This window comes from Erwinia sp. 1181_3 (assembly GCF_052824965.1).
Window position 1 is genome coordinate 115,344 of the sequence record NZ_VTDE01000005.1, and the last position, 57,671, is coordinate 173,014.

Below are 57,671 nucleotides of genomic sequence, written 5' to 3' on the forward strand. Positions count from 1 at the left end.
GCACCACTCAACCGAAAGGCGCAGAAAAACTGAGCGGCCTGATGCAGATTAAAGTGTTTTTCTTCGGGGTATTTGAACTGCTGGCCTGGCAAAAGAAGAATTTTCCTAAGCAGTAACCCACCGCGTTCCCTCATCAAGTTCGGAGTCTGTGTGCCGGAAAGATAATTTTCCGGCATCGCATCAGGGTGCTGTCTCAGGCACAAAACTGATAAAGCGTGAACCTTTGACCTTCAGCTCACCTTTACTGCCCTTATCGATCTGATGATAGTCCCCGGCAGTTAACTCCAGCTTAAAATCACCTGCCCCGTTTAACGGGTGGAACCAGGCTTCATAACGCATATCCTCTACCGGAATATGTTCGCGCTGGCGTGAACGGCGGTTCGGTGCCGGGTATTCTCGCTTGGATTTCACTTCCACCACCAGAGACCGTACCGGCGAAGCATCATTAACCGCCACTTCACGCCGCTGCTTAATAAATTGACGGGTTGCTAAGATGGCGATCACGGCCAGTACGATAAAAAAGATCAGAGGGGGCTTCATGTTTTCTTCATCCTCCTGAAGGTAAAAAGGTGAGTATGTGCATCGCGTGCGCAACAGGATACAACCGGAGACCTCTCATTGTCACATCACCCCCCCTTCACCTAGACTGAGTGAAGTTGCATCACTTTCATCTATAACAACAGGGACAATTTATGATTTGGTCATTCCTTGCGGTTCTTTTTTCCGGCTGGCTGTATGTTGATGCCTCCTATCGTGGCCCACAGTGGCAACGCTGGGTATTTAAACCCGTCACCATGTTGCTGCTGCTGGCCTGGGCGTGGCAGGCTCCGGTGCTGGCAACCACTGATTACCTGATTCTGCTGGGCGTACTGGCAACACTGGTGGGTGATGCGCTCACGTTACTGCCCACCAAACGTATGCTGTATGCCATCGGTGCTTTCTTCCTGTCGCACCTGCTTTATACCCTCTACTTCGCCAGCCAGATGACGCTCAGTGTGTTCTGGCCCATCCCATTAGTGCTGTTGATCGTCGGTGGCGTGGTAATCGCCACGATCTGGAGCCGTCTGGAAGAACTGCGCTGGCCGATCTGCACCTTTTTCGGTATGGCACTGCTGATGGTCTGGCTGGCGACGGAACGTTATTTTGTTCTGCCGTCCGAAGATGCCTTTACCCTGATGGCCGGAGCAATATTGCTGCTGCTGGGTAACATCGTCTGGTTAGTCAGCCATTATCGCCGCCGCTTTAGCGCTGACAGTGCGATTATCGCCGCCTGCTATTTCGGCGGTCACTTTATGATTGTGCGCGCCCTGTGGCTGTAATTTGTACCATACCCTAAATAATTCGAGTTTCAGGACTAAAAGGCTTTAGCCTTTTTGAACCGCGCAACGCGCTGCCCTCCTGGGGCGAGGCCAGGCCGAGTAACGCGGCAAGCCCGCAGGGTGAGCCTCACGGATGAGGCTCATAGTCTCCAGCAGCATAGATAACTATGTGACTGGAGTGAGCGGGTGCAGCCAACGCACCTGAGGCTCGAAGTATGACGGGTATAGCGCTTGACTCTGGAGTCCACTCCAGAGTGTAAGATGGGTATCGACGGGCATTGGTGCCCGCCGATACCTGTCAGGAGGCGTTATGCACCAGCACTCTTCATGTGGTTGTGGTCACCACCACGCCAGTCAACAGCACGGATGCAGCACCCGCCCGCGCCCCGTTATTCAAAAAATCACCGCTGTCAGCGCAGCCAGCGTTGATGCCCCCTGTTGTGAAGATGCAGCCTGCAGTTCGGGGAACGACCCCGATGATGAGGGCGACAGGCCCACTGGCGCTTTAAGCTTTAGCTGGCTGGTGACAGGGATGGACTGCCCGGCCTGCGCACGCAAGGTAGAAACCGCAGTAAAACAACTTCCTCAGGTAGCCATGGCGCGCGTGGTATTTTCCAGCGAAAAACTGCGGGTCGATGCCAGCAGCGATATCCGTGATGACGTTGAACGGGCAGTGGCTCGCGCCGGTTTTCAATTACAGCGCAGCGATGCTCCCACCGCACCTAAAGTTGAACAGAGTTTCTGGCAGGAGAATGTGAACCTGATTCTGCTGGCTGTACTGATGGCGATAAGTGCACTGCTGAGTAGCCTGAATCATCCGGCAGGCACGCTGGCCTTTACCCTGACCACACTGGTTGGCGTCTGGCCGATTGGCCGCAGCGCCCTGCGTCTGATGCGCAGCGGGTCGCCATTCAGCATTGAAACCCTGATGACCGTTGCGGCTCTCGGCGCACTGTTTATCGGCGCTACCGCAGAAGCGGCGATGGTACTGCTGTTGTTTATGCTGGGAGAGCGGCTGGAGTCCTTTGCCGCCGGGCGTGCACGCAAAGGTGTGACTGCGCTGATGGCACTCAAGCCGGATACAGCGCTACGCCTGCGTTCAGGTCTGCGTGAAAACGTGGCGGTGAACGCGTTACGCCCCGGAGATGTCATTGAGGTGGCCGCCGGTGCGCGGCTGCCCACCGATGCGAAACTGCTCAGTGCTTTTGCCAGCTTTGATGAAAGTGCCCTCACCGGGGAGTCAGTGCCGGTTGAACGCCAGAAAAATGAAACCATCGCCGCTGGTTGCCTGAGCGTGGATCGACTGGTGCAGCTGGAAGTAGTGTCCGAACCCGGTAAAAGTGCCATTGACCGCATTCTGCATCTGATTGAAGAAGCCGAAGAGCGGCGCGCGCCTATTGAACGTTTCCTCGACCGCTTCAGCCGTATCTACACCCCGGCCATTATTGCACTGTCGCTGGCAGTAGTACTGGTACCGCCGCTGTTTATGGGGGCTGAATGGCAACCGTGGATCTATAAAGGATTAACACTGCTGCTGATCGGTTGCCCGTGCGCGCTGGTGATTTCCACCCCGGCGGCGATTACCTCCGGGCTGGCTGCTGCGGCACGCCGGGGGGCATTAATTAAAGGCGGTGCGGCGCTGGAAAACCTGGGCAGCGTACGTACCATCGCTTTTGACAAAACCGGCACCCTGACCGAAGGCAAACCGCAGGTCACCGCTATTCTGCCGCTGGCCGCACTGGATGAGGATCAGTTACTGGCAACGGCTGCCGCCATTGAACAGAGTTCCTCCCACCCGCTGGCGCTGGCGATTGTGGCGGCGGCAACAGACCGACAGCTGACCATCCCTGGAGCCGAATCACAACGCGCCCTGGCGGGCAGCGGCGTGGAAGCCGTTGTGAGTGATCGCTTACTTTCCATCTGCGCACCATCAAAACTGCCTGAAGCGTTGCTGGCACCGCAGCGTGAGAACGTGGAAACCCTGGAAAACGCGGGCAATACCGTGGTGCTGATGCATGATGGCCAGCAGCTGCTGGGAATCATCGCGCTGCGCGATACGCTGCGTGCCGATGCCAAAGCTGCACTGGACGAGCTGAAGTCATTGGGCATCCAGGCCGTGATGCTGACGGGCGATAATCCGCGCGCGGCGGCGGCCATCGCCGCTGAGCTGAATATTGACTACCGCGCAGGCCTGTTACCGGAAGATAAAGTCGCGGCGGTCAGCCAGCTTAATCAGCAGCAGCCGGTAGCAATGGTCGGTGACGGCATTAATGATGCTCCGGCGATGAAGGCCGCTACCATCGGTATTGCAATGGGCAGCGGCAGTGATGTCGCACTGGAAACCGCCGATGCCGCACTGACCCATAACCGGCTCAATGGCCTGGCCGCGATGATCCGCCTGTCGCGCGCAACCCATACCAATATCCGCCAGAATGTGGCGTTGGCGCTGGGGCTGAAAGGGCTGTTCCTGGTGACGACGTTACTGGGGATAACGGGACTGTGGCTCGCGGTATTGGCAGACTCGGGGGCGACAGCGTTAGTGACCGCTAACGCACTGCGGTTGTTACGAAAGAAATAGCGGGGTAAACGTTGGGCGAGGCATGCCTCGCCCCTACGGAGTAATGCAACGTTCCGGGGGTATACCAGAGGCCAGGCATCCATCGCCACGACAGGATAGCGCAACGTACCGGATTGTCCCGGGTGTCGGGCATGCATCGCCCACTGGGATAGTGCCGGGTTGTCCCAGGGGTCGGGCATGCCCGACCCGCACCTTACAATCCTTTCTTCAGCAAAAACTGATACGGCAGAACATCGGTGTTCTGAGCCACCAGCGTATGCTCCATAAAACGGCAGAAACCAGGGATATCGCGCGTGGTGGCCGGGTCATCAGCGATAATCAACAGGGTTTCACCGTCTTGCATATGGCGCACAGTCTTGCGCACCATCATCACCGGTTCCGGGCAGCGCAGGCCCAGCGCATCAAGGGTCTGGTCGGGGTTGGCGAAAAGGTCGCTCATGATATTCTCAGTTATTATGTAACGGACGGCGCCTATTTTAGCGCCAGTCGGTGCGTGTGCAAGGATTGCCTGCAACGATAACGTTTGCGTTAAAATTAACCATTGCATTAGCAGGTCAAAGCGGTAATATGCCGCGAATTCGCCTGAGCGAAACACAGACAAATTTTCATGGGTTCCCTCACCCCAATCTAAAAAGGCTGACAACAATGATCGCTTTTTCTACGCGCCAGCGCACCCACGCGCTGGTCTGGCTGTCCCTTTTCCATTTGCTGGTGATCACCTCCAGTAACTATCTGGTGCAGCTGCCGGTGGCAATTTTTGGTTTGCACACCACCTGGGGCGCGTTCAGCTTCCCATTTATCTTCCTGGCGACTGACCTGACGGTACGGATTTTCGGTGCCCCACTGGCACGACGCATTATCCTTGCCGTGATGATCCCGGCGCTGTTTATCTCCTACACCATCTCAGCACTGTTTTATCAGGGTGAATGGCAGGGCTTCGCAGCGCTGGAAGAGATGAATCTGTTTGTTGCCCGCATCGCCTGCGCCAGCTTTATGGCCTATGCGCTCGGCCAGATCCTCGATATCCACGTGTTCAATCGCCTGCGCCAGAAAGCCGCCTGGTGGATGGCACCGGCGGCGGCGATGTTCCTCGGCAATATCAGCGATACCCTCGCTTTCTTCTTTATTGCCTTCTATAAAAGTCCTGACCTGTTTATGGCCACCCACTGGGTGGAGATCGCCCTGGTGGATTACAGCTTCAAAGTGCTTATCTGTATGGTGTTCTTCCTGCCAGCTTACGGCGTGCTGCTGAATGCCGCGCTGAAACGATTAGCAGAGAAATCCAATAGCACCCGCGTCAACTTCGGTTAATCTGAGGTTTGAACTCAGGCCGTTATATACCCCAAGTCATTCGAGCCGCAGCCAACACCGCTGCAGCGTGAAGTACGACGGGTATAAGTTGCTTTTGAAGGCTGAATACGATTGTATAAGCACCTGATCTCTACGCGACCAATGTGAAAGGAACCCTGATGCGTAACTTACTGAAATATGCCGGAATCGCGCTGCTGGTAGCTGGACTGGCTGCCTGTGATGGCAAGAAAGATGAGAAAGCTGCCGCCGATGATAATGGCGTCAGCAGCAGTCAGTCCAATCAGAATGTCACTCTGATGGATGGCAAACTGAGCTTCACCCTGCCGGCAGGCATGTCTGACAAGAGCGGCAAGCTCGGCACTCAGGCGAACAATATGCACGTCTATGCGGATGAGTCAGGCCAGAAAGCGATCATCGTGATTGATGGTGAGAGCACGAACGAAGGTCTGGATGTGCTGGCAGGTCGTCTTGAAGCGCAGCAGCGTAATCGTGATGCACAGCTTCAGGTCGTGACCAACAAAGCCATTACCGTGAAAGGCCAGCCGTTACAGCAACTGGACACCGTGATCTCTGCCAATAACCAGTCTTCATGGTCTTCTGTGGTTCTGGGTAAAGTCGATGGCAAGCTGCTGACACTGCAGATCACGCTGCCTGCGGAAAACCAGCAGCAGGCACAAACCGAAGCGGAAAGCATTATCAGCACCATTCAGCTGAAATAATCTGATGGCATAAAAAAAGCCCCCCGCATCTCTGGTGCGGGGGGCTTTTTATTGGCCGTTACAGCCCGGCGTGTTCGCGAATATACTTACGCGCTTTAACTGCATACTCGAACGGATTAGCCAGCGCAGGGTCCTGCTCCGCTTCCACCACCATCCAGCCTTTGTAGCCGAAATCATCGAGAATTTTAAACACCGGATCGAAATCAATCACGCCATCACCCGGAACGGTGAAGGTGCCTTTCTTCACGCCATCAAGGAATGACAACTTCTGACTCTTCACCTGCGCCACAACCTCATCACGCACGTCTTTTAAGTGCACGTGATTAATGCGCGGCAGGTATTTCGTCAGGATGGCCAGCATGGCTTCCTGGGATCCTTCAGAGTAGTAAGCGTGGCCGGTATCGAACAGCAGATAAACATCATCGTTAGTCTCGGCCATAAAGCGATCCACCTCGGCAGTGGTCTGAATACCGGTGCCCATATGATGATGCAGACCCACGGTCATGCCCTTCTCAGCCGCCAGTTTCGCCAGCTCGTTATAGCCTTCCACCGTCAGACGCCACTGCTCATCGGTAAAGTGAGGTTTCTCTTCCAGCACGGCTTTAGTGGTGCCCTGGATGCTCAGGCTCTGCTCTGAACAGCCAATCACTTTTGCCCCCATCGCATGCAGGAAATCACGATGGTTGATGAATTCATCAATAGTTTTCGCTTTATCGCCGTTAGCAAAGAAGGTGCTGAACCAGGCATTGACGATCTCGATACCACGGATGTCCAGCATCGGCTTCAGCACGGCCGGATCGCGCGGGTACTTACTGCCCACTTCACTGCCGGTAAAACCTGCCAGCGCCATTTCACTGACGATCTGCTGGAAGGTATTCTCACTACCCAACTCAGGCATGTCATCGTTGGTCCAGCCGATCGGTGCAATAGCCAGTTTGACGTTATCTTTATTCATGGTGTTACCTCAAAGGTTCACCGGGCGGCCATTGCCGCCCCGCTTTATTTTCTCAGCAGCTCACGCTCGATCAGTTCGCGTGTTTCCACTGCCTGACGATTCATTTTTTCCGGGTAACCGAACAGTGAAGAGGCAATAATTGACTCACCACCGACTTTGAACGTGCGGTTAGCAAAGTCCATATCGCGCAGCGTCTGGAACAGCGTCTGGAAATCGACTTCCCCTTCGCCCACACCCACGTGCTGGTGAATCGTGGCATCAACGCCAGGCGGGTTCACAATATAGCGGCAGTGTTTGGTGTGATTCATGGTGTCCGCGATCAGCACGTGCGACAGGTCGACACCGGAATATTCCAGCATGCTTTTCACATCCCCTTTCCCTTTGTCGTAGAAGAAGGTGTGCGGCACGCTGTAGAGATATTTGACGTTCTCACTGCGGAACGATTTCACCATGTCAGCGGTTTCGTTGCTCTCTTCACAGAAATCCCATGGATGAGACTGGATTTCGATGCGGATGCCTTCACGTTCGACGATAGGCAGCAGCTCTTCCATTGAGCGATAGAACATCTCTTCACAGATTTCAGGTTCGTTCGGGTTACCAGAAAGTTCGGTATTAATCACCTGCACACCGGTTTCAACCGCGATCTCTATCATGCGTTTCCAGTTTCTGACGGCGGCCTGACGGCGCGCTTCGTCCGGACCGGACCAGCGGTACACAACGATATAAGAGGAGATTTCCAGCCCGGTCTCACGCAGCGCGTTTTTGTACTCGGTGATGATTTCGCGGCTGGCTTTTGGATGTTTGTAGAACGGGTTGATCTGCGGATGCGGGGACTGCTCAATATATTTGTAGCCCCAGTCAGCCACCTGGTGAACCATTTTTGTGATGCCCAAATCTCGAATGACATCTACATCAAAGGCAATTTTCATCAGACTCTCCGTGATAAATCAGTACGCTGTTTTACGGTGATCCCCCGTCATATCGACGGGGGTTAAGCGCGTCCGGCCTGTAACCTGACGATCAGTTATTGTAGAAAGCCGGGCGCTGCGGCAGTTCCACCGGCTCAATCGCACCGCTTTCCTGCGCTTTCAGGCAGGCATCGGCAGCGACAGAAGCAGCATAGCCGTCCCAGGCGGATGGCCCGGTCAGCTTGCCTGCGGTGGCGTCGTTAATAAATGCTTGTAATTCAACATCGTAGGCATCAATGAAACGGTCTTTCCAGTCGGTCAGGATAGACGTAGACAGTTTGGCGTCTTTACGCATTTGTACGGCGGACGGCTCTGGCAGTTTGGCGATACCTTCTTCACCCACCACTTCACACTGAATGTCATAACCGTAAGCACAGTTCACGAAGATCTCCACGTCGATGCGAATGCCCTTACGGGTTTCAAACAGCACCACCTGAGGATCACGCAGTTTAGCGTGGGTTTTCGACGTGGAACGTGGGAACACCACCTGTACCGATTTGTAATCATCTTCGGTCAGCCAGCGCAGCACATCCAGCTCGTGGATCAGCGTATTGGTGATCGCCATATCGGTGGTATAGCTTTCCGGCACGGTGGGGTTACGGTGCGCGCAGTGCAGCATCAGCGGCTCACCGATTTCGCCTTTGGTGATCACCTCTTTCAGCGCACGATAGCCGCTATCGTAGGGGCGCATAAAGCCAACCTGCACCAGACGTTTACCAAATTGGATTTCGGCATCAACGATGCGACGGCAACCTTCCGCGCTCATCGCCAGTGGCTTTTCACAGAATACCGGCTTACCGGCTTCAATCGCCGCCAGAGTGAACTCTTCGTGAGTCGGGTCCCAGGAGGTTACCAGCAGCGCATCAACGTTCGGTGATTTCACCACGTCATGGCCGTTGGCAAACACTTCCGCTTCAATACCAATGCGTGCCAGGGCCGCTTTGGCACCCTCGACGTTGATATCTGAAACCGCCACCACCTGCGCACCCTGCAGCACTTTACTGCAACGACGGATATGTTCCTGGCCGATAGCGCCCGTTCCGATAACACCTAATTTTAAAGTCATGACAGGTCCTTACATGTAGGGGGATAAGAGCGGGCGAAATAAAAATGCCCGTTAAATAAACAACAAATGTTTATACCCAAAATAATTCTCGCTGCAGGAAGGCGGCAAGCCTGCGAATCCCCAGGAGCATAGATAACTATGTGACTGGGGTGAACAGGCGCAGCCAACGCACCTGCAGCGTGAAGAATGAAGGGTATAATTAATATTCACGCGCCTGGTCGATATGTTCGTTCAGCATCTGGGCCACGGCGTCTACGCGCTCTGATGTGGACACCTGGGCACCGCCTACGCGCCACCAGCTGAAGTATTTGTGGATCATGGTTTTTGGCAGAACTTTAATATCAATCAGCGTTGATACCGTCTGTTTCTGCGCATCAATCAGCGCCGCCTGCAACTGCTCCAGGGTGGTGACGCGATAGGTTTTACAGCCGTAGCCACCGGCGATAGCGGCGAAGTCGACCGGCACAAAGCCGCCGTTCAGTTTGCCGCCGTCGGTATTACGGAAACGGAACTCGGTAGTGAAGCTATCCATACCGTGTTCCATCTGCAGGTTGTTAATACAACCGTTAGTCATGTTATCCAGCAGGATCACGTTGATCTTCGCGCCTTCCTGGATCGAGGTCACCAATTCGGAGTGCAGCATCATAAAGGAGCCATCACCGACCAGAGTGAAGACCTCACGATGCGGCTCGGCCAGCTTAACGCCCAGTGAAGCGCTGACCTCGTAGCCCATACAGGAATAGCCATACTCGACGTGATAGCTGTTGTAATCTTTGGTGCGCCACATACGTTGCAGGTCGCCCGGCAGACTGCCCGCTGCCGCGACAATCACTGAATCCTTTGGGAGGCGCTCATTGAGCGTACCCAGTACGCTGCTCTGCGTCAGGAAGGAGCCAGTCAGACGGTTAAACTCAGCCCATACCGCTTCGCGATCCATATGATCATCAATTTCCGGCACATAGTCGGTGCCGCTGTAGACGGAAGAATAAACACGCTGGGTTTCTTTCAGCAGTTTGCTCTGCGCCTGTGAGACTTTTTCGCCCCAGCCATTGCTGAAGCCGGTTGCCGCCAGACGGCTGTCGAGTGCGGTCAGGGCTTCCTGCGCATCAGCCACCACCTGAACAGCATCCAGCTTGTAGGCATCAAAGTTGCTGACGTTAATGTTGACGTAGCTGACGTCCGGATTCTGGAAAATCCATTTCGAGGCGGTAGTGAAATCGGTGTAACGTGTACCGATACCAATCACCAGGTCCGCTTCTTTTGCCAGCAGGTTCGCCGCCAGGCAGCCTGTTTCGCCCACACCGCCAACGTTCAGCGGATGGTCAGACACGATGGTGCCTTTGCCCGCCTGGGTTTCAGCGAAGGGAATGTTGTAGCGTTCAGCAAAGGCGCGCAGTGCATCACCCGCGCCGGAGTATTTCACCCCGCCGCCACAGATGATCATCGGTTTTTTCTTACCGGCAATCAGTGCGATTGCATCAGCCAGTTGGCCTTCGGTGGGCAGGCGACGCTCCAGACGGTGGACGCGTTTCTGGAAGAAGTAGTCAGGGAAGTCATAGGCTTCACCCTGCACATCCTGCGGCAGTGAAATCGTGACCGCACCCGTGTCGGCCGGATCGGTCAACACACGCATGGCATTAATACAGGCGGTCATCAGCTGCTCCGGACGGCTGACGCGGTCCCAGTATTTGCTGACGGCGCGGAAAGCATCATTGGTGCTGATGCTCAGATCGTGACTTTGCTCAATCTGTTGCAGAACCGGGTCCGGCTGGCGGGTGGCAAACACATCACCAGGCAGCAGCAGCAAAGGAATACGGTTGGCGGTCGCGGTCGCGGCGGCTGTCACCATGTTCGCGGCACCCGGACCGACGGATGAGGTACAGGCGATAATTTCGCGGCGCAGTTTCTGTTTGGCAAAACCGATAGCCGCATGCGCCATGCCCTGCTCATTACGACCCTGGTAGACCACCAGATCGCCGCTATCCTGTTCCAGCGCCTGGCCTAAGCCCAGTACGTTACCGTGGCCGAAGATAGCGAAAATACCTTTAACAAATTTGGTTTCAACGCCGTCTACCGACAGATACTGGTTGTCCAGGAATCTGACCAGAGCCTGTGCTGTGGTTAATCTGATCTTGCCCATTTGCTCTTCCTTTCAGTATCGGTGGCCACATCATAAGGTCCACCGAGGTTCGCATTTGTGGTCGCCTTGGGATCAAAACGGCGACAGCTATAAGTGAAACGTGAGCCGATTATAAACAAATATTTTTTTCACTAAACACAATTACAGAAGAAACATTTCATTTTGCGAGTGAGATCAAATTCTGCGGTGCAACGGGGGTAAATGGGGTGATTTACATCGGGTAAATGAAACGATAACAATACCTTTACTCCCAAAAGAGAAAAATCGTTTCACTTCAATATGTTCCCTGATGCGCGTTAAGAAAGTTGAGAGGCCGCTCACATCTCTGTAATGCCGTGAAGCGCCACTGCCCCATCGGGTAGCGAAATCCACGATGCAAGAGTTTTAACCACCTCACACTTTTGGGGCAATAATTTCATTTCATATTGAATTTGGAATTTTTATTCCTCATACTTCGCTACATGTTAGATCCGGATGTGATCGGGCTGATGGCTCCGATCTGCTGGAAACGCTCAACAGCATCGGCACTACCCACAATCATTGACGTGGCAGTTAAACGGCAAGGAGGCAGGGTAAAAAACAGAGGAAACAACAGGTATGAGTACACAACAGAAGCCGCTCGATGTGATTTGTATCGGGCGCATCGCTGTCGACCTTTATGGCCAGCAAATCGGTGCGCGCCTTGAAGATGAGACCTCCTTTGCAAAGTATCTTGGTGGCTCCTCTGGCAATGTTGCTTATGGCACAGCGATTCAGGGTCTGAAATCTGCCATGCTGGCACGTGTCGGTGATGAACACATGGGCCGCTTCCTGCGCGAAGAGTTACAACGCGTGGGCTGTGATACCCAGAGCCTGATTACGGATAAAACCCGTCTGACCGGACTGGTGATCCTCGGGATCAAAGATCAGGAAACCTTCCCGCTGGTGTTCTACCGCGATAACTGCGCCGATATGGGCCTGGTCCCGGATGATATCCAGGAAGATTACATCGCCTCCTCGCGTGCCGTTGCCGTCACCGGTACGCACCTGTCGCATCCTGATACCCGCGCCGCCGTGCTGAAAGCGCTGGATATTGCACGTCGTCATGGTCTGCGTACCGCACTGGACATCGACTACCGTCCGGTTTTGTGGGGCCTGACCTCACTGGGCGATGGCGAAACCCGCTTTGTGGAATCCGAGCGTGTCACGCAGCAATTGCAGGAAGTGCTGCACTATTTCGATCTGGTGGTGGGAACAGAAGAAGAGTTCCACATTGCGGGTGGCAGCACCGACAGCCTGACTGCGCTAAAAAATGTGCGTAAAGCAACAAAAGCCACGCTGGTGTGCAAACGTGGCCCGCTGGGTTGTGTGGTCTTTGAAGGCGAAATCCCGGACAGCTGGGAACAGACCAAACTGCAAACCGGCGTGCGCGTTGACGTGCTGAACGTACTCGGTGCAGGCGATGCCTTTATGTCTGGCCTGCTGCGCGGCTGGCTCAACGATGAAAGCTGGGAGCAGGCTTGCCGTTACGCGAATGCCTGCGGCGCGCTGGTTGTTTCCCGCCATGGCTGCGCCCCGGCCATGCCGACCAAAGAAGAGCTGGACGACTTCCTGAGCCGCGACAAAGACGTGAAACGTCCGGATCTCGACAGCCGCCTCAACCACCTGCACCGCGTGACGACCCGCAAGCAGCAGTGGAACGAACTGAACATTTTTGCCTTTGACCACCGTAAACAGCTGGCCGATATGGCAGCAGAAGCGGGCGTCAGTGATGCACGTATTCCCGACCTGAAACTGCTGCTGTTACAGGGCGCGCAGGCTGCGGCGAAAGAAGCCGGTCTGGACGATGGCCGCTGCGGTATCCTGGCAGACACCACTTATGGTCAGCCCGCGCTGAATGCCATCACCGGTAAAGGCTGGTGGATTGGTCGCCCTATCGAATTACCCAGCTCACGTCCGCTGCGTCTGGAACACGGCAACATCGGTTCCCAGCTGATCGACTGGCCGCAGGAGCACGTGGTCAAATGTCTGACCTTCTATCATCCGAAAGACAGCGCAGAGATGCGTCAGGAACAGGATGCGCTGATCCTCGATGTGTGGAACGGCTGTAACAAGTCTGGTCATGAGCTGCTGCTGGAAGTGATCCTGCCGGAGAGCAACCCGGATAAAGATGAGAAATATTATCTGGAGATCCTCACCCATTTCTACAGCCTGGGCATTCAGCCTGACTGGTGGAAGCTGCCTCCGCTGTCACACGCCAGCTGGGAAGCCATCAGCGCGCTGATTGAAAAGCACGATCCACACTGCCGTGGCATTCTGCTGCTGGGCCTGGATGCACCGGAAGCTGAACTGAAAGCAGGCTTTGCTGCCGCCGCGAAATCACCGTGGGTGAAAGGCTTTGCCGTGGGTCGCACCATCTTCGGCCAGCCATCACGTCAGTGGTTGCAGGGTGAGCTGGATGATGCCGCACTGATTGAGAAGGTAAAAAGTAACTACCTGACGCTGATCGGCTACTGGCGTGAGGCGCGTCCGGCGAAATAAAACGCCGTACAGCCGTCCGTATATGTACGGTACGGCCATAAGGGTGACCTGGTACAGGGTCACCCTTTTTTTTTGAAACGAATTTATTATTTTGCGCGGCGCACGCAGAAGGTTACGATTTTGTGAACTGATTCCCAACCCTGATGAAATAGAAGCCGCTGCTTTCGTCATCAAGTGAAATTTTTTGTTCATCTGGTAGAATAACGCACAGAAGAACACTATTTTACTTTTTGCGAGCCGTTAATGACTAATAATCCGACCCAACTTTCTCTGTTGCAGGACGATATCCGTCGCCGCTACGACACTCTCAGTAAACGCCTGAAGCAGGTGGCTCGCTATATTCTTGATAACAGCAACAGCATCGCCTTTGATACCGTTGCCTCTATCGCTCAGCAGGCTGATGTCCCACCCTCTACGCTTATCCGCTTCTCAAATGCCTTTGGGTTTAGTGGTTTCAATGAAATGAAGCAGGTGTTCCGCCAGCATCTGATGGAAGAGACGGTCAACTACACCGAACGCGCACGTTTGTTCCGCCAGACCGCCACCGATGAAACGGCCAGCGCCCCGGAAAGCCCGGCTGAAATCCTCAATGTGTTCACCATGGTCAACTCGCAGGCGCTGCAACAGTTGGCGATGCAGGTCAATCCTGAGCAGCTGGAAAAAGCGGTGAAGATGCTGGATGAGGCTGACAACATTTACGTTATCGGTTTACGCCGTTCATTCAGCGTGGCGTCGTATCTGACTTACGCTCTGCGTCATCTGGAGCGCCGTGCGTTTCTGATCGACGGCCTGGGCGGTATGTTTGCCGAGCAGCTGAGCATGGTGAACCCGAAAGACGTGGTGATTGCCATCAGTTACTCACCGTATGCACGCGAAGCCGTTGAGCTGGTGGAACTGGGCGCAAAACGTGGTGCACATCAGATCGCGATTACCGACAGCCAGGTCAGCCCACTCGCCGCCTTCAGTGATGTCTGTTTTGTGGTGCGTGAAGCGCAGGTGGATGGTTTCCGTTCCCAGGTCGCCTCGCTGTGCCTGGCCCAGACGCTGGCCGTGTCGCTGGCACTGACCAACGTCGACCCGAATAAACCCCGCCCATAAAAAAACGGGTAGCCTGTGAGGGCCACCCGTTTTATCGCTCGTTTTAACATCAACCTTTTCTTACGCCATCGGGCGAGGCATACCGCGCCCTACGTCAAGGGCGGTTTCGTAGGGGTCAGGCATGCCTGACCCGCAACGATCGGCCATGCGGGATTATCCTTTGCGGGGATACTCATCGCTGTTCACCCAGGCATGATCTTTCTCCCAGGTAAATTTCCACAGTCGCACCGGCCCGGCCATCACGTTCAGGTAATAGTTGTCATAACCTGCAACGGTCGACATCGGATGATAACCACGCGGAACGGTGACCACATCCTGGTTGTAAGGCGCCATACAGACATCCAGCGAACGGTCGTCGGTATAAACACGCTGCATCGCGAAACCGCGATCCGGGTTGAAACGATGGTAATACGTTTCTTCCAGGTAGGTTTCATCAGGTGAATCTTCCTGATCGTGTTTATGGCTTGGGTACGAACTGGTATTCCCTTCGTCGGTATACACTTCCACCACCAGCAAGCTGTCCGCTGGCTTATCGTCAGGCAGAATGTTGTGTACCAGGCGTTTGTTATTCCCTTTACCACGCTGCTCAACCCCCACATCTTCAGGCGCGATCAGACGTGCAGGCAATTTTCCTTCCGTCGCCGGTGCACTGCACACCGCCAGCTCAAGGTCAGACTCCGCGACCACGACAACCTGTTCATTGTGCGGAACATACACAGAGTAAGGGGGAGTGCGTTCAAACGGCGACATACGTTTGCCGATGTTCGGGAACTCAGCCTGACGCGTTTTCACGGAGGCAAGCCCTGCAACCAGCACCAGGCACAGCTCTTTGCTGCCGCTCTCAAGCGTCAGCGTCTGGCCCTTCTTCAACTGGTATGCATCAAAACCAACATAGCGCCAGCCAGCGCTTTCCGGGGTGACGTGCTGGATACGGCCCTGCGCATCCGGCTGTTTTACTTTGGATAGCAATGACATACAGCCTCTCTGTTCACAGGGGCGAGGCGCACCTCGCCCATATTCAATTATCCCAGCGTAGGCATGCTGAACTCAGATACGGTTTTCTGACCGCTCGGCCAGCGTACGGTGGCCGTTTTCATGCGGGTGTAGAAGCGCACACCGTCCGGCCCGTGCACATTCAGTGCCCCAAACACGGAGCGTTTCCAGCCGCCGAAGCTGTGGAAGGCCATGGGTACCGGAACCGGTACGTTAACGCCAACCATGCCCGCCTGCACTTCACGTACGAAGTCGCGACCGGTATGACCATTGCTGGTGAAGATGGCGCTGCCGTTACCGAATTCGTGGCTGTTCACCAGGTCCAGTGCCGTTTTGTAGTCAGGTGCACGAACGATGCTCAGTACGGGTCCGAAGATCTCTTCACGCCAGATCACCATATCCGTGGTGACGTTATCGAACAGCGTACCGCCAACGTAGTAGCCATCAGGATTGCCTTCAACCTGAATGCCACGACCATCAACCACCAGTTTCGCGCCTTCTGCTTCACCTTTGTCGATGTAGCCCAGCACTTTCTTCTGGTGCGCAGCAGAAACAACCGGCCCCATTTCGTTTTCGTCTTTGCCTTTGTGAATGCCAGGGCCAACACGCAGGGCTTTCACCAGCGGAGTCAGCGCAGCAATCAATTTGTCTGCGGTGTCGTCACCCACGGCAACCACAACCGGCAGTGCCATGCAGCGTTCACCGGCAGAGCCAAACGCACCGCCCATGATGGCATTCACCGTCGCATCCAGATCGGCATCCGGCATCACGATCGCATGATTTTTCGCGGCGCCGAAGGCCTGCACACGTTTACCGTGGGCGCTGGCGGTGGTGTAGATGTGCTCTGCCACGCCGGATGAACCGACGAAGCTCACCGCCTGAACGCGTGGATCTTTGTAGAGCTGTTCAGCATTTTCGTTCGAGCTGTGGATCACGTTGAACACACCATCCGGCAGGCCCGCTTCGGTCAGCAGTTCAGCCATACGTACGGACGCTGACGGGTCAAGTGCTGGTGGCTTCAGCACAAAGGTATTACCGCAGGCCAGCGCAATCGGGAACATCCACAGTGGCACCATCGCCGGGAAGTTGAACGGAGTGATCCCGGCCACAACGCCCAGTGGCTGCATCAGCGAGTAACTGTCAACGCCAGTACCGACATCAGCAGAGTTCTCACCTTTGATCAGGTGCGGAATACCGCAGGCAAATTCCACCACTTCCAGACCACGGGTCAGTTCACCCAGCGCATCTGACCAGACTTTACCGTGCTCACTGACGATCAACTCAGCCAGCTCATCACGATGCTCTTCCATCAGTGCTTTAAAGTTAAACAGAATACGGGCGCGGCGCAGTGGAGAAGTACGTGACCAGCTATCGAATGCTTCATGCGCAACGGCAATCGCATTGGCGACTTCATCACTGGTGCTCTGCGTCAGTTCGCGCACCGGCTTACCGGTTGCCGGATCGTAAATCGGAATGGTTTCGTTGCTGGCGCTGAAAGACGTTTTACCGCCAATAAAGTTTCCTACGATAGTCATGTGCTGGCCTCTTTGAAGTATGAGTTTCCCTCGCAGGCAGTCTGACGTCATACCGCTGCCTTGCCGGGCAAAACCTTGATTCGTGTTGAGACAGTATAATATTGAAATAAATTTTTCAAATATTTCACTTTAGAAAATTCGTTTTTAGCGGCCTGGATCGCATTTTTCAGGGGGAGAACCCCGGTCGCTTCACCTCAGGAACGAACCCGGGTAAAAAAAGCCCTCAGCTCAGGCGGTGCGCGGAGCAATCGTTTCAGGACCACGGTCACATAACGCCACGTTTGGCCCCACTAAAACGCCAGGATTACTCTGTATTTATGCTGGCTTCATCCGGTGTTGAGTGAAATTTTGCGAGACGGATCTAAAAATTTAAATTTCATTATTCACTATATATGAAATAAATGTTCTTTTATGAGCAGTGCAGCATCACCGACTGGCCTGGTCACTCAAAAAATGGCTGGCGGGATACCTTGAACGAACCTTTTACCTTCCTACCCTACTCAACAGGAGCCATCAGATGGCTATCGATCCAACCCGTTTTTGTATTAACCGTAAAATTGCACCAGCCCTCAGCATTGAGGCATTTTTCCAACTGGTGCAAAAGCTGGGTCTGCATAAAGTTGAACTGCGTAACGATATGAAAGGCGGCAGCGTCACCGATAATCTGAGCCACCAGCAGGTTCGCGATCTGGCAGAAAAGTATGGCCTGGAAATTGTCACCATCAACGCACTGTATCCGTTTAACCAGATCAGTGATGACCTGCTGGCCCGTGCCGAAAGTCTGCTGAAAGACGCACAGGGCATTGGGGCAAAAGCGTTGGTCATGTGCCCACTTAATGATGGCACAAAAATTTCAGCCGAAGATACGCAGAAGGCACTGAGCACGCTGGCCCCGTTATTTGCCCGCTACGGCGTGGAAGGCCTGGTTGAGCCACTGGGCTTCCCGGTGAGTTCACTGCGCTCCGCAGGTCAGGCGCAGCAGCTGATCCAACAGGCGGGGATGCCGTTCAAGATAGTGCTGGATACCTTCCACCACCATCTGTATGAAGGCGCTGAGCAGGACTTTGCCGACGGCATTGACGTGGACCAGATTGGTCTGGTGCATCTGTCAGGCGTTATTGATGGCCGTCCGGTGAACGAGCTGACTGATGAAGAGCGTCTGATGCTGAGTGGTGATGACCTGCTGAAAAGCGTCTGGCAGGTGCAGCGCCTTGAAGAACTGGGCTACAAAGGTGTTTACGCTTTTGAGCCATTTGCTTCAGTGATGGATAACTGGAGTGCGGCGGATATCGAACGTGAGATCCGCCAGAGCATTGCATTGTTGCAAGGGTGATCCAACAACGGGCGAGGCATGCCTCGCCCCTACGGGACCCCACGCTGTCGTAGGGGTCGGGCATGCCCGCCCCGACAGGCGGCAAATATCTTCATCTTATCTGTGTCATTTGACAACGACCCCTTCGGGGGTCGCTTTTTTCAGCCGCAACGTGGCCACCATCGCCAGACAAACCAGCAGCCCGCTCAGCAGATAGATAATCGGCACACCCGCGTAGGTCATCACCAGCCCTGCCAGCGGCCCGGTAATGCCCAGCGCCAGATCCATAAACGCCGTATAGGTTGCCAGCGCACTGCCCTGATTCTGCGGCGGCACCACTTTCACCGCCACCACGCCAATCGCCGGGAACACCAGCGAGAATCCGGCCCCGGTCAGCAGCGCACCGACACGAGCCAGCCACGGGTCCCACGCCCCCCAGACCATAAACAGGCCGATGGCTTCCACCGCAAAACAGACCAGCGCCACATTCAACCCGCCGTGGCGGGCAATGGCATTGGGAAACAGCAGTCGGGTACACACAAAGGCCACGCTGAACAGCGTCAGCGCAAAGGCCGCGCCATCCCAGCCTTTATCCTGATAAAACAGCGTAATAAAGGTCGCAATAACGCCAAAACCCACCGATCCCATTGCCAGCAGCAGGCCAAAACTCCAGATACGGCCGAGCACCGCGCGGAATGGCAGTGGCTTGCCTTTACTGCTTTTCACCGGGGCTCGTGGCAGCGCCAGAAGAATACCCACCAGTGCAATCGCCGTGATAATTTCCGCCAGCAGCATCAGGCCGCCCCAGTGATAAATGGCCACACCAAGCGGTGCGCCAATCGCCATCGCCCCGTAGGTGAAAATCCCGTTCCAGGAAATCACCCGGCCAATATGCAGCGAGCCTACGACCCCAACACCCCACAGGGTTGAACCGGTCCCGGCAAAGCTCTGCCCAACGCCAAGTATCAGCCTGCCAGCACACAGCAGCAGCAGGCTCAGCAACGGCAGCCCACTGCTCAACCCCGCCAGCAGGTAGCAAATCCCGCTGATAAAGCAGCCGCACAGGCCAACAATTACCACTTTTTTCGGGCCCCACAGGTCGGCATAGCGCCCGGCATGGGGACGACTTAACAGCGTGGTGAAGTATTGCAGGCTGATCACCAGTCCCGCCCAGAAGGCGCTATAGCCCATCACATCGTGGACATAGCCGGGCAGCACGGCCAGCGGTAAACCGATGGTCATATAGCTGGCAAAATTGAACATCACTACGGAGAAAATACGCAGATTTAAGCGAAAGCCACTTAGCGCCGTGGCCCCGGCGGGCTGCTCAGACATGAAAATCCTGCTCGCAGGGAAAAATGGATGAAATGCCACTATACCCTAAATAATTCGAATTTCTTCCGCCATAAATCCGTCATACAGCCTCCCTATACTTCCCCGCACAAAGTCCCAAAGAGGATAACAATCTGATGCATGTTCCAACCTCAGTCACACTCGAGGGCATCCACTATGCCTTCGGCACGCAGACGGTGCTCAACCATCTCGATCTTCATATCGAGCCGGGCAGCATTGTCGCTCTGCTTGGCCCCTCCGGCTGCGGCAAAAGTACCATCCTGAAACTGCTGGCTGGATTGCTGCAACCGCAGCAGGGCACGCTGCAATTTGGCGAACGCCTGATTGCCAGCCCGGGCCACTGCCTGCCCCCTGAACAACGCGACATCGGCATGGTCTTTCAGGATTACGCCCTGTGGCCGCATATGAGCGTGGCGCAGAACGTTGCCTTTCCCCTGCTGATGCGCCGGGTGGCTGCGCGCGAACGCGATGAGCGGGTGATGGCCGCCCTGCAACGCGTTGGGCTGGCGGATTTCGCCGGGCGTAAACCCGCCGATCTCTCCGGCGGTCAGCAGCAGCGCGTGGCGCTGGCACGGGCGATTATTGCGGAACCGAAGATTCTGCTGTTCGATGAACCGCTCTCCAATCTTGATCGCGATTTACGTGAATCTCTGTGTCGCGAGATGGCCAGTCTGTTGCGCCAGCTCGGAACGACTGCCGTGTATGTCACCCACGATCGCAGCGAAGCCGAAATGCTGGCTGACCGTATCGTCTGGCTGTCTGCCGGGTCCGTTTCTGCACTTCAAACCGTTACGTCACTCTCTGGGGAACTCGCATGACCTTGTTAAACTCGATGAAAAAAGGAGCACTTTTCGCGATGCTGTTATCTTCCGGCATGATAATGAATGACGCACAGGCGCTGACGGTTTACACCGCGGGGCCGGGATCGCTGGCGAAGAGCCTCGCGGCGGGCTTTGAGAAACAGAGCGGCGTGAAGGTCAATATTTTCCAGGCCACCACCGGCAAGGTGATGGCACGGCTGGAGGCCGAGCAGGCCAATCCGCAGGCCGACATCCTGATCTCCGCCTCCTGGGATACGGCCGAAGAGCTTGAGAAGCGTGAGTGGCTGCTGCCCTATCAAAGCCCGAATGCCGAAAAGGTGCCCGCCGCGTTCAAAACCGATACGTATGTGGCACAGGGCATTTCAGCGCTGGGGATTGTCTGGAATACCAAAAGCGGCACCCCGGAGCCGAAAGAGTGGAACGACCTGACCAGTGCAGCCTTTAAAGACCGCATAACCACCCCCGATCCCTCGCTCTCCGGTGCCTCGCTTGACCTGCTTATCGGCCTGCAAAACAGCATGGGCGACCGGGCCTGGCAGCTGTTCAGTCAGTTGAAGATGAACGGGATGGTGATTGCCGGGCCTAACGCTCAGGCGCTGACCCCGGTGTTACAGGGCGCAAAAGCCGCCGTCTTTGGCGCAGTGGATTACGTTTCCTATAACAGCATTCAGGAGGGTGAAGCGATCAAAGTGATCTTCCCAGCCAGCGGTACGGTGGTCGCACCACGTCCGATGATGATCCTGAAAAGTACGCAGCACGCGGCGGATGCCAAAGCCTTTATCGACTATGTGCTGTCGGAAGAGGGGCAACAGAAAGTGGCCGATGCCTGGTTAATGCCCGCGCGTTCTGACGTCGGCGCAAAACGCCCACTGCTCAGTGACCTGAACATTCTGCCAGCCCAGAGCGGCGGTAATGCCGACCGTGGCTCCGTCCTGCAACGCTTTGGCACGCTGTTCAGCCATCCTTAATTCTCCCCGGGCGGCGCCTCTGCGTCGCCTCGCAGGAACCCACGATGACCTCTCGTTTACTTCCGCTGCTGACCGTGGCGCTGCTGCTTATTCTGGTCGCTCTGCCGCTGTTGTTTATTCTGCTACAGGCGCTGTTTCCCGCGCTGGCACAGGGATCGCTGGCCGGTGCCTTTACCCCGATCCCGACGCTGCTGGCCGATCCGCAGTTGCCCGCGCTACTCAGCGGTACGCTGAAAACCGGCCTGAGCGTAGCGTTGCTCAGTGCGCTGGTCGGCATTCCTCTCGGCACGCTGCGCGGGCTGTTTCATTTGCCGCTGGCGCGTATCTGGGATCTGCTGCTGCTGATCCCGTTCCTGACTCCACCCTATATTTCTGCCCTCAGCTGGATGCTGGCGCTGCAACATAACGGCTATCTGTATCAGGCGATCGGTCTCGATCTCAACGATCTACTGTTCAGTCAGGGCGGCATTACGCTGGTGATGACGCTGAATATTTTCCCGGTGGTCTACTTTGCCGTATCGCGCAGTCTGCTGGCGAGCGGACAGCAGCTGGCCATCGTGGCACGGGTACATGGCGCCAGCGCATGGCGGGCTTTCTGGCACATTACCCTACCCATGCTGCTGCCTGCGCTGGCCGCCGGCATCCTGCTGGCCTTTACTATGGCGATTGAGGAGTATGGCGTTCCCGCCGCGCTCGGTTCACGTGCGGGGGTTGTGATGTTGACCGTTGGTATTGAGGAGCGCCTGGCAGACTGGCCGATCGACCTGCCGGGATCGTCGCTGCTCTCCATGCTGCTGGTGATGGTGGCGCTGGCGGCGTTCGCTTTGCAGAAGAAGCTGGTCGGCAACAAAGATGTCACCAGTATTAACGGCAAGCCCGCGCAGAACAGCGGCATTTCGCTCGGTGCCTGGCGCGCACCGGTGCTGCTGCTGTTTTGCCTGATGGCGTTACTGATGGTGGTGCTCCCGATGAGCTCCATGCTGCTGACGTCACTGCTTTCCACGCTATCCGGCGGGATGCATCTCAGCAATCTGACGCTACGCCATTTCGCGGCGCTGTTTGCGCTACAGGGTGATGCCCTGACGGCGCTCTCCACCAGCCTCGGCCTGGCGCTCGGCGCGGCAGTGATCACCGGGTTGTTAGGTTTTCTGGCGGCCTGGCTGGTGGTGGTACGGCGTATTCGCGGTGCTGCGCTGATCGATGCGTTGTCTCTGCTCCCGGCCGCGCTGCCGGGCGTGGTGGTCGGCGTTGGGCTGATCCTGCTATGGAATCAGCCGTTCTGGCCGCTGACACCCTATAACAGCTGGCCTATCCTGTTGCTCTCCTACTGTTGCCTGCTGCTGCCCTGGCCGGTGCGCTATGTCAGCAGCGCGCTCAAACAACTGGGCAGCAACCTGGAGCCGGCAGCGCGTGTGCACGGCGCCAGCGCCTGGGCAGCATTGCGCCATATCGTGCTGCCGCTGGTGTTCCCCAGCCTGCTGGCCGCAATGCTGATGGTGTTTGCCATCGCCTCGCGCGAGCTGGTGACGTCGCTGCTGCTGGCCCCGGCGGGCACCCAGACAGTATCGGTCTTTATCTGGCGTCAGTTCGAGCAGGGTTCCGTGGGTCAGGGAATGGCGATGGCCAGCATTGCGATGGGCACCGGGCTGGCGTTGATGCTCACTGCGTTGGCGATCCTGCAACGACGCGAGCGCGGATAAATCCGGGTCGGGCGTGCCCGACCCCTACGAAACACCCACGTGCCCGACCCCGACCCAACACCTGCATACCTTTCCATTGTCACCGGGTCGGGCGTGCCCGACCCCTACAAAACACCCGCGTGCCCGACCCCGACCCAACACCTGCATACCTTTCCATTGTCACCGGGTCGGGCGTGCCCGACCCCTACAAAACACCCGCGTGCCCGACCCCGACAAAACTTCATTGCCGTAGGGGCGAGGCATGCCTCGCCCGTTACCAACGGAAAAACACGACCATTCCTAAAGTGAATGGCTGTCGCGCCAGAGCCGCTACACTTGCTGCGCATATTGTCAAAACGGAGACGCAATGAAGTCATTGCCGCAGGAGAAGATCGGGCAAAATATTTTGCTAAAACTGGCTACGCTGGTGGTAATTCTGGGCGGCATCAAGCTGTCGGCAGAGATCGTGGTGCCGTTCCTGATGGCGCTGTTTTTCGCCATCGTGCTGAACCCGCTGGTGAGCTGGCTGATGCGGCGAAAAATGCGCCGTGGTGTTGCTATCAGCCTGGTCGTGGTGGTGGTGCTGATTGGGCTGGCGCTGCTGATCGCCATGATTGCCGGGTCATTGCAGGAGTTTGGCGAAGTCTACCCACAGCTTCAGGCGCAGGCGGAGCAAAAACTGGCCCTGGTGCAACACGTTGCCGCCCGTTTTCATATCATGATTTCCCCTGAGTCGCTGGCACAGCGGCTGGACCCGAATGCAGTGATGGATGTCGCCACCACCATGCTGGGGCAGTTTTCCGGGGCAATGGCGCAGATCGTTCTGGTGATGATGACGGTGATTTTTATGCTGTTTGAGGTTCATCATCTGCCGTACAAGCTACGTTACGCGCTGGTCAATCCGCAGATCCGTATTGCCGGCATGCATAAGGCGCTGAAGGGGGTCACCCACTATCTGGCACTGAAAACGCTGATCAGTCTGGCAACGGGTGTGCTGGTCTGGCTGGCGCTGCTGGCCCTGGGGGTGAAGTTCGCGCTGCTGTGGGGTGTGGTCGCTTTCGTGCTGAACTTTGTGCCGAATATCGGGCCCGTGATTGCCGGTATTCCCCCCGTGTTGCAGGCGCTGTTGCTGAACACGCCGCTGGAAGCCGGGCTGGTCGCGGCACTGTTTATCGCCATTCATATGCTGCTGGGCAATCTGCTGGAACCCAGAGTGATGGGACGCGGGCTGGGGCTGTCGAGTCTGGTGGTGTTCTTGTCGCTGATATTCTGGGGCTGGCTGCTCGGCCCGGTGGGAATGCTACTCTCTGTCCCACTGACCAGCGTCTGTAAAATTCTGATGGAAACCACCCCCGGCGGCGGCAAGCTGGCGATCCTGTTGGGGAATGGGCGCAAATCAATTTAATCCTCACGTGTCGGGCATGCCCGACCCCTACAAAAACCCTACTGGCCGATATGCCAATCCGTGTTATTCGATAAACAATCGGTCATACACATGCTGTAAATGGCGTTCCATGCAGGCCCGTGCCTGAACGGCATCCCGGGCGATGATGGCACGGGCAATGTCTTCATGATCCTGGTTCATCTCACGCGGGAAATCGCTCTCCGCGTAGTGGCTCTCCAGCCGCACAAAGCGCGAGCTTTTACGTTTATTCCACAGATATTCCATCATATCGCGCAGCACTTCATTCCCGGTCATCTCGGCGATCAGCAAATGGAAACGCTTATCTTCCCGCAGGAATTTCTCATCATTAACGTGTAACTGGATGAGGTCCTGGGTGATCTCCTGCAATTCGGCACGCTGATCGTCACTGCCGTTGCGCGCCGCCAGTTCAGCCGTCATCGCTTCATAGACTTGACGAGCCTGGATCAGCGCCTTCAGGCTGAACTCCTCTTCAACCGGTGTATCTTCGCTTTGCGGCAGCGGATTCATCACGTAAACGCCATTGCCGGTGCGAATTTCCACCCAGCCGGTAATCTCCAGAGCAATCAGAGCCTCACGAATCGACGAACGACTGACGCCCAGCTGCTTCGCTAACTCACGCTCCGGCGGCAAAATGGCACCGGCGGGAAACTGTCCCTTTTTAATGCAGCCAATCAGCAGGTTAGAAATCTGCCGGTAAAGGCGTTCGACTTTCAGTGTTGGTAATTCCATACCCGTTCCAGGCGGCAAAGATGATGGCAGAGCTTATCACAAGGCCCCACAGCCGGGCGAGGCATGCCTCGCCCCTACGGTGTATCCGGCATCACCACCTGATCCCGTATTGGGAAAGATGCTCATGCTGCGATCGCGATCACGGAACCCACAGGCCCTTCGCATTTATGCTCTGGTCCAGCGGCCTGACCACTGGGCCAGACAATGTAACCTGTGACTTTCTGATAAGAAAACGGCCGTTGAGCCGTACAAGGAACACCGATGACGGTTTCAGCCTTTGAATCACCCTTACAAAAATCCAGCCGCCTCAAACGGATACAGACCGTTTCGCTGACGCTGCTGTTCCTCGCCGGGATCATTAACTTCCTCGATCGCGGATCGTTATCGATCGCTAATGCCGCGATCCGCAACGATCTTGGCCTGTCGGCCACCGAGTTTGGCGTGCTGCTCTCGGCATTTTCTCTCTCTTACGGTATTTCCCAGTTGCCCAGCGGCCTGCTGCTGGACCGCTTCGGCCCGCGTATCGTGCTGGGCGGCGGCCTGCTGTTCTGGTCGGTGATGCAGGCGATGGCTGGCGCAGTCAACAGTTTCAGCCACTTCATTATGCTGCGTATTGGTCTGGGGATAGGCGAAGCGCCGTTTATGCCGAGCGGCGTTAAAGTCGTCAACGACTGGTTTAATGCTCGTGAACGTGGCCTGCCGATGGGGATCTTTAACTCCTCCACTACCTTTGGTCAGGCGTTCGCCCCGCCGATCCTCGTGGCGCTAATGCTGGCCTTCGGCTGGCGCATGATGTTTGTGATTATCGGTGTGGCCGGGGTAGCGATTGCTCTCTGCTGGTATGCCTGGTATCGCAACCGCGACCGTTTTGCCCTGACGCCGGAGGAGCAGCAGTACCTCGATCAAGGCTCCACGCCGTCACAGAAAACCCGCGTATCGCTGAAAGAGTGGGGCGCGTTGTTTAAGAAGCGCACCGTATGGGGAATGATCCTCGGCTTCAGCGGCGTGAATTACACCGGCTGGCTGTATCTCTCCTGGCTGCCAGGCTATTTACAGGCCGAGCGCGGTCTGAGCCTGACCAGCACTGGCTGGGTCGCCGCCATTCCCTTTCTGTTTGGTTCGATAGGGATGCTGGTGAATGGCACCGTTGCTGACCGTCTGGCACGCCGTGGCTATGCGCTGGCGAAAACCCGCAAGGCGCTCATCTGCCTGGGCCTGGTCTGTTCCGCCGCCTGTACCCTGTTAGTGGTGCAATCCACCTCAACCGCCATGGCCGTCGGTTTTATCAGTCTGGCGCTGTTCTTTGTGCACTTTGCCGGGACGTCCGCCTGGGGGCTGGTACAGGTCATGGCACCGTCACGCATGGTGGCCTCGGTCAGCAGTATTCAAAACTTCGGTAGCTTTATCTGTGCCTCATTCGCCCCGATTGTCACCGGCTGGGTAGTCGATACCACCGGTTCGTTCAATATGGCGCTGGTGATCTGCTCCTGCGTGACCTTCGCAGGCGCACTGGCTTATTTCTTTATCGTGAAAGATCCGATTGCGGATTAATTAGCTAAATCATTCAACATCAGGGGCGTTATCGCAGGCAGATAGCCCCGAAAGGAGAACGTATGGAACATACATGGCGCTGGTACGGCCCTAACGATCCGGTTTCGCTGGATGATGCTCGCCAGGCGGGTGCGACGGGCATCGTGACCGCTCTGCACCATATCGCTAACGGCGAGGTGTGGCCGGTGGAAGAGATCAAAGCTCGTCAGGCTCTGCTGGCAGAGAAAGGGTTAGTCTGGTCGGTGGTGGAAAGTGTGCCGATCCACGAGTCGATTAAAACCCAGCGCGGCGACTACAAAAAGTACATCGCCAACTATCAGCAATCACTGCGCAATCTCGGTGCCTGCGGCATCGACACCGTGTGCTACAACTTTATGCCGGTGCTGGACTGGACGCGTACCGATCTCGGCTGGACGTTACCGGACGGGGCAAAAGCGTTGCGCTTTGACCATATTGCCTTTGCCGCCTTTGAGCTGCATATCCTGCAACGCCCCGGTGCGCAGCAGGATTATGACGCGCAGGAACAGCGCGAAGCCGCCGCCTGTTTTGCCGCCATGAGCCAGGAAGCGATCGATACCCTGACGCGCAACATTATCGCCGGGCTGCCGGGCGCAGAAGAGGGTTACACGCTGGAACAGTTCCAGGCGCAGTTATCCCAATACGATGGCATCGACAAAGCGCAGTTGCGTGAACATATGGCCGAATTTTTGCGTGCCATCGTGCCGGTGGCGAAAGAAGCCGGAATTGTGCTGGCGGTACACCCGGACGATCCACCGCGTCCGATACTCGGCCTGCCGCGCATTGTGTCCACTATCGACGATATGCAGTGGCTGAAAGAGACCGTCGACAGCGTACATAACGGTTTCACCTTCTGTACCGGCTCTTACGGCGTACGCGCCGACAACGACCTGGTAAAAATGGCGGAAACCTTTGCCGACCGAATTCACTTTGCCCATCTGCGTTCTACGAAGCGCGAAGCGAACCCGAACAGCTTCCACGAAGCCGCCCACCTGGCGGGAGATGTTGATATGGTCGGCGTGATTAAGGTGATTCTGGCCGAGGAGCAGAAGCGCCGCCATGCGGGCAACCAGCGCGCCATTCCGCTGCGCCCGGACCACGGACACCAGATGCTGGATGATCTGCATAAAAAAACCAATCCGGGTTATTCCGCGATTGGTCGCCTGAAGGGGCTGGCGGAGATCCGCGGCGTAGAGTTAGCGTTAAAACAGATTTTCTTCAACGCGGAATAATATCGATCTCAGGCAGGTGCAAACAAGGCACCTGCCGTGTGAAGCAGACAAATCAGTCAACAATAAACAGCTGCGCACCGCTGTCGGTCCACGAACGGTGCGCTTCCGCGTTATCCGCCACCTGATAGCTCATCCCCGCCGTCAGGGTAAACACGCGGCCATCATCCAGCTCAGTGTGTAGCTCACCGGACAGACACAGCAGAATATGCCCCTTGCTGCACCAGTGATCCGCCAGATACCCGGCGGTATAATCCACCCTTCTCACCCGAACCTCACCAAACTGCTGAGTCCGCCACCAGGCCGTACCGGTTTCTCCCGGATGTTCCGTTGCTGTCAGCGTTGACCAGTCCGTGGTGCCAAAAGGGATATCGTTCATCTTCATTATCAGGCTTCCGTGAGTAGTGAAAAAAATAAACTACGTCAGAAGGATACGCGCCGCAAGCCCAGCCGTTCGGGTGGAAAAGAAAGAGGAGTGGTAAAGATTTCAGTATGAGTGATGGTGAATTCAACCGCTTTTTGCATAATAATAACGCTGATGCACAGTGTGCCTGTCACATCAGGCATAAGCGCAAGCAAAAAGGACTTATTTAGTGATTGCCCCGGTGCGCCGATAACCACCGGGTAGTAAAAGGCATTTTTCAATCATCTACCGCCGCTGCGATCCATTCAGGCAGCTAACAGGGGAACCGCTTGCAAGCTCTCGCAAAGCCGAAGAAGAAAAAGTATATCTGGCTGACTCTTACCGGGCTGTTGCCACTGGTACTCTGTCTTATTTTTGCCTTTATTGAAGCCCGTAAAACGGTGATCCACCAGCAAACGCTCACGGCCTCTATGCTACTTGCTCAGGCGGATAATGTCAGCGATCTTGCGTGGAAGATGACCGACCTCTTGCAGCAGTTCCGTCCCCGTGAGTGCTCGGATATTCGTCTGCAGCTCCAGCAGTTCGGCACGCTTTACCCTTACTTCCGTTCCGTAGGTCTGACCCGGGGTAACGAGATTTATTGCTCCTCCTCTTTTGGCACCACCCGGGGAACCCTGGAAACAATGGTCCGAGGCGCGCTCCCGGTCGGAGGCGCGCCGTCATGGTCATGGTCCGTTGCGGGAACCTTTGGTGTGAAAGATCGGCCTGCGGTGGTGTTTATACGTGAAACCGACCCCACCTTTGGCACCTATGCTGTCATTGATGGTCAGTACCTGATCGACTTTATGACTGCCGTCGGCCTTAAGCGTGGCTACCATATCACCATGCAGTTTGGCGGTGGCTACCGCATTTCCAGCGGTAAACCCTTGTATATCTATCAGGGTGTTCTGGGCACCAGTAGCTATACCAGCCAGTCCAGCCGTTACCCGATTACCATCAACATCACCGCCCCCCGTGCTGAAGCACTGCAAAGCTGGCGGCAGATAATGTTCACCTTCTTGCCGATGGCGATCATTCTTTCACTGCTGTTTGTCGTCATCACCAATAAATGGTTGAATCGTAAGGCTTCCTTCCGTGACGAAATCCACCGGGGCATTGTCCATGATGAGTTCACGGTGAATTACCAGCCAGTTTATAACCAGCTGACCGGGCAGTTATCCGGGGCTGAATCGCTGCTGCGCTGGCAGCGCCCCGACGGAAGCTGGGTGCGCCCGGATATCTTTATCGCGGCCGCGGAAGACGAAGGAATGATCATCCCGCTGACCCGCCATCTGCTGACGCTGGTAGCCAAAGACTGTGCCGACTGGCAGGTTCCACCCGGTTTTAATCTGGGCATCAACCTCGCTGCCGAACACCTGCAACACCCGGACTTTGTGAGCGATATGCGCCATTTCTCTCGCGAAATTGCCCATCTGAACGCCTGCATTACGCTGGAACTGACGGAACGCAGCCTGATCCGTGATGGTATTGAGGTCGGGAAAAAACTGTCGGAGCTGCGTCGTGAGGGGATGAAGGTGGCTATCGACGATTTCGGTACCGGGCACTGTTCACTGACCTATCTGCAAACGTTCCCGATCGACTATCTGAAAATCGATAAGGGGTTCGTCAACGCCATTGAATCGATTGAGGGCGAAACGCCGGTGCTGGATGCCATTATCCTGCTGGCGCAGAAGCTGGCGATGAAGGTGGTGGCAGAAGGTGTGGAAAGTAACATGCAGCTGGAATATCTGAAAAATCGCGGCGTTGAGTACATTCAGGGTTATTACTATGCCCGTCCGATGGGCAATGAGGAACTGATGCAGTGGATTGCGCAGCGCGATATCAATGGCAGCAAGCCCTGAGTCGATTAAATACGACGCTTTTGCGCCGCGCGCAGCGCGACGTCTATGGTATCGTCCGCCGGGCACGCCACGAATTGCCCCCCCTCGCCGCAGGCATCCAGCATCTGGCGGCGGGCAGCCACACGTTTATTAATGCGCGCCAGCGTTGGCATAATCTGGTCAGCCAGCTGGCGGTATTCCGCATGCCGTTCGCGGGCCTGCACCGAGGCCGTCCGTTCAGCCAGTAACGCGCTTAATGACTGGAAACGCAGGATCAGACGATACGCCCGGCCGGATACCAGCCCTTCTCCCCGCAGTGCCTTGACCTGTTCACCCAGATTTTCACTGTTCAGCGACAACGTTTGCAGCACATTTTCCACGCTTGAGGCGCAGTGAAGCCACTCATTAGTCTGCGCTGTTTTGCCACCGTTCACGTTGGCAACGCCATCGGATAAGACGTGAGTACGGCAATAATACTTTAGATTTTCTTCAACACTGTCCAACATAATCAGCCAGTGGTTTTGGAAATTATTGTTTTTGGTCTGACTCACATCGTCCCCCTAAAAGGCGGCGACGAGTATTACTGATAGATGACAGCCGATCAAGAGCAGAAAGAGGAATTTTTTAAGATTATTCCCACCAAGCCAATGATAAGCTTAACTTATTAATCTACAGATGACTGACACCTCACATTTAATTCTCCAGCACAGTGCTAATTCGCAGAATGAACCGCTGTGGAAACGCCGATTTTTGCCATCTCAGATAAGAGGTTTCTTACTGAAATTATGTCAGCTTGCGAAGAGCCTATATACTGTATAGCTGGCAGAGTGCGCTGCCGTACCGTATTGGCTCATACCAATGCCTGACGATGGCGCATTTTGCAGTTGGTTTTCTCCCGTGAGCGGTCAATCACACCACGGGTCTGACCACAGCGGCGAGATATTTATCCAGGAAAAACAGAAAATTACAGGGTGCTCTATATGAAGCTACGTAGGAAGCGTGTCAAGCCGATTGGGTTAAAAGACGTTACCATCATTGACGATACCAGATTACGCAAGGCGATCACCGCCGCCTCATTAGGCAATGCCATGGAGTGGTTCGATTTCGGTGTTTATGGCTTTGTTGCCTATGCACTGGGGCAAGTTTTCTTCCCAGGCGCCGATCCCGGCACACAAATGATTGCCGCTTTAGCAACCTTCTCCGTTCCTTTCTTAATCCGTCCATTAGGTGGCTTGTTCTTTGGCGCTCTGGGGGATAAGTACGGACGCCAGAAAATCCTGTCTATCACCATCATCATTATGTCGATCAGTACCTTCTGTATCGGCTTAATTCCCTCCTATGCCTCAATTGGTATCTGGGCGCCGATCCTGCTGCTGCTGTGTAAAATGGCACAGGGCTTCTCGGTCGGGGGTGAGTATACCGGCGCATCGATCTTCGTTGCTGAGTACTCTCCTGACCGTAAGCGCGGCTTTATGGGTAGCTGGCTGGACTTCGGTTCTATCGCCGGGTTCGTTCTGGGTGCGGGACTGGTGGTGCTGATTTCAGCCATTATCGGCGAAGCAAACTTCCTTGAGTGGGGCTGGCGTATTCCGTTCTTCGTTGCTCTGCCGTTAGGCATCATCGGGCTTTACCTGCGCCACGCGCTGGAAGAGACGCCAGCGTTCCAGCAGCACGTAGATAAGCTGGAACAGGGCGACCGTGAAGGCCTGGCCGATGGCCCGAAAGTCTCGTTCAAAGAGATCGCCACTAAGCACTGGAAAAGCCTGCTGGCCTGTATTGGCCTGGTGATTGCTACCAACGTCACGTACTACATGCTGCTGACTTACATGCCGAGCTACCTGTCGCATAACCTGCACTACTCGGAGGATCATGGCGTGATGATTATCATCGCCATTATGCTGGGTATGCTGTTTGTGCAGCCCGTTATGGGCCTGATGAGCGACAAGTTTGGCCGTCGTCCGTTTGTGATTATTGGTAGCATCGCGCTGCTGGTGATGGCGGTGCCGTGCTTTATGCTGATTAACAGCGGCGTGATGGGGCTGATTTTTGCCGGCCTGCTGATCCTCGCGGTGATCCTGAACAGCTTCACTGGCGTGATGGCCTCTTCCCTGCCGGCCATGTTCCCGACCCATATCCGTTACAGTGCGCTGGCCAGTGCCTTTAACATCTCCGTACTGGTAGCGGGTCTGACGCCAACCGCCGTGGCCTGGCTGGTAGAAACCACCAATAATCTTTACATGCCAGCTTACTACCTGATGGTCGTGGCAGTGATTGGCCTGGTGACCGGGATTATGATGAAGGAAACCGCCAATATGCCGCTGCGTGGCGCCACCCCTGCCGCTTCAGATATGGCTGAAGCGAAAGAGATCCTGCAGGAGCATCACGATAACATTGAGCAGAAAATCGAAGATATTAGTGAGCAGATTAGCGAGCTGGAAGCCAAACGCTCCCGCCTGATTGATCAGCATCCGCGTATTAACGAGTAGTTCTGATTCTGATGATGAGGGCTGACCGGCCTGTCCGGTCGGCCCTTTTTTATCGGGCAAGCCTGACGCACTCAGAACTGGTATTTCATCCCTATATTCCCGCCGTAGCCTTCCACACCCTGCCCATAGCTGTGCTGGTAGGTCACATCGGCGTACAGGCTGAGAGCCGGATTAACCTGACCGCGAATCCCCGTCCCCAGCTGCCACCAGCCGGAGTGAATATCCGGTGAGAGACTCTCCTGATTCATCGCGATACTGGGAATTTTCCCCATCCGCTGCACCGTATCAACCTGCACCCAGGGCTGGACATCCTGCGCATCATAAAACAGCCTCACCCCACCACGCGCCTGCCCCATGACGTCATGGCTGCGATCGACTTTGGCACCACCCGCACGGATTTCACCATTGTGCAGATACTGCCCCATCAGTTGCAGCTGAGGTTCCAGCTTAAACTCGCCGCTGACGGTAAAAGGAACGCCCGTTTCAGCCGACAGCAGAGTACTGTAGCTGCCTTGCCCGGTGTTGTTGATACTTTTGTAGTGGTTACGATACCAGGTGACCTGACCCACGGTATCCAGATACGCCCCCTCCTCATTATCAGCCGTGAAATACCCCCCAAGGCTGTATGCCGTGGTATTAATTTTACCGGTATTGACCGACAAGCCACTACGCTGGCTACGAGCATAGTCACGTGCACTGCTGTGGATATCACCGAGGGTCACCATCACGCCTGAACGCGCCTGAATGTCAGGCGTTACACTCCCCCGCCACAGATCCCCCCCCAGCTGCATAAAGGCGGTGGTGCTGTCATACCCAAACTGGCCTGCTCCGTAGATATCATGCCGCCCATAGATGCGGCCCCAGGCGGCCTCGCCCTCCTGACGGGCACCAAGACGCTGATGGTAGGTTCCGGCCGCCGTGTAAGCATAAGCCGCATTGAGATAAGGCCCAATCAGGTAACCACTGGTCTCTGGACGATAGGGTGCCTCGGGAGCGGGTGCATTGGGGTCGACCACGGGCTTATAGCTGGACTGTAAGTACCATTCATGGCTGTTGACCGGGTTGAGGAAGTACTCATAGTTCCCGGCCAGTAAGGGTTGTGATTGTGTAAAGGTGACATCTTTCGTTTCCCCCGCCACGTTAATGACCGGAATACCCATGTGTGTCTCAGCCCCTTTCCCCCCCTGATTGGTGATATCTACCGTAAAATGGCCTGTGGCATCGCCCTTCACATTCAATCGATCGCTCGGTGAATCGTCGCCATCCAGCCGGGTATGAATACCAATATAGCCGCTGCCGCTCAGGTTATTGTTCACGGTCAGCGTATGGAAATCCTGACCATCAAACAGAACCTTGCCATCCAGCTGGAGCGTATTCAGATCGGAATCCCCGGTCATATTCCAGGTGCTGGTCGAATCCAGTAGGGTACTGCTGACATTTTTCATCATGCCGGTCAGAGTCGAACCGTTTTGCAGATTGAGGTTGACCTGATTACGCACAGAATCTGATATCACGTTGCCATTCAGGGTGGCGTTATCTGCCATCAGATTCACCTGGCTGTTGCGGGCATCTGCACCCTGAGCGTCTTTCAGGGTCAGAGCCTCAAGCACATTGCCATTGCCTCCGGTGGCGACCGTCCCGTTGCTCAGATTCAGATTCAGCGCACTGCCCAGTATTTGAAACGCACTGAAGCCGCCACTCTCTAGCTGAGTATTGTCGAGGGCAGCCTCGCTGAGGGCGTTACCATCTGTATATAATCCGGGGCCATCCGCCGTGACGATAGTACTGTTCGCCACGTTGAGCGTTCCCTTTCTCAACCATAGCCCAATGTTCTTTTCGCCTTTCATGGTCATGTTGATACCGTCGGCGTTGATTTTCGCACCGAGCGCTGCGGCCATCCCCGCCCCCCCCGTTCCGGTGGCGGTAATCGATGAGTTGCTTATCGTCATATCACCTTTTGCGCCGCTGGACTGCACACCGGTACTGTTGTTCCCCGTTGTGAGCACATTGATATTTTTTGCATCCAACTGACTTTCCGTGACAATACCGCGACCTCTCTCACCGGTGATCGTGGCCTGAATATTGTCGAGTGATGCTTTACCGCCCTGTGCTGCCACCGCTATACCGTTCTCACCTGAAATGCTGAACACCGTATCCTTCACCTGCAGCAAGGAATCTTTGGTTGTTGTCCAGATGCCGTAAGCATCAGAACCCGATGTCTCGATATGACCTCCGTTAACCTGCGCCGAACCGGCATATTCCAGGCTCACACCATGGGCAAAATCACCGGTGGTGTTGATATTCACGTTATTGAGAACACTTTGTCCTAGCGTCGATATCGCGGTGGCCGTTCTCCCCGTCGTGCTGATACTGCTGTCATTCAGGGTCAATGCAGAACCGGCCTGGTTGCTCTTTTCTACCAGAATCCCCTGGCCCAGATTACTCGCATTAATAATCAGACCGGATGCATTCAGCGTTGCGTTATTAACATGAATACCAAAACTGGAGCTCAGGCCATTGAGAATAATTTGGGAATCTTTTAGCGTTGCCTGAGCCTGTTGAGAAATTTCTATCATATTCAACACGGTGGGGCTATTTGCCGTTAATATCAGGCCATTACCATTAAGCGTTCCGCCCGCAATATCGATGCCCTCATTCATTCTGTTCCCCAGTGTAATATGGGTATTACTGAGATTCAGCGTTGAATTTCCGGTGGCCGAAATACCATAAGCATTTATCCCGGTAACATGAATATTGGTTCCATCCATGTTGAGCGTACCCTGAACAACATTGGCACCGTTGCCATAGCTTCCCTGGGTAGATATGGAGGCTTTATTGATGTCAGCCTGCGCCCCCTGAACGACCCGTACACCGTAAGAGCCAGAGCCGGAAGTGATAAAGTTGAGGTTCGGGTCCGTCACCAGGTGGCTGTTTTCACCACTGGCAGATAGCGCAGGCTGATTATTGCCCGTGGTCATATTTCCCTGACTGACCTGAAGTTTCTGACCATCGTTAACTTCCCATGGTGATGTTGCCGCAGCACTCAGAGGAAACAATAGTAGCGTCACGATATTGCAGGTAAATCGCTTATTCATTTTTCGCATAAAATCCCTTTATTACTTAACTCATCAATAAATACAAAACAGTCCATTTAAACGTCACAACATCATATTCCCCATTGGGTTTAACTCATAAATTAACAATAGGAAAGTACTTTATTCTTCGAAATAAAAAATGAAAAAAAACGATTAAGCCTCACTAATAAAAATAAAAAACAATAAAATAAAAACAGGCTGTAGCCACTCAGATTATCTGAAAGATATTTTTTCAGAATTAGGATTTCTCTAAGGTAATAGTGAATTACAGTGAACCATGTAAGAGGGATATCGCACTTTTTGCGGCAAAACTGGCGTACACTTTTCACCCTTCAATCAGGAGGGAATGGCCAAATTATCCCCATTCATCGGCGCAGATGGGCAGTTTGTGCGGCAAAAATCCAACTTTCTGCCCTCATAGCGCTACACTTCGCCCTGACCGTAAACTGAATCTGAGGTATTAAGTGAAAATTAAAAGCTACGCAGCAATGAAAGCAGGACAGGCTCTGGAGCTGTATGAGTTCGACGCAGGCGCGCTGAGTGCAGAGGAAGTGGAAGTCGAGGTGGAATACTGTGGCGTCTGCCATTCCGATTTGTCGATGATCGATAACGAATGGGGCATCTCTCAGTACCCGACTATCGGCGGTCATGAAGTGATCGGACGTGTCTCCGCGCTCGGGGATGCGGCAAAAAACAAAGGACTGTCTGTGGGCCAGCGCGTGGGCATTGGCTGGACGGCGAAAAGCTGTCAGCACTGCGATGCCTGCATTAACGGTGAGCAGGTGAACTGCGAACAGGGAACCATCCCGACAATTCTGAATAACGGCGGTTTCGCCGAGAAGCTGCGTGCAGACTGGCAGTGGGTGATCCCATTACCAGAAAGCCTGGATGCGGCGACCGCAGGCCCACTGCTGTGTGGGGGGATCACCGTGTTTAAACCACTGCTGATGAGCAACATTACCGCCACCAGCCGCGTCGGCGTCATCGGCATTGGCGGTCTTGGCCATATCGCGATTAAGATTCTGCGGGCGATGGGCGCTGAAGTGGTCGCATTCAGCTCCACACCGGATAAAAAGCAGTCCATCCTGGATCTGGGTGCCGATGAAGTGATCAACAGCCGTGACCCGGAAGCGTTGAAGTCACAGGCGGGCCGTTTCGACCTGATCCTCAGCACCGTTGCCGTTGACCTTGACTGGAAACCGTACTTCGATGCCCTGGCACCGAAAGGCAAATTCCACACCGTGGGTGCCGTGATGAAGCCGTTCCAGGTGGGCGCATTTGATTTGATCATGGGCGACAAAGCAGTGACCGGTTCGTCTACCGGATCGCCGGGCCAGTTGCGTTCGCTGCTGAAGCTGGCGTCACGTCGCGATATCGCGCCGCACGTCGAGTATTTCCCGATGTCGAAAATTAACGATGCGCTGGACCATGTGCGCGCCGGAAAAGCCAATTTCCGCGTGGTATTGAAAGCGGATTTTTAAGCCGTTGATCGTAACGGGCGGGGCATGCCCCGCCCCTACGAGATCCCCGGCATCATCCATTCCAGGGGCCAGCATGCCCCTGCGAGATCCCCGGCATCATCCATTCCAGGGGCCAGCATGCCCCCTACGAGATCCCCGGCATCATCCATTCCAGGGGCCAGCATGCCCCTGCGAGATCCCCGGCATCATCCATTCCAGGGGTCAGCATGCCCCCTGCGAGGTCCCCGGCATCATCCATTGTAGGGGTCGGGCATGCCCGACCCGTTTCATCGGCAGACTCCTTGTTCCCGTTTTAGTTCACCCTTCATGCAATATTTATTTACATCCCATACTCAAATAATTATAGTTCTCATTTGCTTTACCATTACAGGCACTAATCTGCCTGATTGCCGTATCAGTGGACCTCGCCGCTACTTCATGGATAAGTCAGAGTACTCATACCGCCTAAGGATAACCGGTAGATATTTTCGTGCCCGGTGCAGGTATTGACTCAACATCAGCAACTTATTCCAGGAATGACCGTGCCAATGTCTCGCTCTGAATCCCGTAAGCAGCCTCACTCAGCGCCATTATCTGCATCTCGTATTTTCACCCCATCTGTTGCCGCACTGTTGGTAATGTCGGCATTGCAACCGGCCTTTGCCGCCGACAACGCCAAAACCGATACGCTGACCGTTGAAGCGAATGTTGATGCAACTGCACAGCAGGCCGTCACCGACTACAGCGTTCCGGTGACGTCTGCGGGCACTAAGATGCCGCTGACACTGCGTGATATCCCGCAGTCTGTTTCTATCGTCAGTAAGCAGCGTATGCAGGATCAGGGGTTACAAACCGTTGGCGAGGTACTGAACAATACCGTCGGCGTTTCCGCCTCCAATATTGACTCAGATCGTTCAAATTATTATTCACGCGGCTTCATGATTAATAACTACCTGACTGACGGCATCCCGACCGTTGTCGACAATCAATGGGACCTGGGTGATACCGCCGCTGATACCGCTATCTATGATCGCATCGAAGTCATTCGTGGTGCTAACAGCCTGAGCACTGGCTCCGGCAACCCGTCTGCTTCAGTGAATATGGTGCGCAAACACGCCGACAGTAACGTGCTGACCGGTAACTTCTCTGCAGAAACCGGCAGCTGGGACAAACAGCGCTATACCGGTGATATCAGCACGCCGCTGAATGAATCGGGCACCGTTCGTGGCCGCGCTATCGGCGGTTATCAGGATAACGACAAATGGATCGATCGCTATAACGCACGCAAAAAATTCCTCACCCTGGTGATGGATGCGGACCTGACCGATTCCACTACGCTCTCCTTCGGCTGGGATTATCAGCAGAGCCATACCAATGATCCAAGCTGGGGCGGTCTGCCAACCTTCAATAGTGATGGTAGCCGCACCGATTTTGATCGTAGCTTTAACACAGCATCCGACTGGACTTACAGCGATAAAGAGTCCAATAAAGTCTTCGCCACGCTGACGCAGAAATTTGATAACGGCTGGCAGGCGCAGGTGAATGGCTCGCATGCGAAAACCACCTTTGATACGCGACTGATGTATCCCTACGGCTACCCGGATAAAATTACGGGCCAGGGTGTGGCGGGCGTGAATGGCTGGAACAAAGGTTCACGTAAAGTTGATGGCGTTGACCTGTATGCCAATGGCCCGTTTGAATTACTGGGTCGTACCCACCAGCTGATGGTCGGCGGTAGCTATAGCAAACAGGAAAGCCTGTTCTTCAATACCTTCTCTGATATGTCGGCCATCAATTTCGGTAATTACAATAACTGGGACGGCAATGTTGACGAAGGTAACTGGGGGCCATGGACCGTAGAGAAAGACGACAGCATCCGCCAGAAATCGGCTTACACCGCAGCGCGCTTCTCGCTGACCGATCCGCTGTCATTATTGGTCGGTGCGCGTTATACCGAGTGGCGTGGCAATGGCACCAGCGGCAACAAAACCACCAGCAAGGTCGCGCCATATGCGGGTCTGACGTATGACATTAATGATACGTACTCGGCTTACGCCAGCTATACCTCCATCTTCCAGCCACAGACCTACCGCAACGCGGATGCGCAATACCTTGGCGCAGTGACCGGAAAAAGCTACGAAACCGGCCTGAAAGGCGACTGGAATAACAGCCGTCTGACCGCCACGCTGTCACTGTTCCGTACCGAGCAAAACAACCTGGGCATCAGTACTTATCTCCCTATCGGTACCTCAACGGAATATGCGTATGAATCCGTTGATGCCGTCAGCCGTGGCGTTGAGTTTGAAATAAACGGTGCGTTGACCGATAACTGGCAGATGACCTTCGGTGCATCGCGCTACATCGCAGAACAGCGTGACGGCACCGCCGTGATGCCGGAAGTGCCACGCACCACCGCCAAGCTGTTTACCCGCTATCGTCTGCCGATGTTGCAGGACCTCACCATCGGTGGTGGCGTGAACTGGCAGAATAAAACCTGGGCAAATGTTGCAGACGCCCCTGCGGATTATATCGACCAGTCACCGGTTACCCTCGTGAATCTGTTCAGCCGCTACCAGGTGACGAAGCAGGTTTCCGTGCAGGCAAATATTAACAACCTGTTCGATAAAGAGTATTACGATTATATGGGAACTTACGTGGTGTATGGCGCACCGCGTAACTTCACAGTATCGGCTAACTACTCGTTTTAATGAGATAAAATACCTTTCCCACAATGCCAGCCGCGACGGCTGGCTGGCATTGTTCTCCCGCTCTGATAAAAATACCAACGCGTGACTTTTTTTCCGATTACACTGCACCATCGATCGGCACAATGTCGCTTATTCATGCACTATTACTCTCCTGATGACAGACAATTAAAACAGCGCTCTGAGCGCTTTATTCGTCGCATGTTCGCCATGCGGCAATTGGGCACCTTTTTGTGTTTTTTCCCTATCCTGTCGGTGCTGTTGGAGCTGGGTCGGGGCATGTGGCTGACCATTTTGCTCAGTATTAACGCTTTTATCTGGCCGGTCATTGCATGGATACTGGCACACTCGTCCAGCGATCCGACCGCCACCGAACGGCGAAACCTCACCATTGATGCCGCCTTTGGGGGTGTCTGGGTAGCCCTGATGGGCATCAGCCCGCTGCCGTCACTGATTATCATGGCGGTGCTGGCGTCTGATCGCTATGCCGCCGGTGGCTGGGCGCAGTTAAGACCTGCGCTTGCCGCGTTTCTGCTGGCCTTTATTCCCACCTGGAGCGTGGCCGGTATGCCATTACAGCTGACCTTCAGCACCCGCACGGTGTGGCTGTCGCTGCCGCTGGCTACCTGCTATATGATGGTGTTGAGCGCCGTGTCCTATCAGTTAACCCTGAGCCTGCGCCGTAAAAACCGCGAGCTGGAACGCATTTCACTGATGGACCCCAGCCTGAAAATCCCTAACCGCCGCCTTTTTGACCGCCGCCTGGAAAGCGAATATCTGCGTACCCAGCGCGGTGACAGCCATGCCTGGCTTCTGTTGCTGGATGTGGATAATTTCAAACAGGTGAATGATCGTTTCGGCCATGAAGCCGGGGATTATCTGCTGGCAGAAATCTCCATGCTGCTGCGCACGGAAGTGGGCATCCGGGATATTCCCGCCCGTTTTGGGGGTGATGAACTGGGGGTGATTGTGCGCGATGCCGACAGTAACAGCATTGTGATACTGGCGGCGGCGCTGAAAGAGAAAATTGCTCAAATACAGCTACCGGCGTCACCGAACTTTCAGTGTTCGGTGAGCATCGGCATTGCCCCGGCGGCCAAAGCAGACTCCATTCATCAGTGGCTGCGGAATGCCGACCAGGCGCTGTACAACGTCAAACGCACGGGCCGCGATGGCATCCAGCTCTGGCAGCCGGAGCCTCAGAACCTCTCAAACCGATAAGGGCGCGGATCGATAATCGGCGCTGCAGCCGACACCAGATCGGCAGCCAACTGCCCCGCCGCCGGTGACGTCCCGAACCCATGCCCTGAAAATCCTGTTGCCAGCGTCAGACCCGGAATTTTCGCCACCCGACCAATCACCGGGTTCGAATCCGGGGTGACATCAATAGCTCCGGCCCAGGCATCCGCAATCACTGCCTTTTCAAACGCGGGCCAGGCGGCTCTCAGGTTGGTCATCGCTTCCTGATTCAGCACCGGGTTCACCTGCGGGTCCAGCGTGCGAACCTGTTCAAACGGCGAACGGCCATGGGCTTTCCAGCGACGCGGCAACGCCAGATCCCTGACAAAATTTTTCCCGACGGAGATACGCAGGAAGCTGCGCTGCGTGCGCAACTGTTGCAGGTAGCGCGAACCGATTAACAGATGGTCCAGCGTCAGCGAGGCATCCAGCGCACCGCGTTGAGTAATGATAAAGCCGCCGTCATGATGCTTACGAAACGAGAAATCCGGTGCACCCACGGCAATGTCTGTCGGCCCTTCCATCGGCGTGGTGCGCAATACTGAGCAGATCAGCGGCAGCGTTGGCAGCGAAACACCGAGGTTACCGAGAAAACGTCGTGACCACAGCCCGCCCGCCAGCAGCACCTGCTCGCAGCGGATCTCACCCTTTTCCGTCACCACGCCACTGACGTTACCCCCCGCCAGCGACAGGGTACGTACCGCGCAGTTCTCAACGATCGTCACCCCTTTGGCAATGGCCGCGCGAGCGATGGCGCTGGAAGCCAGCGTCGGTTCGGCCCGGCCATCGGATGGGGTATAAATCCCTCCCGCCCAGTTGCCCCGGCCGCCCGGCACCCGCGCCGCAATCTGCTGCGCCGTCAGTAACTGTGAGTCCAGGCCAAGATGTTCAACCGATTTCAGCCAGCCCTCATGCATCGCCATCTGCACATCAGTTCGGCCGACAAACATAATGCCCGCCTGGCGATAACCTACATCCTGCCCGGTGCGCTCCGGCATTGCGGCCCACAGGCGGTCGGAAGCCAGTGCCAGGGGAATATCATCGGCCATGCGGCTGGTTTTACGCACCCAGCCGAGGTTACGTGAAGATTGCTCCCCCGCCAGGCGGCCTTTTTCCAACAGTACAACGGGAATATTACGTTCTGCCAGCGCCAGCGCGGCGGTTAACCCGACGATACCGCCGCCAATCACCACGACGGTGGTGGCAAGGGGCAATGTCGTGGCGGTCTGAACCGGGGTGATCACAGGGGCCATACATACCTTCTTAGCGGGCGTTACAGCGCCACGGTGAGTTCGACAACATTTGCCGCAGAGGCACCACGATACGCGGTCACTTCCAGCTCCACTTTATACACGGTGGAGCCAAGCGGCGGGCAGGTGACCGTCGAAGCCGGGTTTATCCCGCGAAACTTGTCGCCAATAATCGCCATCACCGTCGGCACGTCCTGCGGGTCCTGAATAAAGACGCGCGACATCACCACATCGGCCAGCGAGGCATCTACGGCTGCCAGTGCCTGTTCGATATTGGCGAACACCTGATGCGTCTGTTCGCTGATATCCTCAGGAATTTCTTTGCTTTGCGGGTTACGTCCGGCGGTGTTCGACACGAAAATCCAGTTATCCACTGCCACAATGCGCGAGTAGCTGGCCTTCTCTTCAAAAATCGATCCGGTTTTTACTTTGGTTATCTGAGTCATTTTTCTTCCTTTTGATATATGCAGACCATCCTCTAAATCATTGGCGTTGCGACAAGGCGGCAAGGACATGAATCCCCGGGAGCTTACTCAGGTAAGTGACCGGGGTGAATGTGCGCAGCCAACGCCGTTGCAGCGTCAAGGATGACGAGGATTAATGTAATTCTGGGGTTTCCCACAGATTCAGCTTCACGCCAATACCTTTCTCCAGCGCATTGCGGTAAACCACCGTGCCCCACGCCACGTCCTCTACCGGCATCCCGCCCACCGACATAATGATGATCTCGTCGTCGTTCTGACGGCCGGGTGCATCTCCGGCGACAATCTTGCCGATGTCTTCTAACTGCGCGTGGGTCAGCTTGCCTTCCGCCATCATGTCCATAAAGCGCACGCCAATCACCGGGATGGTGTGATGCGCGGGTTTGGGCACTTCTTCATACCAGGCGTGATAGAGCCCCGTGTTATCCAGCACTTTGCGGACATCGGCCTGTTCCATGCCTTCATCGATATTGCACAACGCAGGCATCGCCAGAAATGCACCGGGTTTTACCCATTCACGTTTCACCAGCGGGTAGGTAGACGGGTCGCCCACTTCGCCAGAGCTGCAATAGGTGACGATATCCGACCCGCGCACCACCGCTTCCAGGCTGTCGACCACCTCAATGGTGGTGATCTGCGGGAACGTCACGGTGATCCAGGAGATAAAGGTGTCCAGACTGTTCTGCCCGCGTCCTTTGATTTTAATGGTGTCGATCAGCGGGCAGACGGCGATAAACGCCGCGACGGCGGTTTTGCCCATCACGCCAGGCCCCAGCAGACCAATCACTTTTGCATCTTTGCGCGCTAAATGGCGGGCGCCCACGCCAGGGACAGCGCCTGTACGGTAGGCCGAAAGCAGGTTGGCGGACATATGCGCCAGCGGGGCGCCTGTATCGGCATCGTTCAGCGTGAACATCAGGATGGAACGCGGCAGCCCTTTCTGGCGGTTGGCAATATTCGAGCCGTACCATTTGACGCCAGCGGTACAAAAACTGCCGCCCAGGTAGGCAGGCATCGCCATTAAACGGCGATCGGCGGTGGGTTTCGGCATGGTCGGGAACGGTGAGTCCTCCGGGAAGGTGACCATCGCACCGTGCGAGTCGTTGTTCGATCCTGCCATGCGATAGTCGCCCTGATACAGCAGGCCAAACATCTCTTCCATCGTATCCACGCAGGCGGGCATATCGGTGACTCCGGCGCGGATCATGTCCGGTTCTGAAAGGTAGATGAAATCGATTTTAGTTGAGTCAGACATGCCGGTTACCCCGTTAAATGAGTGAATGACGTTGCGCGGTCGACGTTGCGCTACACCATGAAAATAACGAGGGATCTTCCGGCCTGTATTGAACTTTTGCGACATGAGGGCGAATCGACAAACGGAAAGTGGCACCCGAATTGCAGTGAGGGTTTGTCATCCCTGTTGCAGGACTCGTCTTATGTCAAACACTCTGGCTTCACATTCGGCGGCCGATATTCAACCGCAGCAACCCTGGTTTGTCCTCAGTGCTGCCAGACACTACTCTCTGATGGTCAGCCGCCACCCGGCGATTTCCCATTTCTATAGCTTTGAAGTCGCCGAGTCGGCCAGCCTGACGCTGGCAGTGCCGGATGGCTGCGTGGATATCGTGTTTGACTGTGATGCTACGCATCCTGTGGCGAGAGTGTGCGGTACTACGCTTGCGGCACGCAGTGCTGCGCTGAACCGCAACCACCGCTATTTTGGCGTGCGCTTTGCGCCGGGAGTGACCCCGGATTTTCTCGATGTGATGGCAGAGGAGCTGACAGATCGTGAGTTTAACTTCTTCGATGTGGTGCCGGATGCACGCCAGGCCTGCGAACAAATCCTGCGTACCCCACTGTTTTTACAGCAGATCGCCCTGTTTAACACCCATTTCACTCCGCGCCTGGTACGCAAAACGTCATTGGTCACCGCAACGATCATTCATACCATCCTGCAACAGAAAGGCAATATCCGCGTGGAGCATCTGGAGGCGTTAACCGGCTATACCTGCCGCACCATTCAGCGCCAGTTTCGTCAGGATACTGGCATGTCACCCAAGGCGTTTGGCCGCATTATGCGCTGCCAGGCGGCACTGCATTCCCTGCACCAGCAAGGGCCGGTGTCGTTTTCTGACCTGGCGCTCGACCTCGGTTTCAGCGACCAGTCGCACTTCCTGCGCGAGTTTAAAAAGCTGATCAGTACCACACCACTCGACTATCAGCGTCAGACCCTGCTCGGTGCGTGGGGCGAGCGTATTCGTTATCACTAAGGGCGAAAAGTTAGCGCCAGGTTAGCGTGAAGTAGCACTAAAACAGTGCGACTGTTGCACCCTGGTGCTGTCCGATTTTTTCTATCCGCACCCGCCGTCACTGATAAATGATGCCAGCAGTACCTGGCCTCGGAAGAACACTTCCTGAGTACGATTTCACTGTCATCTAAGGCGCTGGCGATGAGCAACTCTACCGGTTTAAGAAAAAATACCCTGGGCTTATTTTCCCTGGTCTTCTTTGTTGTGGCGGCAGCCTCTCCCCTGACCGGCGTGGTCGGCGGACTTCCGGTGGCTATGTTCACCGGGAACGGCGGCGGTATTCCTGTGATCTATATTATGGCCTGCGCCATTTTGATGATCTTCTCGGTCGGCTATATCGCCATGAGCCGCCATGTCAGCGACGCGGGCGCGTTCTATACCTATATTTCGAAAGGGCTGGGGGAAAACTGGGGGGCGTCGGCCTCAGTGCTGGCACTGATCGCCTACTTCTCGGTGCAAACGGCCGTGGTGGCGATGCTCGGCTTCTTTAGCCAGCTGTTTGTTGAGCAGCATCTGGGCGTGCATATTCCCTGGTGGGCGCTGAGTATGCTGTTTGTGGTGATTGCCTGGGTGCTGGGCATTAAGCGCGTGGAGGTGGGCGGTAAGCTGCTGGGCGTGCTGATGGTGGCAGAAGTGGCTATCGTCCTGCTGACCGATGTGATGCTACTGATCAAAAAATCCGGCGATCTCAATATCAGCTCGTTTGAACCTTCCGTGTTTATGCAGGGTAACCTCGGCATTGCCTTTATGTTCTCGATTGCCTCGTTTATCGGCTTCGAATCCACTGCCATCTATGCCGAAGAGTGCCGCGATCCGCATAAAACCGTACCGCGTGCCACGATCTGTGCTTTGCTGCTGATCACCGTCTTTTTCTGCTTTACCAGTTGGGCGCTGGTGCAGGCGTATGACATCGATCAGCTGGTGGAGATTGCGCGTAAAGACCCCGGCAACTTCGTCTTTGATATTACCCGTCAGTATGTCGGCCAGTGGGCGGTGGAGACCATGTCGGTGCTGCTGATCACCAGCCTGTTCGCGGCAGCGATGGCATTTCATAATAATATTTCACGCTACATTTTCAGTATCAGCCGTGATGGCCTGATCTGGAAAGAGCTGTGCGAGACACATCCGACCAACGGCACACCGCACAAAGCCAGCCACGTGCACAGCGTGATCCTACTGATGATGCTGGTGGGCATGGGCAGCATCGACCTTGACCCAATGGCACAGATTTTTGCCTTTGGATCGGCGATCGCCACGCTGTCGATTCTGGTATTGCAGGTGGGTGTATCGGCGGCGGTGATCCTGTTCTTCCGCCGTTTAGAGCACCACAATAATAGCGCCTGGCAGGTCTTCTGGGCACCACTGCTGGCCATGACGGCGATGTCAGTCACTATTATTCTGGTGATCAACAATTTGCAAATTCTGAGCGGCAGCGACTCGAAGCTGGTGCAGCTCATCCCGTGGTTTATCGCGGTTTGTTCAGCGGCAGGCTATGCGATGTCAGTGAAGCGCAAAGGACGTACACTCCCTGCCTGAGAGGCCGGACTCGCGGAATGCAATACGAATGGCGGCGACGGTGTTTTATTGCCGCCCCGGACAGCAGAACGCTCCCGCCTTTACAGGTCGGAAGCGTTCTGTGAACACGTTACTTTGAATACGCTTATTTAATCCCGAACACGCCGTACAGGTGCACCATTAGCCACATAGTACGGAACGTCACTACGGGCCAGTGGCGGACGCCCACGGATCATATCGGCTATTTTTTCAGCGATCATGATCGTTGGCGCGTTAAGGTTTCCGGTGGTGATGCGCGGCATAATGGAGGCATCCACGATGCGCAGGTTCTCCATGCCATGCACTTTGCCATCATGTCCAACCACGGCCATTTCATGATAACCCATCGCATTCGAACAGGAGGGGTGATAGGCCGTTTCAGCATGCTCGCGGACAAAACGGTCCAGGTCGGCATCACTTTGACAGCTCGCACCCGGCGAAATTTCCTTGCCACGATAAGGATCCAGCGCACGCTGCTGGATGATTTCACGCGTAAGGCGAATAGCCGCACGGAATTCACGCCAGTCCTGATCCTGGGACATATAGTTAAACAGGATACTCGGATGGTCATGCGGGTTCTTCGAGGTGACCTGCACACGGCCACGACTCATTGAACGCATCGAACCTACGTGTGCCTGGAAGCTATGGACTTTAATCGGATTCGAGCCGTTATAGTTAATCGCGATCGGCAGGAAATGATATTGAATATTTGGCCATTCAAACTCTTCGTGGCTGCGAATAAATCCGCCCGCTTCAAAATGGTTACTGGCACCAATACCCCTCCCCATAAACATCCACTCCGCACCAATCAACGGCTTATTATGCAGCTTCAGCGCAGGAACCAGCGAAACGGGCTGCATGCACTCATACTGCAAATACATTTCCAGATGATCCTGCAAGTTTGCGCCAACACCGGGCAGATCGTGAACAACTGGAATATCCAGGCTTTTTAACAGCTCACCCGGGCCAACGCCTGAGCGTTGCAGGATTTGCGGAGAAGCAATCGCCCCCGCACAAAGCAACACTTCACGTCGCGCACGTGCCGAGTGCGGGATCTCTTTTTGTAGCCAGGCCACTCCGGTCGCCCGTTTGTTCTCAAACAAAATACGATCGGTCACGGCATGGATTTCAATCGTCAGGTTTGGACGTTGACGCGCCATGTCCAGATAGCCCCGTGCGGTACTCGCACGACGCCCATGTGGCGTTACGGTGCGATCCATCGGGCCAAAACCTTCCTGCTGGTAACCATTTAAATCGTCAGTACGCGGATAACCTGCCTGCACACCCGCTTCAACCATTGCGTGGTAAAGCACGTTGTTATCGTGTTTTGGCGTAGTCACGCTGACCGGACCACAGTCACCATGATAATCATTGCCGCCAATATCGCGGCGTTCCGCTATTTTGAAGTACGGCAGGCAGTCAAGATAACTCCAGTTTTCCAGACCTTTCTGTTTCGCCCAGCCGTCATAATCCATGGCATTACCACGGATGTAACACATCCCATTGATCAGCGACGATCCGCCCAGCCCTTTACCACGACCGCACTCCATGCGTCGGTTGTCCATAAAGGGTTCTGGATCGGTCAGATAGGCCCAGTTATAGCGCCGTCCCTGTAACGGATAAGCCAGTGCCGCAGGCATCTGCGTACGGAAGTCCTGACGGTAGTCCGGGCCTCCGGCTTCCAGTAACAGCACGCTGACATCAGCGTCTTCTGTCAGGCGCGTCGCCAGTACGTTACCCGCTGAACCCGCACCAATAATGATGTAGTCATATTCCCTGATAGTCGTCATAAAAACCTCAATGTCCTTATTTAAAAAACAGATTGATAGCGTTCCAACTCAACCTGGATTGACTTGATACGCGTGTAATGGGCGAGCGTGCTTATCCCATTTTCACGTCCAACACCGGATTGTTTGTAGCCGCCTACCGGCATTTGCGCAGGCGATTCTCCCCAACTGTTGATCCAGCAGATACCGGCTTCTAACTGATGAATGGTGCGGTGAGCTTTTGCCAGATCGCGTGTGATGACACCTGCCGCCAGGCCAAAGTGGGTATTGTTCGCACGGTCAATGGCTTCCTGCTCATCGTCCCAGGTCAGAATGCTCATGACCGGCCCAAAAATCTCTTCTTTGACGATGGTGTGATGATCTTCGCAGTCGGTGAAAATCGTCGGCTGAACGTAAGCACCTTGTGCAAAAATGCCTGATGTTTCGCGCGCACCACCGCACAATAAACGTGCCCCTTCCGCTTTGCCGCTGTCGATATAGCGCAGGACATTTTCCATATGGGAAAAACTGGTCAGCGGACCGAAATTGGTGCGGGGATCCATTGGTTCCCCCATGCGAATACGCTTAACGCGAATTTCCAGCGCCTTTTCCAGTGCGGCTTTCTGTGAACGATGCACAAACACGCGTGTCCCGTTGGTACACACCTGCCCGGAGCTGTAGAAATTCGCCATCATTGCGATGTCTGCGGCCAGTTCGATATCAGCATCGGCCAGAATCAGCAGCGGTGACTTGCCACCCAACTCCATCGTGACGTCTTTAAGCGATGAAGCCGCCGCGCTGGCCATGACTTTCTTACCGGTTTCAATACCGCCAGTGAAGGAAATTTTTTCAATACGTGGGTGCTGTGTTAACCATTCACCGACTAAACGCCCTGCCCCCTGAACCACGTTAAATACACCATCTGGCAGACCCGCCTGCGTGTAGATCTCAGCCAGTTTAAGTGCGGTCAGCGGAGTCACTTCGCTAGGTTTGAAAATCATCGCGTTACCTGCGGCAAGCGCGGGGGCCGATTTCCACAACGCAATCTGGATCGGATAGTTCCAGGCACCGATCCCGGCCGTCACGCCCAGCGGTTCACGCCGCGTATAGAAGAAGCTGCTATCGCGTAGCGGATACTGCTCACCTTCAATGGATGTTGCCAGGCCAGCGTAATACTCCAGCACATCCGCGCCCGTGACGATATCGACAACCGAAGTTTCAGAGAAAGGCTTGCCGGTATCCAGCGTCTCCAGGTGGGCCAGCTCATCATTGCGTTCACGCAGGATGTCTACGGCACGTAACAAAATACGTGAACGCTCCGTTCCGGTCATTGAGGCCCAGATTTTTTGGCCACGTTCTGCACTCGTGACCGCTCGTTCAACATCGTCCTCGGTTGCGCGCTGCACCTCAGCCAGCACCTCACCGTTTGCCGGGTTGATCGTTTCAAACGTCTCTGGGCCACTGGCGTCAGTCAAACGACCATCAATATAAAGTTGTTGCAGGGGGAGTTTCGCCATCAGTACGGTTCCTTTTGTCAGTTGGCTTGGGGATTCAGATTCTGTTACTTAGCTTATTTTCAACATAGTCGAAGGCAATTTCGCATGCCTTCCGTGCATTAAAATCGATGCCAGCCAGGCTACCGCGTAGCCATAATCCGTCAATCATTGCCGCCAGGCCTCGGGCAGCTCTGCGTGCTTCGTCCTGCGGTAAACAGCGGCGAAACTGGCAGCAAATGTTGGAATACAGTCGGTGATCGTTGACCCGCTGCAAACGACGTAACGCGGGCTGATGCAGACTTGCTGCCCAGAAATCAAGCCAGGCACGCATTGATGTTCCGCTGGTCTGGCTGCGGTGAAAGTTGCCTTCGATAATGGCGAACAGTTGCGCTTCAGGGGTGTCCTGCGCGCTACTCCGGCAGGTAGCCACTGCATCGTGCAGGTCGCACAGGATGCGGCGCATCGTGGCGTTTAACAAACCGTCTTTGTCGCCAAAGTAGTGGCTGACAATACCCGTAGACATCCCTGCCTGGCTGGCGACCTGAGATAACGTCACACCCGCTAAACCGACGTCACCTATGGTTTCGAAGGCCGCAGTGATCAACTGCTCTTTGCGTTGTTCAGGTATGGCTTTACGGGACATTTCAACTCCAGGTGGCAGCGACCACACATTTAAAATTCACTGATTGAACGTTCAATCAATCTACATTATGCTACGAAAATGTCAAAGGCGTGGTTATTAAATGTTAATGACCATGTCTTTATAAGATGGATTTTACGCTTTACACCATGGAACTGTTCATATGACTGAGATCGCGCCAAAACCGATCGGCCATGCACCGATCAGACTGAATGCTCCCGTTTTTTTTAGCTCTGCTGTCGTTATCCTGCTGTTAGGACTGCTGGTGGTGATGTTTCCTACCGGAAGCCATCAATGGCTTAACAGCGCCCAAATCTGGATGGCGGATGTGTTTGGCTGGTACTACATGCTGCTGATGATCGCGTGCATGATTTTTGTATTCTGGCTTGCCCTTTCCCGCTTCGGGCACATCAGACTGGGCGAGGAGGGGGAAGCACCGCAGTTTAGTTACCCTTCATGGATTGCCATGCTTTTCTCAGCGGGTATTGGAATCGCACTGGTGTATTACGGTGCCTATGAGCCACTGGACCACTTTCTGCAACCGCCAGAAGGCCAGGGGGGAACGCCTGAGGCCGCCCGTCAGGCAATGGCGATTACATTCCTGCACTGGGGCCTTCACGGCTGGGCGCTGTATGCGCTCATCGCCACAGCACTGGCCTATTTTGCTTACTGCCGCGGATTGCCTCTGGCGCTGCGTTCGGCCCTTTACCCTATTTTTGGCGAGAGGGTTCACGGCTGGGCCGGGCATTTAGTCGACAGCTTTGGCATTCTGGTCACTGTGATTTCGATGGTCACTAACCTCGGTATCGGGGCATTGCTGGTGAACTCCGGCCTGCACTATCTGTTTGATATCCCACAAACGCCACATGTGCTGTTGATACTGATTGTTGTGATGATGATTGTGGCAACGCTAGCCGCCGTCACCGGCGTCGAGAAAGGCATCGCGATGCTCTCTAACATCAACGTTGGCTTCCTGTGCTTACTGTTGCTGTTCGTCTTCGTCACCGGCCCAACGCTCAATCTGATCAACGGGATGCTTCAGAATACGGGCGATTACCTGACATCGATTGTCGGGAAGAGTTTTGATGTGTATCTCTATGGCAAAGCGCGTCGCTGGCAGGGTGCATGGACGCTTTTCTACTGGGCGTGGTGGGTTGCCTGGGCACCGTTTGTCGGCTTGTTTATTGCCCGTATCTCAAAGGGACGTACCATCCGTGAGCTTATCCTGGGTGTCATGCTGATCCCGTTAGGCTTCACCCTCGCCTGGCTGTCTATTTTCGGCAATACCGCGATCAGTCTTGTGCTGGAGCATTCAGATAAAATTCTGGGTCAGGTTGCGTTGAAAGATCCCCCTATGGCGGTTTTCAAACTTTTCGAATACCTCCCCTTCACTAAAATCACTGCGGGTTTCACTATTGTCATCAGTTTTGTGCTGTTCCTGACACCTGTCGATTCAGGCACGCTGATGATTGCTAATCTATCCAGCAAGGGGGGAACCAATGACGATGATGCACCTGCCTGGCTACGCATTTTCTGGGCTTCTGTCACCACGTTAGTCTGTGCAGGCCTGTTGTATGCTGGCAGCTTCAGCGCCATGCAAACCGCTGTCGTGATTTGTGGCTTACCCTTCTCTGTGGTGATCGTGCTGTATATGGCAAGCCTGTACCGCGATTTGCAGAAATTTGGTGATAAGACGATGATGCAGGCAGACCGCCAGGGCTAGTCTGGCGATACTGCACAATATCGTTGAAACCATCAATGCCCCTGACTATCAACGTCAGGGGTTATTGAAGGGAGATTCGTGTCAGTACCACCTGCCGGGCAGACTCAATATGCCTGATGGTTTCCTCGCGTGCCTGCTGCGCATCCCCGCGCGCATACGCATCAAGAATGGCGGCATGTTCATGCTGGAACGCGGGAGTATCCGCCAGCAGTCGGCGTTGCAGATATTCGTAGCGCTCAATCTGCGCGCATAACTCTGCGATCATTTTCAACAGCCTGCCGTTATGACAGCCGCGATAAAGAAGGGTGTGAAACTCGCGGTTCAGCTCTCCCTGCTTTTGCACGCTCACCGTACTCTCCAGTAATTGATGAACCAGTCTGACACGCGCCAGCGTCTCTTCGTCGCGGTGGATCACGCTGTGATAAATCGCCTCCCCCTCCAGCAGCGCACGCAGCGTGTAGATCTCATTCACATCATCGACGGTTAGGGCTCTGACAGCAGCACCTCGGTTACGCTGCGTTTCAACAATTCCTTCGCGTTCAAGCTGCTGGATGGCCTCACGCAGCGGGATGCGGCTGACGGCAAACTGACTGGCCAGTTCACGTTCGATCAAGCGTGCGCCATCAGGCAGTTCGCCCTGATTGATCATGTCGCGCAGGGAGGCTGCAATAACATCTGCCGTGGAGCCTGGTTTAGTCAGCATCAGTGTATTCTCAACAAAACAGTTGGAATAATGGTATACCATCTGCTTTACTTGCACAATCAACGTGAGCGGTTATCCGCATTTCCCTCAGGAGCAAGCAACATGGCACAACGTGAACATCACTATCAGGTTTCGGTTGAATGGACAGGGAATAAAGGACAGGGCACCGCATCCTACAAGGCATACGACCGCGACTACCAGATGAGTGCGGGCGAGAAAGCACCGATTGCAGGCTCATCCGATCCGGCATTTCTGGGCGATGCCACACGATGGAACCCTGAGGATCTGCTGGTTGCTTCGGCTTCGGCCTGCCATAAATTATGGTATCTGCACCTGTGCGCTGAAGCCGGAATTATTGTCCAGGCTTACCGGGATGACGCGGAGGGAACAATGGTGGAAGGCAAGACAGGCTGCTTTACCCACATTGTGCTAAAACCGCAGGTGAGCATTTCCTCAGGCGACCCGGAGCTGGCGCGCATGCTGCATCACCGGGCCCATTCGCTTTGCTATATTGCCAACTCGCTGAACTTCCCGGTGCAGTGCGAACCAACGATTGTGCAGCAGTAAATGTCACGGGGTGCTCTGATAGCCTGTCGATAAAAGGGGCTTCCGCCCCTTTCTGTTAGTACACGGCGGCAAATATACGCGCCGGGAAACTAGCCATAGGCGCCCTGGGCGGAACAGCGGTCAGATACGCGCCCTTGCCCACCACCGCATTGATATTGGTCATATCCTCGGCAATAACAATCCCATGCTTTAGCAGCAAATCATGCACCGGGATACTGTCATTTTTGTTGTAGTTATCGACCAATAGCGCGTCAATACCCACCAGCGCAGCCTGATGTTCGATAAGCCACTGTGCCGCCCGGGTGGTCAGATAGGGCGGATTCTGTGCATATTCTGGCTGGCCGAAATAGTGACTTTTGCCGCTATTCAGCAGTACCGCCTTCCCTTTCACCTCCTTACCGTAAAAATCGGCCAAGTCAAAAAAACCACTATCTTTACCAAGATTAATCACTATCACTGGCAAATTCACCAGCTTTTCCAGTGGGTAATCCGATATTTTCATCCCGCTCTCGTCGGCATGATAAGGGGCATCAATATAGGTCGCAGAAATACCCAAAAATTGAATCCTGTCGATCAGCGCACCATTTTTATAACGCGGAGCCGTTTGAGTTATTTCCACTTCGCTTAATCCGGGATAAGTTTGCATTCCCGATTCAAGAGGATGATTTAAATCAACATATGCAATGGGCTTAGGGAGATTAACGGCCATCGCCGACTGGCACAACAGCAATCCGAATGCCATGGCAAGAAGCGATTTATTCAGTCGCATTTTCATTGTATTCCTTTCACAGTTCGCTGGTTAATTTGACATTTTTTCTTTTTTTGAAAAAAACGTTGAAATTCACTTCAGATAAAAAAACCGACAAAATAATAACGCACGTAGCTATCAGGTCTCGGTTCTTAATGCTGTCACCAAAGACAATCACCGAGCATAACATCGATGCCACTGGGATAAGGGCAACGCACATACCTGCAGAAGCAGCAGAAATTTTATTAACCCCCTTGAAGAATAATATGTACGGCAGGGCCCAGACAAACACACCGTAATAAAAAAGAGTAATTCCCTGATCGTGAGTAATACTGGATAGTTGATAACGCTGAAGTTCATGCAACGCGAGAGGTAAACTAAATATCATTCCTGTCAGACACACTCCCGCCGCCATGGTCAGCGGCTTAAGGGTGGATTGAATTTTGTTGGCAATAATAATGTTGAGCGCATTCGCCAGCGTCGATAACGAGAGGAATAACAGCCCAATAAAGGTGTTACGCCCGGCATCGGCACTGCCTGGCAGGGTCATTATCACCACACTTATCACCGCCAGCAGTACCGAAATTGCGGCATTAACCCTTATTTTTTCCTTAAAGAACAATATTGTAATCAACAAGACAACAGCAGGTGCCGTACTGGTGATCACTGATGCCGTTAATGCGGTAGTGGAAGGTAGACCATAGAGCAGGAATACCGTATACAGTACCGCCCCGAGTAAGGATAAGACACTGACAATCAGCCAGTCTTGCACGCCAATTCGCAACCAGTTGGTTTTGTCTTTCACCAGTGTTAATGGCAGAAGGAATAAAAAACCTATTGCAAAAGTAATACAGGTAAAGATCCAGGTGGGAATAGAGTCCATTGCCTCTTTGGCTACAGGATAGCTGGAACCAACAAAAATAAAACACAGTGCCACGGACATCAGTCCTGATATTTTTCTGAACATAATATTGCCTCTAAATACAGGATACAGCCACAGAAAGAGGCATGAAATTGCCTTTTCACTGCGGGGTGGGAAAAATAATTCGCCAACCATACTTTGCAAAGAGCATGCCAATATTCTATTCACTGTTATTCATTGATGTTCAGTAATTTATTACCACCGCGCGCACCAAATTAATGCATTAAAATAATAAAAATGGTGCATCTGATTTAAAATGGATCTTAATGTATTTAATAAAAAATATATCACACACTGATTTTTAAATACAAAAAGGCACACCATTTGTGGTGTGCCTTTTTTAAAATTAAAATTAGTCGTTCAGCAATGGCAGGCTGGCCAGCATATTCCTCATGTTGATTGCATCCCAGGGCAAATGTTCCGCAATACCCAGCCCAACAATGGTGGTAAAATCATTCATCTGCTGAATAATATTCATCACTTCCTCTATTTCAAGCATTCCTTTTCCCACGCCATCATAAGTCTGTTCATCGATATCAGGATTCGCGAAAAGTACCGATCTGAATTTTTTAAAATTCAGCACATCCAGATCAAAATGAATCGCGAGGTGAGTAATGTTTTCTTTTTCAATCCACTCAACAATCTTACGACTGCCCGCTTTCATCTCTTGTGGTGAACAGGTGTTGATACCGTGCTGTTGGATGAAATCGACTTCATAGTCGCTGGGGTCATTCAGACCGGCAATCAACACCTGTCGGGCGGCAACCGGGCGGGTAACGGCAGCCGTCAGCTCCGCATCGCCATGCCCCATCAGCGCCCCCAGAACATGAGCATGTGAATGGCTGAACTGCGCCGGTGTCATCACATCCGGATGGGCGTCAATCCACAGAATGCCCAGGCCATCCTGGTATTTTTCTGCCAGCCAGGCGAAGGGGGCCAGATCCACCAGGCAGTCACCGCCCAGTACCACGATTTTATCGGGCGCGTGTTCCGCGATAACCTGTTGTGCAAGCTTGAGCTGGGCGACCACCTGTTGACGTCCAACAATGCCGCCTTCATTGGTTAGGGGATTACTTTCTGGTGGGCTCACCGGGATGTGGATGACGGGACAGCGGCCTGCTGGGGCAAGCCACGCAAGCAGTTCAGCACCAAAGTGATAGGCCGGGTTATTGCCGCCCTGCCACTGTGGTATCACCAGCCGGATTGTTTTCATCTTACTCATCGGTGCCCTTCTTCTGTCAGCATGAAATCGCCTCAACCACAAAATGAATGAACGTTCATTCATAAACTATCCTGGTTTTTTCCCGCTGTCTATATCCCAACGTGATGAAGAGAGAGGAGGGCGTTCGCCGTCCCGATATCTGTACATCATCAGGGCCTTAGGCTACCGTAGTGAATGAACGTTCAGACGACGAGAGTGAAATGAGCCGCGAGAAAAGCAGCACCTACCATCGATTAATTACCGCCGCAGCCACCTGCTTCTCTGAGAGAGGCTTTAATGCCTCCAGCATCAGTGACATTGCCCGGCAGGCAAAGGTTAGCCAGGGCGCGATGTACACCTATTTCAAAGGCAAGTCAGCGCTGATTTCTGCCATTGTCGAAGAAGAGAAAAACACCGCACTGGTGAACTACAGCCAGGCCTATCACTGTTCCCCCTTTGAGCGCATTTCTCAACTGGTCAAATCCTGTATTAATGAAGTCGGCTATCCGGCCGATCACCGGTTATGGGTTGAGATTATTGCTGAGGCGGCGCGCAATGATGAAGTCAAAGCCACCTTTGTCGCGACCGACCTGATTATGCGCGAGGGCATTAAAACCATCATCCTCGACGGGATGGCCAAAGGCGACTTTGCCCCTCAACTGGATGCGGAGATGGCGACCATTGCGATTTATGCCCTGATTGACGGGCTGATTTCGCGCAAGGCGATTAATCCCGACTTTGATCTGGAGAAGAACCTGTCAACGCTGGATGGGATCCTAACGTTTATTTTGCA

The 57,671-nt window shown here is 54.6% G+C and carries 48 protein-coding genes (2 of these 48 cut by a window edge); 24 read left to right on the forward strand and 24 right to left on the reverse strand.

The window, feature by feature from the left end:
* Nucleotides 1-116, forward strand: partial view of a DUF1145 family protein gene (locus FY046_RS15025; protein ID WP_133844253.1) — the final stretch only. 154 nt of this gene lie to the left of the window's left edge; only the last 116 of its 270 coding nucleotides appear in the window; its start codon lies off the left edge, out of view; the stop codon is at nt 114-116.
* A gap of 64 nt (nt 117-180) precedes the next feature.
* Here the strand turns inward: FY046_RS15025 and FY046_RS15030 are convergent, their stop codons facing one another.
* Entirely contained in the window at nt 181-540 is a 360-nt protein-coding gene (locus FY046_RS15030) for a DUF2500 domain-containing protein (RefSeq protein ID WP_133844255.1), read from the reverse strand.
* Between the two features lie 152 nt (nt 541-692).
* Between FY046_RS15030 and FY046_RS15035 the strand changes: the two genes are divergently transcribed.
* Entirely contained in the window at nt 693-1,319 is a 627-nt protein-coding gene (locus FY046_RS15035) for a lysoplasmalogenase (RefSeq protein WP_133844257.1), read from the forward strand.
* Nucleotides 1,320-1,629: 310 nt separating this feature from the next.
* Nucleotides 1,630-3,897, forward strand: coding sequence for a zinc/cadmium/mercury/lead-transporting ATPase (locus FY046_RS15040; protein WP_446186224.1), 2,268 nt, complete (start codon nt 1,630-1,632; stop codon nt 3,895-3,897).
* Nucleotides 3,898-4,090: 193 nt separating this feature from the next.
* Here the strand turns inward: FY046_RS15040 and tusA are convergent, their stop codons facing one another.
* Nucleotides 4,091-4,336 (reverse strand): sulfurtransferase TusA, encoded by a 246-nt coding sequence (tusA, locus tag FY046_RS15045; RefSeq protein WP_133844261.1) that lies wholly within the window; start codon nt 4,334-4,336, stop codon nt 4,091-4,093.
* Between the two features lie 206 nt (nt 4,337-4,542).
* On the opposite strand from tusA, the gene FY046_RS15050 reads away from it, so the two are divergent.
* Both FY046_RS15050 and FY046_RS15055 read left to right on the forward strand, forming a co-directional pair.
* Complete coding sequence (locus FY046_RS15050; protein ID WP_133844263.1) at nt 4,543-5,208, forward strand: 7-cyano-7-deazaguanine/7-aminomethyl-7-deazaguanine transporter; 666 nt, start codon at nt 4,543-4,545, stop codon at nt 5,206-5,208.
* A gap of 158 nt (nt 5,209-5,366) precedes the next feature.
* The gene (locus FY046_RS15055) at nt 5,367-5,927 is read left to right on the forward strand and encodes a DcrB family lipoprotein (protein WP_133844265.1); all 561 of its coding nucleotides are present in this window, start codon (nt 5,367-5,369) and stop codon (nt 5,925-5,927) included.
* Nucleotides 5,928-5,985: 58 nt separating this feature from the next.
* Here FY046_RS15055 and iolE read toward each other — a convergent pair whose 3' ends face one another.
* From iolE to iolD, 4 genes are all read right to left on the reverse strand, one after another.
* Nucleotides 5,986-6,882 carry a myo-inosose-2 dehydratase gene (gene iolE / locus FY046_RS15060; protein ID WP_200642603.1) on the reverse strand — a complete coding sequence of 299 codons (897 nt, stop codon included), beginning with the start codon at nt 6,880-6,882 and terminating at the stop codon, nt 5,986-5,988.
* 44 nt (nt 6,883-6,926) lie between these two features.
* Nucleotides 6,927-7,811, reverse strand: coding sequence for a sugar phosphate isomerase/epimerase family protein (locus FY046_RS15065; RefSeq protein ID WP_133844269.1), 885 nt, complete (start codon nt 7,809-7,811; stop codon nt 6,927-6,929).
* 91 nt (nt 7,812-7,902) lie between these two features.
* Nucleotides 7,903-8,916, reverse strand: coding sequence for a Gfo/Idh/MocA family protein (locus FY046_RS15070; protein ID WP_446186225.1), 1,014 nt, complete (start codon nt 8,914-8,916; stop codon nt 7,903-7,905).
* Between the two features lie 199 nt (nt 8,917-9,115).
* Nucleotides 9,116-11,056: a 3D-(3,5/4)-trihydroxycyclohexane-1,2-dione acylhydrolase (decyclizing) gene (gene iolD, locus FY046_RS15075; RefSeq protein WP_446186226.1), complete on the reverse strand. Its 1,941-nt coding sequence runs from the start codon at nt 11,054-11,056 to the stop codon at nt 9,116-9,118.
* A 597-nt stretch (nt 11,057-11,653) separates the two neighbouring features.
* On the opposite strand from iolD, the gene FY046_RS15080 reads away from it, so the two are divergent.
* Both FY046_RS15080 and FY046_RS15085 read left to right on the forward strand, forming a co-directional pair.
* Nucleotides 11,654-13,576, forward strand: coding sequence for a bifunctional 5-dehydro-2-deoxygluconokinase/5-dehydro-2-deoxyphosphogluconate aldolase (locus FY046_RS15080; RefSeq protein ID WP_167864246.1), 1,923 nt, complete (start codon nt 11,654-11,656; stop codon nt 13,574-13,576).
* Between the two features lie 243 nt (nt 13,577-13,819).
* Complete coding sequence (locus FY046_RS15085) at nt 13,820-14,674, forward strand: MurR/RpiR family transcriptional regulator (RefSeq protein ID WP_159337799.1); 855 nt, start codon at nt 13,820-13,822, stop codon at nt 14,672-14,674.
* Between the two features lie 153 nt (nt 14,675-14,827).
* On the opposite strand, the gene iolB is transcribed toward FY046_RS15085, so the two are convergent.
* Nucleotides 14,828-15,649, reverse strand: a complete 822-nt coding sequence (gene iolB, locus FY046_RS15090) for a 5-deoxy-glucuronate isomerase (RefSeq protein ID WP_133844279.1) — start codon at nt 15,647-15,649, stop codon at nt 14,828-14,830.
* Nucleotides 15,650-15,696: 47 nt separating this feature from the next.
* Complete coding sequence (locus FY046_RS15095; protein WP_133844282.1) at nt 15,697-17,202, reverse strand: CoA-acylating methylmalonate-semialdehyde dehydrogenase; 1,506 nt, start codon at nt 17,200-17,202, stop codon at nt 15,697-15,699.
* 517 nt (nt 17,203-17,719) lie between these two features.
* Here FY046_RS15095 and FY046_RS15100 point away from each other — a divergent pair.
* Nucleotides 17,720-18,535, forward strand: coding sequence for a TIM barrel protein (locus FY046_RS15100; RefSeq protein ID WP_446186227.1), 816 nt, complete (start codon nt 17,720-17,722; stop codon nt 18,533-18,535).
* A gap of 105 nt (nt 18,536-18,640) precedes the next feature.
* Here FY046_RS15100 and FY046_RS15105 read toward each other — a convergent pair whose 3' ends face one another.
* A complete protein-coding gene (locus FY046_RS15105; RefSeq protein ID WP_200642599.1) occupies nt 18,641-19,849 on the reverse strand; it encodes an MFS transporter in 1,209 nt (402 codons plus the stop codon).
* A 134-nt stretch (nt 19,850-19,983) separates the two neighbouring features.
* Here FY046_RS15105 and FY046_RS15110 point away from each other — a divergent pair, with 134 nt between their 5' ends.
* The 4 genes from FY046_RS15110 to FY046_RS15125 all read left to right on the forward strand — a co-directional run bounded on the left by FY046_RS15110 (nt 19,984) and on the right by FY046_RS15125 (nt 24,740).
* Nucleotides 19,984-20,685, forward strand: coding sequence for an ABC transporter ATP-binding protein (locus FY046_RS15110; RefSeq protein WP_200642598.1), 702 nt, complete (start codon nt 19,984-19,986; stop codon nt 20,683-20,685).
* Nucleotides 20,682-21,656 (forward strand): ABC transporter substrate-binding protein, encoded by a 975-nt coding sequence (locus FY046_RS15115; RefSeq protein WP_446186228.1) that lies wholly within the window; start codon nt 20,682-20,684, stop codon nt 21,654-21,656. Before FY046_RS15110 ends, FY046_RS15115 begins: the two co-directional genes overlap by 4 nt.
* A gap of 44 nt (nt 21,657-21,700) precedes the next feature.
* On the forward strand, nt 21,701-23,356 hold the full coding sequence (locus tag FY046_RS15120) for an ABC transporter permease (RefSeq protein WP_446186229.1): 1,656 nt from the start codon (nt 21,701-21,703) through the stop codon (nt 23,354-23,356).
* Nucleotides 23,357-23,702: 346 nt separating this feature from the next.
* Entirely contained in the window at nt 23,703-24,740 is a 1,038-nt protein-coding gene (locus tag FY046_RS15125; RefSeq protein ID WP_133844297.1) for an AI-2E family transporter, read from the forward strand.
* Between the two features lie 63 nt (nt 24,741-24,803).
* Here FY046_RS15125 and FY046_RS15130 read toward each other — a convergent pair whose 3' ends face one another.
* On the reverse strand, nt 24,804-25,490 hold the full coding sequence (locus FY046_RS15130; protein WP_133844299.1) for a FadR/GntR family transcriptional regulator: 687 nt from the start codon (nt 25,488-25,490) through the stop codon (nt 24,804-24,806).
* 261 nt (nt 25,491-25,751) lie between these two features.
* Here FY046_RS15130 and FY046_RS15135 point away from each other — a divergent pair, with 261 nt between their 5' ends.
* Nucleotides 25,752-27,041, forward strand: a complete 1,290-nt coding sequence (locus tag FY046_RS15135) for an MFS transporter (RefSeq protein WP_167864243.1) — start codon at nt 25,752-25,754, stop codon at nt 27,039-27,041.
* A gap of 62 nt (nt 27,042-27,103) precedes the next feature.
* The gene (gene uxuA / locus FY046_RS15140) at nt 27,104-28,291 is read left to right on the forward strand and encodes a mannonate dehydratase (protein ID WP_133844304.1); all 1,188 of its coding nucleotides are present in this window, start codon (nt 27,104-27,106) and stop codon (nt 28,289-28,291) included.
* A gap of 52 nt (nt 28,292-28,343) precedes the next feature.
* On the opposite strand, the gene FY046_RS15145 is transcribed toward uxuA, so the two are convergent.
* Together FY046_RS15145 and FY046_RS15150 are read right to left on the reverse strand one after the other, a co-directional pair.
* Entirely contained in the window at nt 28,344-28,673 is a 330-nt protein-coding gene (locus FY046_RS15145; protein WP_133844306.1) for a DHCW motif cupin fold protein, read from the reverse strand.
* Nucleotides 28,674-28,711: 38 nt separating this feature from the next.
* Nucleotides 28,712-28,933 (reverse strand): hypothetical protein, encoded by a 222-nt coding sequence (locus FY046_RS15150; RefSeq protein ID WP_133844308.1) that lies wholly within the window; start codon nt 28,931-28,933, stop codon nt 28,712-28,714.
* Between the two features lie 48 nt (nt 28,934-28,981).
* Between FY046_RS15150 and FY046_RS15155 the strand changes: the two genes are divergently transcribed.
* Nucleotides 28,982-30,553: an EAL domain-containing protein gene (locus FY046_RS15155; RefSeq protein ID WP_446186230.1), complete on the forward strand. Its 1,572-nt coding sequence runs from the start codon at nt 28,982-28,984 to the stop codon at nt 30,551-30,553.
* A gap of 5 nt (nt 30,554-30,558) precedes the next feature.
* On the opposite strand, the gene FY046_RS15160 is transcribed toward FY046_RS15155, so the two are convergent.
* Nucleotides 30,559-31,083, reverse strand: a complete 525-nt coding sequence (locus FY046_RS15160) for a hypothetical protein (protein WP_171149494.1) — start codon at nt 31,081-31,083, stop codon at nt 30,559-30,561.
* 429 nt (nt 31,084-31,512) lie between these two features.
* On the opposite strand from FY046_RS15160, the gene proP reads away from it, so the two are divergent.
* A complete protein-coding gene (gene proP / locus FY046_RS15165) occupies nt 31,513-33,018 on the forward strand; it encodes a glycine betaine/L-proline transporter ProP (protein WP_159337789.1) in 1,506 nt (501 codons plus the stop codon).
* Between the two features lie 71 nt (nt 33,019-33,089).
* On the opposite strand, the gene FY046_RS15170 is transcribed toward proP, so the two are convergent.
* Nucleotides 33,090-36,113, reverse strand: a complete 3,024-nt coding sequence (locus FY046_RS15170; RefSeq protein WP_446186231.1) for an autotransporter family protein — start codon at nt 36,111-36,113, stop codon at nt 33,090-33,092.
* Nucleotides 36,114-36,577: 464 nt separating this feature from the next.
* On the opposite strand from FY046_RS15170, the gene ahr reads away from it, so the two are divergent.
* The 3 genes from ahr to FY046_RS15185 all read left to right on the forward strand — a co-directional run bounded on the left by ahr (nt 36,578) and on the right by FY046_RS15185 (nt 41,499).
* A complete protein-coding gene (gene ahr, locus FY046_RS15175; RefSeq protein WP_133844318.1) occupies nt 36,578-37,594 on the forward strand; it encodes an NADPH-dependent aldehyde reductase Ahr in 1,017 nt (338 codons plus the stop codon).
* 527 nt (nt 37,595-38,121) lie between these two features.
* Nucleotides 38,122-40,281, forward strand: a complete 2,160-nt coding sequence (gene fhuE, locus FY046_RS15180; RefSeq protein ID WP_242462154.1) for a ferric-rhodotorulic acid/ferric-coprogen receptor FhuE — start codon at nt 38,122-38,124, stop codon at nt 40,279-40,281.
* 135 nt (nt 40,282-40,416) lie between these two features.
* A complete protein-coding gene (locus tag FY046_RS15185; protein WP_133844320.1) occupies nt 40,417-41,499 on the forward strand; it encodes a diguanylate cyclase in 1,083 nt (360 codons plus the stop codon).
* On the opposite strand, the gene FY046_RS15190 is transcribed toward FY046_RS15185, so the two are convergent.
* The 3 genes from FY046_RS15190 to FY046_RS15200 form a co-directional block, all read right to left on the reverse strand.
* Entirely contained in the window at nt 41,478-42,770 is a 1,293-nt protein-coding gene (locus FY046_RS15190; protein ID WP_339504327.1) for an NAD(P)/FAD-dependent oxidoreductase, read from the reverse strand. The two genes, FY046_RS15185 and FY046_RS15190, sit on opposite strands and share 22 nt — an antisense overlap.
* Before the next feature lie 20 nt (nt 42,771-42,790).
* On the reverse strand, nt 42,791-43,213 hold the full coding sequence (locus tag FY046_RS15195; protein ID WP_133844326.1) for a RidA family protein: 423 nt from the start codon (nt 43,211-43,213) through the stop codon (nt 42,791-42,793).
* 151 nt (nt 43,214-43,364) lie between these two features.
* Entirely contained in the window at nt 43,365-44,504 is a 1,140-nt protein-coding gene (locus FY046_RS15200; protein ID WP_446186232.1) for a tyramine oxidase subunit B, read from the reverse strand.
* A gap of 181 nt (nt 44,505-44,685) precedes the next feature.
* Between FY046_RS15200 and FY046_RS15205 the strand changes: the two genes are divergently transcribed.
* Both FY046_RS15205 and FY046_RS15210 read left to right on the forward strand, forming a co-directional pair.
* The gene (locus FY046_RS15205; protein WP_446186233.1) at nt 44,686-45,519 is read left to right on the forward strand and encodes a helix-turn-helix domain-containing protein; all 834 of its coding nucleotides are present in this window, start codon (nt 44,686-44,688) and stop codon (nt 45,517-45,519) included.
* Between the two features lie 180 nt (nt 45,520-45,699).
* Entirely contained in the window at nt 45,700-47,094 is a 1,395-nt protein-coding gene (locus FY046_RS15210) for an APC family permease (protein WP_133844332.1), read from the forward strand.
* Nucleotides 47,095-47,222: 128 nt separating this feature from the next.
* On the opposite strand, the gene betA is transcribed toward FY046_RS15210, so the two are convergent.
* From betA to betI, 3 genes are read right to left on the reverse strand one after another with little or no spacing between them, the layout of a single operon-like run.
* The gene (gene betA, locus FY046_RS15215; protein WP_133844334.1) at nt 47,223-48,902 is read right to left on the reverse strand and encodes a choline dehydrogenase; all 1,680 of its coding nucleotides are present in this window, start codon (nt 48,900-48,902) and stop codon (nt 47,223-47,225) included.
* A gap of 20 nt (nt 48,903-48,922) precedes the next feature.
* Nucleotides 48,923-50,395 (reverse strand): betaine-aldehyde dehydrogenase, encoded by a 1,473-nt coding sequence (gene betB, locus FY046_RS15220; protein ID WP_133844336.1) that lies wholly within the window; start codon nt 50,393-50,395, stop codon nt 48,923-48,925.
* 34 nt (nt 50,396-50,429) lie between these two features.
* Nucleotides 50,430-51,017 carry a transcriptional regulator BetI gene (gene betI / locus FY046_RS15225; RefSeq protein WP_133844338.1) on the reverse strand — a complete coding sequence of 196 codons (588 nt, stop codon included), beginning with the start codon at nt 51,015-51,017 and terminating at the stop codon, nt 50,430-50,432.
* Between the two features lie 160 nt (nt 51,018-51,177).
* Between betI and FY046_RS15230 the strand changes: the two genes are divergently transcribed.
* Complete coding sequence (locus FY046_RS15230; protein WP_133844340.1) at nt 51,178-52,737, forward strand: BCCT family transporter; 1,560 nt, start codon at nt 51,178-51,180, stop codon at nt 52,735-52,737.
* Nucleotides 52,738-52,798: 61 nt separating this feature from the next.
* On the opposite strand, the gene FY046_RS15235 is transcribed toward FY046_RS15230, so the two are convergent.
* Entirely contained in the window at nt 52,799-53,440 is a 642-nt protein-coding gene (locus FY046_RS15235; RefSeq protein ID WP_159337786.1) for a GntR family transcriptional regulator, read from the reverse strand.
* Nucleotides 53,441-53,542: 102 nt separating this feature from the next.
* Here FY046_RS15235 and FY046_RS15240 point away from each other — a divergent pair, with 102 nt between their 5' ends.
* Nucleotides 53,543-54,007 (forward strand): OsmC family protein, encoded by a 465-nt coding sequence (locus FY046_RS15240; RefSeq protein WP_446186234.1) that lies wholly within the window; start codon nt 53,543-53,545, stop codon nt 54,005-54,007.
* Nucleotides 54,008-54,062: 55 nt separating this feature from the next.
* Here FY046_RS15240 and FY046_RS15245 read toward each other — a convergent pair whose 3' ends face one another.
* From FY046_RS15245 to FY046_RS15255, 3 genes are all read right to left on the reverse strand, one after another.
* Nucleotides 54,063-54,782 carry a cyclase family protein gene (locus FY046_RS15245; RefSeq protein ID WP_446186235.1) on the reverse strand — a complete coding sequence of 240 codons (720 nt, stop codon included), beginning with the start codon at nt 54,780-54,782 and terminating at the stop codon, nt 54,063-54,065.
* A gap of 10 nt (nt 54,783-54,792) precedes the next feature.
* On the reverse strand, nt 54,793-55,845 hold the full coding sequence (locus FY046_RS15250) for a DMT family transporter (protein WP_339504341.1): 1,053 nt from the start codon (nt 55,843-55,845) through the stop codon (nt 54,793-54,795).
* Between the two features lie 184 nt (nt 55,846-56,029).
* On the reverse strand, nt 56,030-56,899 hold the full coding sequence (locus FY046_RS15255) for an arginase family protein (protein ID WP_339504343.1): 870 nt from the start codon (nt 56,897-56,899) through the stop codon (nt 56,030-56,032).
* 170 nt (nt 56,900-57,069) lie between these two features.
* Between FY046_RS15255 and FY046_RS15260 the strand changes: the two genes are divergently transcribed.
* A protein-coding gene (locus tag FY046_RS15260; RefSeq protein ID WP_339504345.1) for a TetR/AcrR family transcriptional regulator crosses the window boundary here: on the forward strand, nt 57,070-57,671 show its 5' portion. 13 nt of this gene lie beyond the right edge of the window; only the first 602 of its 615 coding nucleotides appear in the window; its start codon is at nt 57,070-57,072; its stop codon lies beyond the right edge, outside the window.

What these genes read in the sequence shown, in the direction of transcription:
- FY046_RS15030 (WP_133844255.1), bottom strand. Translation starts at nt 540, where the DNA reads ATGAAGCCCCCTCTGATCTTTTTTATCGTACTGGCCGTGATCGCCATC.
- FY046_RS15035 (WP_133844257.1), top strand. Translation starts at nt 693, where the DNA reads ATGATTTGGTCATTCCTTGCGGTTCTTTTTTCCGGCTGGCTGTATGTT.
- FY046_RS15040 (WP_446186224.1), top strand. Translation starts at nt 1,630, where the DNA reads ATGCACCAGCACTCTTCATGTGGTTGTGGTCACCACCACGCCAGTCAA.
- tusA (WP_133844261.1), bottom strand. Translation starts at nt 4,336, where the DNA reads ATGAGCGACCTTTTCGCCAACCCCGACCAGACCCTTGATGCGCTGGGC.
- FY046_RS15050 (WP_133844263.1), top strand. Translation starts at nt 4,543, where the DNA reads ATGATCGCTTTTTCTACGCGCCAGCGCACCCACGCGCTGGTCTGGCTG.
- FY046_RS15055 (WP_133844265.1), top strand. Translation starts at nt 5,367, where the DNA reads ATGCGTAACTTACTGAAATATGCCGGAATCGCGCTGCTGGTAGCTGGA.
- iolE (WP_200642603.1), bottom strand. Translation starts at nt 6,882, where the DNA reads ATGAATAAAGATAACGTCAAACTGGCTATTGCACCGATCGGCTGGACC.
- FY046_RS15065 (WP_133844269.1), bottom strand. Translation starts at nt 7,811, where the DNA reads ATGAAAATTGCCTTTGATGTAGATGTCATTCGAGATTTGGGCATCACA.
- FY046_RS15070 (WP_446186225.1), bottom strand. Translation starts at nt 8,916, where the DNA reads ATGACTTTAAAATTAGGTGTTATCGGAACGGGCGCTATCGGCCAGGAA.
- iolD (WP_446186226.1), bottom strand. Translation starts at nt 11,056, where the DNA reads ATGGGCAAGATCAGATTAACCACAGCACAGGCTCTGGTCAGATTCCTG.
- FY046_RS15080 (WP_167864246.1), top strand. Translation starts at nt 11,654, where the DNA reads ATGAGTACACAACAGAAGCCGCTCGATGTGATTTGTATCGGGCGCATC.
- FY046_RS15085 (WP_159337799.1), top strand. Translation starts at nt 13,820, where the DNA reads ATGACTAATAATCCGACCCAACTTTCTCTGTTGCAGGACGATATCCGT.
- iolB (WP_133844279.1), bottom strand. Translation starts at nt 15,649, where the DNA reads ATGTCATTGCTATCCAAAGTAAAACAGCCGGATGCGCAGGGCCGTATC.
- FY046_RS15095 (WP_133844282.1), bottom strand. Translation starts at nt 17,202, where the DNA reads ATGACTATCGTAGGAAACTTTATTGGCGGTAAAACGTCTTTCAGCGCC.
- FY046_RS15100 (WP_446186227.1), top strand. Translation starts at nt 17,720, where the DNA reads ATGGCTATCGATCCAACCCGTTTTTGTATTAACCGTAAAATTGCACCA.
- FY046_RS15105 (WP_200642599.1), bottom strand. Translation starts at nt 19,849, where the DNA reads ATGTCTGAGCAGCCCGCCGGGGCCACGGCGCTAAGTGGCTTTCGCTTA.
- FY046_RS15110 (WP_200642598.1), top strand. Translation starts at nt 19,984, where the DNA reads ATGCATGTTCCAACCTCAGTCACACTCGAGGGCATCCACTATGCCTTC.
- FY046_RS15115 (WP_446186228.1), top strand. Translation starts at nt 20,682, where the DNA reads ATGACCTTGTTAAACTCGATGAAAAAAGGAGCACTTTTCGCGATGCTG.
- FY046_RS15120 (WP_446186229.1), top strand. Translation starts at nt 21,701, where the DNA reads ATGACCTCTCGTTTACTTCCGCTGCTGACCGTGGCGCTGCTGCTTATT.
- FY046_RS15125 (WP_133844297.1), top strand. Translation starts at nt 23,703, where the DNA reads ATGAAGTCATTGCCGCAGGAGAAGATCGGGCAAAATATTTTGCTAAAA.
- FY046_RS15130 (WP_133844299.1), bottom strand. Translation starts at nt 25,490, where the DNA reads ATGGAATTACCAACACTGAAAGTCGAACGCCTTTACCGGCAGATTTCT.
- FY046_RS15135 (WP_167864243.1), top strand. Translation starts at nt 25,752, where the DNA reads ATGACGGTTTCAGCCTTTGAATCACCCTTACAAAAATCCAGCCGCCTC.
- uxuA (WP_133844304.1), top strand. Translation starts at nt 27,104, where the DNA reads ATGGAACATACATGGCGCTGGTACGGCCCTAACGATCCGGTTTCGCTG.
- FY046_RS15145 (WP_133844306.1), bottom strand. Translation starts at nt 28,673, where the DNA reads ATGAAGATGAACGATATCCCTTTTGGCACCACGGACTGGTCAACGCTG.
- proP (WP_159337789.1), top strand. Translation starts at nt 31,513, where the DNA reads ATGAAGCTACGTAGGAAGCGTGTCAAGCCGATTGGGTTAAAAGACGTT.
- FY046_RS15170 (WP_446186231.1), bottom strand. Translation starts at nt 36,113, where the DNA reads ATGAATAAGCGATTTACCTGCAATATCGTGACGCTACTATTGTTTCCT.
- fhuE (WP_242462154.1), top strand. Translation starts at nt 38,122, where the DNA reads ATGTCTCGCTCTGAATCCCGTAAGCAGCCTCACTCAGCGCCATTATCT.
- FY046_RS15185 (WP_133844320.1), top strand. Translation starts at nt 40,417, where the DNA reads ATGCACTATTACTCTCCTGATGACAGACAATTAAAACAGCGCTCTGAG.
- FY046_RS15190 (WP_339504327.1), bottom strand. Translation starts at nt 42,770, where the DNA reads ATGGCCCCTGTGATCACCCCGGTTCAGACCGCCACGACATTGCCCCTT.
- FY046_RS15195 (WP_133844326.1), bottom strand. Translation starts at nt 43,213, where the DNA reads ATGACTCAGATAACCAAAGTAAAAACCGGATCGATTTTTGAAGAGAAG.
- FY046_RS15200 (WP_446186232.1), bottom strand. Translation starts at nt 44,504, where the DNA reads ATGTCTGACTCAACTAAAATCGATTTCATCTACCTTTCAGAACCGGAC.
- FY046_RS15205 (WP_446186233.1), top strand. Translation starts at nt 44,686, where the DNA reads ATGTCAAACACTCTGGCTTCACATTCGGCGGCCGATATTCAACCGCAG.
- FY046_RS15210 (WP_133844332.1), top strand. Translation starts at nt 45,700, where the DNA reads ATGAGCAACTCTACCGGTTTAAGAAAAAATACCCTGGGCTTATTTTCC.
- betA (WP_133844334.1), bottom strand. Translation starts at nt 48,902, where the DNA reads ATGACGACTATCAGGGAATATGACTACATCATTATTGGTGCGGGTTCA.
- betB (WP_133844336.1), bottom strand. Translation starts at nt 50,395, where the DNA reads ATGGCGAAACTCCCCCTGCAACAACTTTATATTGATGGTCGTTTGACT.
- betI (WP_133844338.1), bottom strand. Translation starts at nt 51,017, where the DNA reads ATGTCCCGTAAAGCCATACCTGAACAACGCAAAGAGCAGTTGATCACT.
- FY046_RS15230 (WP_133844340.1), top strand. Translation starts at nt 51,178, where the DNA reads ATGACTGAGATCGCGCCAAAACCGATCGGCCATGCACCGATCAGACTG.
- FY046_RS15235 (WP_159337786.1), bottom strand. Translation starts at nt 53,440, where the DNA reads ATGCTGACTAAACCAGGCTCCACGGCAGATGTTATTGCAGCCTCCCTG.
- FY046_RS15240 (WP_446186234.1), top strand. Translation starts at nt 53,543, where the DNA reads ATGGCACAACGTGAACATCACTATCAGGTTTCGGTTGAATGGACAGGG.
- FY046_RS15245 (WP_446186235.1), bottom strand. Translation starts at nt 54,782, where the DNA reads ATGAAAATGCGACTGAATAAATCGCTTCTTGCCATGGCATTCGGATTG.
- FY046_RS15255 (WP_339504343.1), bottom strand. Translation starts at nt 56,899, where the DNA reads ATGAGTAAGATGAAAACAATCCGGCTGGTGATACCACAGTGGCAGGGC.